This is a genomic window from Thermosporothrix sp. COM3 (assembly GCF_059696735.1).
Genome location: NZ_AP019376.1, coordinates 3,402,626 through 3,460,296, shown reverse-complemented (window position 1 = coordinate 3,460,296; position 57,671 = coordinate 3,402,626). Strand labels below are relative to the sequence as shown.

The 57,671-nt window shown below is 54.3% G+C and carries 53 protein-coding genes and 4 pseudogenes (1 of these 57 cut by a window edge); 39 read left to right on the top strand and 18 right to left on the bottom strand.

The window, feature by feature from the left end; genetic code table 11:
* The 11 genes from KTH_RS14715 to KTH_RS14665 all read left to right on the top strand — a co-directional run.
* Positions 1–2,051, top strand: partial view of an ATP-binding protein gene (locus tag KTH_RS14715; protein ID WP_111324837.1) — the 3' portion only. The gene continues 589 nt to the left of window position 1, outside the view; only the last 2,051 of its 2,640 coding nucleotides appear in the window; its start codon lies beyond the left edge, outside the window; it ends in the stop codon at positions 2,049–2,051.
* A gap of 391 nt (positions 2,052–2,442) precedes the next feature.
* On the top strand, positions 2,443–4,593 hold the full coding sequence (locus KTH_RS14710) for a serine/threonine-protein kinase (protein ID WP_111324838.1): 2,151 nt from the start codon (positions 2,443–2,445) through the stop codon (positions 4,591–4,593).
* 170 nt (positions 4,594–4,763) lie between these two features.
* Positions 4,764–5,156 (top strand): IS200/IS605 family transposase, encoded by a 393-nt coding sequence (tnpA, locus tag KTH_RS14705; protein WP_137686178.1) that lies wholly within the window; start codon positions 4,764–4,766, stop codon positions 5,154–5,156.
* Positions 5,149–5,733 carry an RNA-guided endonuclease InsQ/TnpB family protein gene (locus KTH_RS14700; protein ID WP_497619648.1) on the top strand — a complete coding sequence of 195 codons (585 nt, stop codon included), beginning with the start codon at positions 5,149–5,151 and terminating at the stop codon, positions 5,731–5,733. Before tnpA ends, KTH_RS14700 begins: the two co-directional genes overlap by 8 nt.
* Before the next feature lie 541 nt (positions 5,734–6,274).
* Positions 6,275–8,128, top strand: a complete 1,854-nt coding sequence (locus KTH_RS14695) for a reverse transcriptase/maturase family protein (RefSeq protein WP_497618026.1) — start codon at positions 6,275–6,277, stop codon at positions 8,126–8,128.
* A 12-nt stretch (positions 8,129–8,140) separates the two neighbouring features.
* Positions 8,141–8,914: an RNA-guided endonuclease InsQ/TnpB family protein gene (locus KTH_RS14690; protein ID WP_497619646.1), complete on the top strand. Its 774-nt coding sequence runs from the start codon at positions 8,141–8,143 to the stop codon at positions 8,912–8,914.
* 153 nt (positions 8,915–9,067) lie between these two features.
* The gene (locus tag KTH_RS14685; protein WP_170142973.1) at positions 9,068–9,871 is read left to right on the top strand and encodes a serine/threonine protein kinase; all 804 of its coding nucleotides are present in this window, start codon (positions 9,068–9,070) and stop codon (positions 9,869–9,871) included.
* A 304-nt stretch (positions 9,872–10,175) separates the two neighbouring features.
* On the top strand, positions 10,176–11,543 hold the full coding sequence (locus tag KTH_RS14680; RefSeq protein ID WP_111325974.1) for a cystathionine beta-synthase: 1,368 nt from the start codon (positions 10,176–10,178) through the stop codon (positions 11,541–11,543).
* Between the two features lie 185 nt (positions 11,544–11,728).
* The gene (locus tag KTH_RS14675; protein WP_111325972.1) at positions 11,729–12,583 is read left to right on the top strand and encodes an EamA family transporter; all 855 of its coding nucleotides are present in this window, start codon (positions 11,729–11,731) and stop codon (positions 12,581–12,583) included.
* Between the two features lie 195 nt (positions 12,584–12,778).
* Entirely contained in the window at positions 12,779–13,207 is a 429-nt protein-coding gene (locus tag KTH_RS14670; RefSeq protein ID WP_111325971.1) for an archease, read from the top strand.
* 260 nt (positions 13,208–13,467) lie between these two features.
* Positions 13,468–14,916 carry an RtcB family protein gene (locus tag KTH_RS14665; protein WP_111325970.1) on the top strand — a complete coding sequence of 483 codons (1,449 nt, stop codon included), beginning with the start codon at positions 13,468–13,470 and terminating at the stop codon, positions 14,914–14,916.
* 48 nt (positions 14,917–14,964) lie between these two features.
* Here KTH_RS14665 and KTH_RS14660 read toward each other — a convergent pair whose 3' ends face one another.
* The 3 genes from KTH_RS14660 to KTH_RS14650 form a co-directional block, all read right to left on the bottom strand.
* Positions 14,965–17,013, bottom strand: a complete 2,049-nt coding sequence (locus tag KTH_RS14660; RefSeq protein ID WP_170142972.1) for a serine/threonine protein kinase — start codon at positions 17,011–17,013, stop codon at positions 14,965–14,967.
* Positions 17,014–17,168: 155 nt separating this feature from the next.
* Positions 17,169–17,525, bottom strand: a complete 357-nt coding sequence (locus tag KTH_RS14655; protein WP_111325968.1) for a hypothetical protein — start codon at positions 17,523–17,525, stop codon at positions 17,169–17,171.
* Positions 17,515–18,687: a helix-turn-helix transcriptional regulator gene (locus tag KTH_RS14650; protein ID WP_111325967.1), complete on the bottom strand. Its 1,173-nt coding sequence runs from the start codon at positions 18,685–18,687 to the stop codon at positions 17,515–17,517. Before KTH_RS14650 ends, KTH_RS14655 begins: the two co-directional genes overlap by 11 nt.
* A 367-nt stretch (positions 18,688–19,054) precedes the next feature.
* Between KTH_RS14650 and KTH_RS14645 the strand changes: the two genes are divergently transcribed.
* Genes KTH_RS14645 through KTH_RS14635 form a run of 3 tightly spaced genes read left to right on the top strand, consistent with a single transcriptional unit; the run spans position 19,055 to position 19,840 of the window.
* Positions 19,055–19,378 (top strand): hypothetical protein, encoded by a 324-nt coding sequence (locus KTH_RS14645; protein WP_111325966.1) that lies wholly within the window; start codon positions 19,055–19,057, stop codon positions 19,376–19,378.
* Entirely contained in the window at positions 19,368–19,583 is a 216-nt protein-coding gene (locus tag KTH_RS14640; RefSeq protein ID WP_111325965.1) for a hypothetical protein, read from the top strand. The genes KTH_RS14645 and KTH_RS14640 overlap by 11 nt, the downstream gene beginning before the upstream one ends.
* Positions 19,584–19,606: 23 nt before the next feature.
* Entirely contained in the window at positions 19,607–19,840 is a 234-nt protein-coding gene (locus KTH_RS14635; protein ID WP_111325964.1) for a hypothetical protein, read from the top strand.
* 86 nt (positions 19,841–19,926) lie between these two features.
* Here KTH_RS14635 and KTH_RS14630 read toward each other — a convergent pair whose 3' ends face one another.
* Positions 19,927–21,669, bottom strand: coding sequence for an aldehyde dehydrogenase family protein (locus KTH_RS14630; RefSeq protein WP_111325963.1), 1,743 nt, complete (start codon positions 21,667–21,669; stop codon positions 19,927–19,929).
* A 162-nt stretch (positions 21,670–21,831) separates the two neighbouring features.
* Between KTH_RS14630 and KTH_RS14625 the strand changes: the two genes are divergently transcribed.
* Entirely contained in the window at positions 21,832–22,650 is an 819-nt protein-coding gene (locus KTH_RS14625; RefSeq protein ID WP_170142971.1) for a carbon-nitrogen hydrolase family protein, read from the top strand.
* Here KTH_RS14625 and KTH_RS14620 read toward each other — a convergent pair.
* On the bottom strand, positions 22,633–24,042 hold the full coding sequence (locus KTH_RS14620) for a glycosyltransferase family protein (RefSeq protein WP_111325961.1): 1,410 nt from the start codon (positions 24,040–24,042) through the stop codon (positions 22,633–22,635). The genes KTH_RS14625 and KTH_RS14620 overlap by 18 nt on opposite strands.
* A gap of 200 nt (positions 24,043–24,242) precedes the next feature.
* Between KTH_RS14620 and KTH_RS14615 the strand changes: the two genes are divergently transcribed.
* A complete protein-coding gene (locus KTH_RS14615; RefSeq protein ID WP_111325960.1) occupies positions 24,243–24,731 on the top strand; it encodes a peroxiredoxin in 489 nt (162 codons plus the stop codon).
* Positions 24,732–24,880: 149 nt separating this feature from the next.
* Positions 24,881–25,681 carry a class I SAM-dependent methyltransferase gene (locus KTH_RS14610; RefSeq protein WP_111325959.1) on the top strand — a complete coding sequence of 267 codons (801 nt, stop codon included), beginning with the start codon at positions 24,881–24,883 and terminating at the stop codon, positions 25,679–25,681.
* A gap of 66 nt (positions 25,682–25,747) precedes the next feature.
* On the opposite strand, the gene KTH_RS14605 is transcribed toward KTH_RS14610, so the two are convergent.
* Positions 25,748–26,581: a TrmH family RNA methyltransferase gene (locus KTH_RS14605; protein ID WP_497619636.1), complete on the bottom strand. Its 834-nt coding sequence runs from the start codon at positions 26,579–26,581 to the stop codon at positions 25,748–25,750.
* Between the two features lie 468 nt (positions 26,582–27,049).
* Here KTH_RS14605 and KTH_RS14600 point away from each other — a divergent pair, with 468 nt between their 5' ends.
* On the top strand, positions 27,050–27,736 hold the full coding sequence (locus KTH_RS14600) for an NfeD family protein (RefSeq protein ID WP_497619634.1): 687 nt from the start codon (positions 27,050–27,052) through the stop codon (positions 27,734–27,736).
* An 89-nt stretch (positions 27,737–27,825) separates the two neighbouring features.
* On the top strand, positions 27,826–28,773 hold the full coding sequence (locus tag KTH_RS14595) for a slipin family protein (RefSeq protein WP_497619632.1): 948 nt from the start codon (positions 27,826–27,828) through the stop codon (positions 28,771–28,773).
* Positions 28,774–28,828: 55 nt separating this feature from the next.
* Here KTH_RS14595 and KTH_RS14590 read toward each other — a convergent pair whose 3' ends face one another.
* Entirely contained in the window at positions 28,829–29,497 is a 669-nt protein-coding gene (locus KTH_RS14590) for an orotate phosphoribosyltransferase (RefSeq protein ID WP_170142974.1), read from the bottom strand.
* A gap of 767 nt (positions 29,498–30,264) precedes the next feature.
* Between KTH_RS14590 and KTH_RS14585 the strand changes: the two genes are divergently transcribed.
* On the top strand, positions 30,265–31,203 hold the full coding sequence (locus KTH_RS14585; RefSeq protein ID WP_497619630.1) for a CHAP domain-containing protein: 939 nt from the start codon (positions 30,265–30,267) through the stop codon (positions 31,201–31,203).
* Positions 31,204–31,401: 198 nt separating this feature from the next.
* On the opposite strand, the gene KTH_RS14580 is transcribed toward KTH_RS14585, so the two are convergent.
* Positions 31,402–32,244, bottom strand: coding sequence for a YwqG family protein (locus tag KTH_RS14580; RefSeq protein WP_497619627.1), 843 nt, complete (start codon positions 32,242–32,244; stop codon positions 31,402–31,404).
* 53 nt (positions 32,245–32,297) lie between these two features.
* Positions 32,298–32,954, bottom strand: a complete 657-nt coding sequence (locus KTH_RS14575; RefSeq protein ID WP_497619625.1) for a DUF6766 family protein — start codon at positions 32,952–32,954, stop codon at positions 32,298–32,300.
* A 403-nt stretch (positions 32,955–33,357) separates the two neighbouring features.
* Between KTH_RS14575 and KTH_RS14570 the strand changes: the two genes are divergently transcribed.
* The 8 genes from KTH_RS14570 (at position 33,358) to hemG (ending at position 43,712) form a co-directional block, all read left to right on the top strand.
* Positions 33,358–34,296: a DUF1177 domain-containing protein gene (locus KTH_RS14570; RefSeq protein WP_497619623.1), complete on the top strand. Its 939-nt coding sequence runs from the start codon at positions 33,358–33,360 to the stop codon at positions 34,294–34,296.
* 84 nt (positions 34,297–34,380) lie between these two features.
* A complete protein-coding gene (locus KTH_RS14565; RefSeq protein WP_497619621.1) occupies positions 34,381–35,928 on the top strand; it encodes a PucR family transcriptional regulator in 1,548 nt (515 codons plus the stop codon).
* Positions 35,929–36,062: 134 nt separating this feature from the next.
* Positions 36,063–36,731 (top strand): AroM family protein, encoded by a 669-nt coding sequence (locus KTH_RS14560; protein WP_497619620.1) that lies wholly within the window; start codon positions 36,063–36,065, stop codon positions 36,729–36,731.
* 95 nt (positions 36,732–36,826) lie between these two features.
* A complete protein-coding gene (locus KTH_RS14555) occupies positions 36,827–38,428 on the top strand; it encodes an OPT/YSL family transporter (protein WP_497619618.1) in 1,602 nt (533 codons plus the stop codon).
* 335 nt (positions 38,429–38,763) lie between these two features.
* Positions 38,764–39,804, top strand: a complete 1,041-nt coding sequence (locus KTH_RS14550; RefSeq protein ID WP_497619617.1) for a LacI family DNA-binding transcriptional regulator — start codon at positions 38,764–38,766, stop codon at positions 39,802–39,804.
* A gap of 72 nt (positions 39,805–39,876) precedes the next feature.
* Positions 39,877–41,181 (top strand): alpha-galactosidase, encoded by a 1,305-nt coding sequence (melA, locus tag KTH_RS14545; protein WP_111325944.1) that lies wholly within the window; start codon positions 39,877–39,879, stop codon positions 41,179–41,181.
* Positions 41,182–41,361: 180 nt separating this feature from the next.
* Entirely contained in the window at positions 41,362–42,285 is a 924-nt protein-coding gene (hemH, locus tag KTH_RS14540) for a ferrochelatase (protein WP_111325943.1), read from the top strand.
* Positions 42,282–43,712, top strand: coding sequence for a protoporphyrinogen oxidase (gene hemG, locus KTH_RS14535; RefSeq protein ID WP_111325942.1), 1,431 nt, complete (start codon positions 42,282–42,284; stop codon positions 43,710–43,712). The genes hemH and hemG overlap by 4 nt, the downstream gene beginning before the upstream one ends.
* A 32-nt stretch (positions 43,713–43,744) precedes the next feature.
* Here the strand turns inward: hemG and KTH_RS14530 are convergent, their stop codons facing one another.
* The 3 genes from KTH_RS14530 to KTH_RS14520 all read right to left on the bottom strand — a co-directional run bounded on the left by KTH_RS14530 (position 43,745) and on the right by KTH_RS14520 (position 46,514).
* Positions 43,745–44,443, bottom strand: coding sequence for a hypothetical protein (locus tag KTH_RS14530; protein ID WP_111325941.1), 699 nt, complete (start codon positions 44,441–44,443; stop codon positions 43,745–43,747).
* An 81-nt stretch (positions 44,444–44,524) separates the two neighbouring features.
* Complete coding sequence (locus KTH_RS14525; protein WP_111325940.1) at positions 44,525–45,031, bottom strand: DinB family protein; 507 nt, start codon at positions 45,029–45,031, stop codon at positions 44,525–44,527.
* A 58-nt stretch (positions 45,032–45,089) separates the two neighbouring features.
* Positions 45,090–46,514: a glycosyltransferase family protein gene (locus tag KTH_RS14520; protein WP_111325939.1), complete on the bottom strand. Its 1,425-nt coding sequence runs from the start codon at positions 46,512–46,514 to the stop codon at positions 45,090–45,092.
* A gap of 643 nt (positions 46,515–47,157) precedes the next feature.
* On the opposite strand from KTH_RS14520, the gene KTH_RS14515 reads away from it, so the two are divergent.
* From KTH_RS14515 to KTH_RS14475, 9 genes and pseudogenes are all read left to right on the top strand, one after another.
* Positions 47,158–47,448, top strand: a complete 291-nt coding sequence (locus KTH_RS14515; RefSeq protein WP_307722233.1) for a DUF8691 family protein — start codon at positions 47,158–47,160, stop codon at positions 47,446–47,448.
* A gap of 286 nt (positions 47,449–47,734) precedes the next feature.
* Complete coding sequence (locus KTH_RS14510; RefSeq protein ID WP_146505441.1) at positions 47,735–47,980, top strand: hypothetical protein; 246 nt, start codon at positions 47,735–47,737, stop codon at positions 47,978–47,980.
* A gap of 285 nt (positions 47,981–48,265) precedes the next feature.
* The gene (locus KTH_RS14505) at positions 48,266–48,472 is read left to right on the top strand and encodes a hypothetical protein (protein ID WP_137686070.1); all 207 of its coding nucleotides are present in this window, start codon (positions 48,266–48,268) and stop codon (positions 48,470–48,472) included.
* Positions 48,469–48,912: a cytochrome P450 family protein gene (locus KTH_RS14500; RefSeq protein WP_111325936.1), complete on the top strand. Its 444-nt coding sequence runs from the start codon at positions 48,469–48,471 to the stop codon at positions 48,910–48,912. Before KTH_RS14505 ends, KTH_RS14500 begins: the two co-directional genes overlap by 4 nt.
* Positions 48,913–49,400: 488 nt before the next feature.
* Positions 49,401–49,550, top strand: a pseudogene (locus tag KTH_RS14495) (carboxymuconolactone decarboxylase family protein); the annotation flags it as partial.
* 132 nt (positions 49,551–49,682) lie between these two features.
* A complete protein-coding gene (locus KTH_RS14490) occupies positions 49,683–50,159 on the top strand; it encodes a hypothetical protein (RefSeq protein ID WP_497623323.1) in 477 nt (158 codons plus the stop codon).
* A gap of 447 nt (positions 50,160–50,606) precedes the next feature.
* Positions 50,607–51,161, top strand: a complete 555-nt coding sequence (locus KTH_RS14485; RefSeq protein ID WP_497619613.1) for a pentapeptide repeat-containing protein — start codon at positions 50,607–50,609, stop codon at positions 51,159–51,161.
* A pseudogene (locus KTH_RS14480) lies at positions 51,106–51,261 on the top strand (pentapeptide repeat-containing protein); the annotation flags it as partial. The gene KTH_RS14485 and the pseudogene KTH_RS14480, both read left to right, overlap by 56 nt.
* A gap of 83 nt (positions 51,262–51,344) precedes the next feature.
* Positions 51,345–51,599: a pentapeptide repeat-containing protein gene (locus KTH_RS14475; protein ID WP_497623243.1), complete on the top strand. Its 255-nt coding sequence runs from the start codon at positions 51,345–51,347 to the stop codon at positions 51,597–51,599.
* A 258-nt stretch (positions 51,600–51,857) separates the two neighbouring features.
* On the opposite strand, the pseudogene KTH_RS14470 reads toward KTH_RS14475, so the two are convergent.
* A pseudogene (locus KTH_RS14470) lies at positions 51,858–51,989 on the bottom strand (TetR family transcriptional regulator); the annotation flags it as partial.
* A 13-nt stretch (positions 51,990–52,002) separates the two neighbouring features.
* Here KTH_RS14470 and KTH_RS14465 point away from each other — a divergent pair.
* The gene (locus KTH_RS14465; protein ID WP_497619611.1) at positions 52,003–52,230 is read left to right on the top strand and encodes a hypothetical protein; all 228 of its coding nucleotides are present in this window, start codon (positions 52,003–52,005) and stop codon (positions 52,228–52,230) included.
* A 40-nt stretch (positions 52,231–52,270) separates the two neighbouring features.
* On the opposite strand, the pseudogene KTH_RS14460 reads toward KTH_RS14465, so the two are convergent.
* From KTH_RS14460 to KTH_RS14440, 5 genes and pseudogenes are all read right to left on the bottom strand, one after another.
* Positions 52,271–52,486: pseudogene (locus KTH_RS14460) on the bottom strand (FAD-dependent monooxygenase); the annotation flags it as partial.
* Between the two features lie 77 nt (positions 52,487–52,563).
* Positions 52,564–52,719 carry an FAD-dependent monooxygenase gene (locus KTH_RS14455; protein WP_497619609.1) on the bottom strand — a complete coding sequence of 52 codons (156 nt, stop codon included), beginning with the start codon at positions 52,717–52,719 and terminating at the stop codon, positions 52,564–52,566.
* A complete protein-coding gene (locus KTH_RS14450) occupies positions 52,716–53,054 on the bottom strand; it encodes an FAD-dependent monooxygenase (protein WP_497619607.1) in 339 nt (112 codons plus the stop codon). The genes KTH_RS14455 and KTH_RS14450 overlap by 4 nt, the downstream gene beginning before the upstream one ends.
* Before the next feature lie 62 nt (positions 53,055–53,116).
* A complete protein-coding gene (locus KTH_RS14445; protein WP_497619605.1) occupies positions 53,117–54,718 on the bottom strand; it encodes an FAD-dependent monooxygenase in 1,602 nt (533 codons plus the stop codon).
* A gap of 139 nt (positions 54,719–54,857) precedes the next feature.
* A complete protein-coding gene (locus tag KTH_RS14440; RefSeq protein WP_497619603.1) occupies positions 54,858–56,720 on the bottom strand; it encodes a LuxR C-terminal-related transcriptional regulator in 1,863 nt (620 codons plus the stop codon).
* 225 nt (positions 56,721–56,945) lie between these two features.
* Between KTH_RS14440 and KTH_RS14435 the strand changes: the two genes are divergently transcribed.
* Complete coding sequence (locus KTH_RS14435; protein ID WP_497619601.1) at positions 56,946–57,248, top strand: ATP-binding cassette domain-containing protein; 303 nt, start codon at positions 56,946–56,948, stop codon at positions 57,246–57,248.
* Positions 57,249–57,671 lie beyond the last annotated feature (423 nt).

Sequence of the window (57,671 nt, the reverse complement as noted above, 5' to 3'; positions counted from 1 at the left end):
AGATGCTGGAGTTGCAGGCTTGTGAGGGACTGACGCCACAGGAGCGGGCCGACTACCGCTGTCTCCCACCTGGAGCCGAGGGCCCGGGGCGCGTGACGACACAACGGCTCTACTGTGCCGAGCTTCAGGAGGCGTGGCCCGCACTGAAGCGGGTCGGGAAGCGCTATCTGCTGGTGTATCCGCTGGATGTCGGGGACCGCCTGACCGGGGCGCTGGTTTTCTGCCTGGAATATATGTGCAGCCCGGCGGTACAGCAGGCGCTCCATGTGATGGCGAATACCATCGCTGTAGGGATCGAGCATCGGAGATCAGAGGAGGCGCTGCGCTTTCTCCTGCGGGCAAGTACCGTTATCGCGTCCTCATTGAAGATCGAGGAGACGGTGCAGCAGGCGGTCGAGCTGGCTGTCCCAACGCTGGCTGATTTCTGCTTTATCGACCTGCTGTCGAAGGACGTGCTCTCACGTGTGGCCTGTACGGCGGTGCCAGAGCTTTCTGAGCGGTGTCAGGAGTGTATGCGCTATGTGCCCACGCGGGCGATGGAGAGCCACCCTGTGATTCAAGCGATTCGCTCCCGCGAGCCAATTGTTGCGCCCTATATGCTGGAGCAGTATATCCAGCGGGCCAGTACCTCGCCTGAACATCTCCAGTTTTTGCATGATATGCAGATTACTTCGGTGCTGGTGATGCCCCTCTTTGCGCGAGGGAAGGCGCTCGGGGCCCTGGTTGCCTGTTATACGCGGCAATCCGGACGCCATTATACCGGGACTGATGTGGCGCTTGCGAAGGAGCTGGCTGCGATGGTGGCCCGAGCGATCGATAATGCGCGGCTCTATACCGAGGCGCAGGAGGAGATTGCCAGGCGCAGGCAGATGCAGATTGAGCGCAATCACTTGCTGCTTCGCGAGCGTGAGGCCCGGGCCCGAGCCGAGCTACTCGCTGAAAACCTGAGCCAGCATCGGCGCTGGCTGGAACGCGTGCTTGACCTGTTGCCAACGCCGGTCATGCTGATCGAGCCACAGCGGCAGAAGATCACCTTTGTAAACAAGGCTGCGCATCGCTTGCTCTGTAACGAGGAACCCGAGCGGAACGAGCAGGTGCGCTGTTCCTGCTTTGATCTCCAGAGCCAGCATATGCAGCCGGTCCTTGCTCTGGTGATGCAGGCGGCGCGAGGGGAGTCGGTTCAGCATGTACAGCTCGATTGGGAGACGCCGACCGGATGCAAGACGGTCCTGATCGGTGCGACCCTGTTGCACGAGATGTATGGGTATACGCCCAGGGTGCTGCTCTCGTTTCTGGATATCACTGGCTTGAAGGATGCGGAGCGGCGCAAAGATGAGTTTATCGGGCAGGCAAGCCATGAGCTCCGCTCGCCGTTAGCAGCGATTCAGGCCAATTTGCAATTAGTTGAATATTTGCATCAGCAGGTTCGGCAGAGGCTGGAACCGCTGCCCGCGGAGCTGGGATCTCAGGCTGATATGATCGAGAGCCAGCTACAAAGCGCGCTGCGCCAGGTGGGCGTACAGGATCGGCTGATTAGCGATCTGCTCGATGCGTCCTCGATTCAAGAACGCAAGCTGGTCGTAACGTTTGAGTCCTGCGATCTGGTGCAGATTGTGCGGGAAGTGGTACATGATTTTCGCGTTTCGGCGCCCGGGCGCACGATTCGCTGTCAGGTGAGCCGGGAGCGGGTGCAGGCCTGTGTCGATCCGGTGCGCATCGCGCAAGTGGTCGGGAACTATCTGTCCAATGCCTTGAAATATTCGATGGCAGAAGTGGAGGTGGGATTGCGCGTGGAGGGTGAGCAGGCGCGGATCTGGGTGCGTGATCGCGGGCAGGGATTGACCCCTGAGCAGCAGCGGCACGTCTGGGAGCGCTATTATCAGGCGGAGGGAGTGCAGGTCTATGGAGAGGGTGGGCGAGGCTTAGGACTTGGATTGCATATTTGTCGTACGATTGTTGAGCTGCATCAGGGATCTGTCGGTGTCGAGAGTGAACCGCAGAAAGGTTCCCTGTTCTGGTGCTTATTGCCGCTCAAGCAAGCTGCGTTATAGGCGAAAAGCGAGCTTGTGGTGATCTACCGACAAAGGAGAAGCAAACCATTCTTTTTGTGCTGACACTTGTAGATACATTTCAAGATGTCACGGGAAAATCTGACCTTTCTATATGCAACACTTTCAATTTATGTTAGTATACTAGAAGGGCCTGGCGGGGGAACGTGGAAAGAAGGCGTCAAGAAGTGGTTGAGAAGTGGTTAAGAAGTGTGCTCAAATTGACGAAAAGGACAGCTATTCGTACTCAATGGTACCTGTATGGATATAGATTGACAGAGAAGTGGTGTAAACACAGGGGAGTGAGAGTATGCGGAGCAGAAGCGTGCATACCCCGGGGGAAAGGAGGAGCGGGTTTGAATCTGAATGCATGTAGGATCGGAGGATGTAACCGATGAGTGAGCGCACCGGGCAGCAGTTCGGCAATTATCGGCTTGTGCGTTTGATCGGTAAGGGAGGCTTTGCAGATGTGTACCTGGGTGAGCATAAATACCTGAAAACGCAAGCCGCCATCAAGATAATGTGTCAGCGGATGACCACGGCTCACAAGAAGGAATTCGCGCATGAGGCGCAGACCATTGTAAAACTGAAGCATCCTCATATACTGAAGATTTATGACTTCGGGTTTGCCGATGATATCCCCTATATCATCATGGAGTATGCCGAAAAAGGAACGCTGCTCAAGCGGCATCCCCGGGGGGTGCGTGTCCCTCTCTTGTCTGTTGTGTCTTATGTCAAGCAGGTTGCGTCTGCCTTGCAGTATGCGCACGACAACAAGATTATTCATCGGGATATCAAGCCCGAGAACATGCTTCTTGATGAGCAAGACCGGGTCATTTTAAGTGATTTTGGCCTGGCTGCGACTGCGCACAACACGATTTCGATGCAGCGGGTCGACCGTTCGGGCACTCCGCATTATATGGCTCCAGAACAGTTTCAGGGGAAGCCCCGGCCTGCCAGCGATCAATATGCGCTCGGTATCGTGGTCTATGAGTGGCTCTGCGGCGAACGCCCGTTTAACGGGGCCTCTCCCTTTGAATTGGGCTGGCACCATGCCTACGATCAGCCGCCACCGTTAAGCAAGAAGAATACCTTCATCTCGGCGGAGGTCGAAAAGGTGGTGCTGACTGCTCTGGCGAAAGATCCTCAGCAGCGCTTCAAGAGTATCCTCGAATTTGCCGAGGCCCTTGAGCAGGCTGGACAGGCCGCCAGACCGGTCAAATTGATTATGCCCAGACAGCAGGATCCCGCTCCTCAGCTTGCGGGCACACCGTTCCTCTCGCCGGGCCGTGAGGAGGCGACCGAGGAACATAGCATGCAATCGCTGGCCGTACAACCGCTGTTCCGGCAAGATATGCCGCTGGCTTCGGTTGCCTCGATGGCTGATATCCCTTCGCTCGACCTGCCTGATGATCTGGAGATTCCGCCCCACTTGCAGGAGCTTTCACCGACGCAGCTTCGTGGGCCCGAGATGTCGCCTGCACTGTTCAAAGGGCCTGAGCTTTCGCCGTCGCTCTTGAAGGGGCGCGAGCTCTCGCCGTCGGTGTTCAAGGGGCCTGAACTCTCGCCCGCCTTACAGAAACCGGCTCCCCGTTTCCCTCATACGCCCTGGCGTGCCGCAATGGGCGAAGAGCCTGTCGGAACGCTGCTGTGTGTCTATCGGGGGCATACCTCGAAGATTCATACGCTTTCGTGGTCGCTTGATAGCAAGTGGATTGCTTCGGGCAGTATGGACTGCTTCTGTATCTGGGATGGGCGAAGCGGAAAGGTCGCGTTTACCACGCCACATACCGGGAATATCACGGCCTGGGCGCCGAATGGACGACACCGGGCGATGGTGCAGTATGGCGAACTGACGGTGATTGATGCGCAGGAACATCAGAAGGTGCACCAGTATATCGAGGGCTGGATTGACGCGATGGCGTGGTCTCCCGACAGCCGGTTTCTGGCGCTTGGTGGGGAGAGCGGCAAGGTCTACATCTGGGATGTCATTAACGATCAGAGCGTGATTACCCATCGCAGCCACTCGAAGGGGATCAAATCGCTGGCCTGGTCGCCCGATGGACGCTATATTGCGGCGGCGGGTGATGACGGGCTGATCTCCATCTGGGATAACGCCCCGAAAATTCGATTTCTGGCGCGAAAGGCCAGCGTGGTGTTTCGTGGACATATTGCCTCGATTCGAGGGCTGGCGTGGTCGCCCGATGGCTCGCGCATCGTGTCCAGTAGCTGGGATAATACGGTCCAGGTCTGGGATGCCTCGACGGCGGCAACGCTGGTTCATTATCGGATGCATAGCGGACTGGTGAACTCGCTTTCCTGGTCGCCTGATAGCAAATACATTGCCTCGGGTGGGCAGGATCATACCGTGCAGGTCTGGGATGCCTCATCGGGCCAGATTATTTATACCTATGAGGGACACAGGCAGGATGTCAGCAATGTTGCCTGGTCGCCCGACGGAACGCGGATCGCGTCTGTCGATACGTTCAGTGGAGATGAGGAGGGGAATCAAGTGTATAGTGTTCAGGTCTGGCAGACGATTTAGCAAAGCGCCCCGTAAACCCCCTAGCTTTAGCTATGGGGATAGAAGGGGCGTTCCTTATGGGGTGATTGTGGAAGGGCCGCGTAGGAGGATTGCGTCAAAGTCGCAACACTAGATAGCTCAAGATATTGACAATAGGTAGCCTCATGCTGTATACTACTCCCATGAGTAGGATGAGTTACAAATCAAACAAGAATGTGCTCTATTCTTGCAAATATCATGTGGTCTGGTGCCCCAAGTACAGACGGAAAGTCCTTGTGGAACCAATAGATACACGACTCAAACAAATTATTGAAGAGGTGTGTCAGGAGCACAAGTTTGATATCCTAAGCATGGAGATCATGCCTGATCATGTCCATTTGCTTATCGAATGTGATCCACAATTTGGTATTCATAAGCTTGTGCGACTCCTCAAAGGGCGTTCATCTCGTCTCCTGCGTCAGGAGTTTCCAGTATTGGAGAGGAAGCTCCCAACGCTCTGGACCAATTCCTATTTTGTTTCAACTGTGGGTGGAGCGCCTCTTGCAGTCATCAAACAGTACATAGAGAACCAGAAAAATGTCTAAAGAGAAGAAACAGGCACAACTGAAAAAGACACGCAAACAGAAGAGTCTGAACCTGCGCAACAAGGCGTTTAAATTCCGCATATATCCAACTGAGAAACAAATTGGGAAGTTGCAATGGACGCTCAGGCGGTGCAAGGAACTCTACAATGCTGCTTTGGAAGAGAGACGCGAAGCCTATCGCATGGCTGGTGTGTCTGTTTCTTACTACACTCAGAACAAGCAACTCCCTGAAATCAAAGAGATACGGGAAGAATATCGGGATATCCATAGCCAAGTCCTGCAAGATGTGCTCACCCGTGTGGATAAAGCCATGGACAACTTCTTCAGGCGAGTCAAGAATGGGGAAAAGCCAGGATACCCCAGGTTCAAATCGGGAGACCGATACGACAGCTTCACCTATACCCAAAGTGGGTTTGAAATCATGAAAGGCAAGCTCAACCTCTCAAAGAGAGGACGGGTCAAGATCAAGCTCCATCGCGAGATAGTTGGAAAGATCAAGACCTGCACGATGAAACGTGAGGGGGACCAGTGGTATGTGGTTGTGCGCCGTTTCGGCGCCTGTTTAATAGCTCCATAGGAGCAGGAGGCTGAGAGCAAGAACCTCTTAGGGCAACTGACCTACCTAGCGTTGAAAGACAAAGGGGAAAGTAGCATGTCAGTAACGCGGTTAAACGCGAAAGTATGTAGCGTGATGCACCGCAAGCCCTGTACGCATGGTGAAACCTGGATTGGCTGAACCCTAATTTCCAACGGTGCAATACCACACCCGTCGCAGCATACTTGAAGCGACGATACCGTAATACGTGCCTGAACACTGCGGGCACGGAAACAGCTAGCCGAAGATCGCGGCTAGTAAACGCTCTCTACGGTAAGTGACCTACAATGAATAGGTTGAAGGAAATGAACGGGGCACCTAAACGTACTCAACGTTGAACAAGCGCAAATACGGGATCACCTACGGGTGGCGACACCTACGGTGACGGAACCCCCATAGTAGGGAGGGCTGAAAGGCATCAGCCTGAACAAAGGGGCAGTCATTGAAAAATGACGAGAGCTTGCCCTTTGATAAAGGCAAGCAGGGTAGGTATCAATGAGAAACAGATAGCAAGGTACGTGTGATGCGTAGCGCCAACACTATCCTAGAACTCATCCGCGAGCGAGGCAAAAGAGGATTGCCCCTGGAACGGATCTACAAACTCCTGTTCAACAAAGACCTCTACCTCACAGCCTACGGGAAAATCTATCGAAACAAAGGCGTCATGACTCATGGCGTTACCGATGAAACCCCTGATGGCATGTCACTGGAAAAGATTGATGCGATCATAGAAGCGTTGCGATATGAACGGTATCAATGGCTTCCAGCGAGACGAACCTACGTGCCAAAGAAAAACGGGAAAAAGCGCCCGCTTGGCATGCCAGTCTGGTCAGACAAATTGGTTCAAGAAGTGATACGCCTCATTCTTGAAGCCTATTACGAACCAGGTTTTTCTGAACATTCACATGGATTTCGACCTGAACGTGGATGCCATACCGCGCTGAGAGAAATCTACTACAACTGGCATGGAACCACCTGGTTCATAGAGGGAGACATTTCGCAATGCTTCGATAAACTCAGCCATGAATTGCTCCTCAAAGAACTTGGCGAGAAAATTCACGATGGAAGGTTTATCAACCTCATTCAGAAATGGCTCGACGCGGGATACATGGAAGATTGGACGCTGAACCAAACGCTAAGTGGAGTTCCACAAGGCGGTATAGCAAGCCCCATTCTTTCAAACATCCTCCTCGACAAACTGGACAAATTTGTAGAAACGATCCTGATCCCACAATACACCAGAGGGGTCAAAAGAAGAGCGAATCAAGCGTACAAAACCCTTATGCAAAACTCTAGTCGGCAACGACGAAAAGGAAACGTAGAAAGGGCCGAGATCGCAAGAAAGAAAGCTCAACAATTACCGTCTCAAATGACGAATGACCCTGACTACAGACGCCTCAAATACGTGAGATACGCCGATGATTTCCTTTTAGGCTTCATAGGACCAAAATCAGAGGCGGAAGAAATCAAGCAAGCACTCCAAAAGTTCTTGCGAGAAGAACTCAAGCTAGAATTGTCGGAGGAAAAGACGCTCATTACCCACGCCAGGAGCGAAGCGGCACGATTTCTTGGCTACCAAGTAACCATCAACCAAAAAGATGAGAAGCGAACTACCTCCAGGAATGGGCGAGATCGCAGAAACATCAATGGAAAGATCGGATTACAAGTGTCAACAGACGTAATCAAAGCGAAATGTGAACCACTGCTGCGGAACCAGAAAGCAATACATCGAACAGAACTGACGCCAGAGAGCGATTTCTACATCATCTCCAAATATCAGTTAGAGTTCCGAGGTATTGCCAACTATTATCGTTTGGCCTACAATATGCACACACTCAGAAAACTGAAGTGGGTCATGGAAACCTCATTGACGAAAACACTGGCACACAAACACAAGATGTCAGTGGCAAAAGTCTATGAGAAATATGGGACCAAGCTCGTCGTAGACGGCAAGGAATACAAAGGTCTCCAAGTCCGTATACCGCGACAAGATAAGGAGCCGCTAACAGCCACCTGGGGAGGTGTATCGCTATCATGGGATATCGAGGCAACCCTTGAAGAGCAGCCAAAACGTGTCTGGACCGGACGTTCGGAATTGGTACAAAGACTCCTTGCAGATTTCTGTGAACTTTGCGGAAATTCCGAAGATGTAGAGGTACATCATATACAAGGGATGAGAAAAGTCCACGAATACCCAGGGAGACCAAAACCGGAGTGGGTGAAGAGAATGATAGCTCTTCAACGGAAAACGTTACTGCTCTGCAAAACGTGTCATGAGGATGTCGAACATGGACAACCACTAAAACGGCCTACAATCAGTCTCACGGAGGTAAAAGCCCTGAGAAAGAGAGCTAAAGCCTTGATACTGGAGAGCTAGGTGCATGGAAACATGCAAGCCAAGTTCGGGGGAGGGCGGTTGGAAACGTACTCATATGAGCAACGCGCTTGCCGCCTATCCTACTTCACGACTGAATACGAATTTGATCCCTCCATGGCCTTCCATCCCACAACCAGAGAAGTAGGTGTTGATCTAGGAATAAACTCTTTTGCTGCTCTCTCAGATGGAACGTTCATCGAGAACCCCAGGTACTACCGCAATGAGGAAGAGAAGATCCAAGCAGCACACAAGAAGATTGCACGCAGGAAGAAGGGAAGTCATCGGCGAAACCGTGCGAAGAAGGAACTTTCTCGACTCTACCGGAAAGTCCGCAACCGAAGAAGAGACTTTCTGCACAAGCAGTCAAGAAAGCTCGTCAACGAGAATGCGGTTGTGGTGTTCGAAGACCTCCAAGTCGACAAGATGACCAAACGTCCAAAACCAAAGCAGGACGAGGATGGAAAGTATTTACCAAACGGAGCTGCCGCAAAGGGTGGCTTAAACAAGAGCATCTTGGATGCAGGATGGAGTGCCTTTGTTGCTCTCTGTGCAAGCAAAGCGGAAGAAGCTGGCTGTACCGTCGTCAAAGTGGCACCCAAAGATACCTCCCAAGTCTGCTCATCATGCGGGTGTGTGGTGAAGAAGGATTTGAGTGTCCGCTGGCACTCTTGTCCGCATTGTGGGTGTGAACTGGACCGTGACCACAATGCGGCACTTAACATACTCATCCGCTACCGTAAATTAAAAGGGGCAGGAAGTGTCCCACAGTTATCCCCCGTGGGGTAGCTGTAGAAGCCCCTGCATTTATGCATGGGGTGCTTCACAAACCGAGAAGCTGAGAAGCCGGGTGGGCGAAGCTGATCGGGTCGAATGTGTGCAGGAGATTCCCGCGCTTGCTGCGGACTGGTTGAACGACATAATCATTGTCAGGAGACGGAGATGCCTGCTTCTGTGCGCATGATCGGAAATTACCGATTGCTTCGCCTGCTTGATGAGTATGTGGGATGCGCCCGCTATCTGGCGGAAGATGTTTCTACACATACCCTGGTCCAGATCTCGCTGCTTGCCCCGCCTGGCCGGGGGCGCTTGAATGGCGCTCTGCATCTGCTGAACTGGCTGGCGGGAATTGAGCATCCGCAGATACAGGGGCTGTTTGACATCGGTGAGGTCTCCGGGTGCCTGTACTACACGTCCGAGTATCTTCCGGCTGGCAGCTTGCGCGAGCGACACCATCCCGGGGCTATTCTCCCGCTCGAACTGGTGCGCCACTATGTGCAACAGATAGCGCAACCTCTGCACTATCTGCATTCGCTCGGCGCTGTATATGCGTCGTTACGTCCCGAGAATATCCTTGTTCATGCCGGGAATGACCTGATTCTGAGTGATTTTGGTCTGCGTGAGTATCTCTTTCGCCTGCATTTTGGTGATGTCATACACCCGCTCTTTCTCCGTTACACGGCCCCTGAGCTCCTGCGTGGCTGGCGGCTGCCCGCGAGCGATCAGTATATGCTGGCACTGCTGCTGTATGAGTGGCTCAGCGGCGCTCACCCCTTTGACGACACGCTGCAAGCGCTCAGCGAGGCGCATCTTAAGAAGCAGCCACCCTCGCTGCTCGAGCACATGCCCCTGCTTCCTGAGGCTGTAGATGAGGTGCTTCAGATCGCGCTGGCGAAAGATCCCATGCGGCGTTTTGCCTCTATTCGCGCCTTCGCGACTGCCTTCGAGCAGGCGTGCAAGGCGTAGAGGCTCATTTTTGCTGCATGCTGCTGAGGATTGGAGGGCTGCATTTTTTCTCGCTAAAAGACGAAAAAGCGTAGTCGATCTATGCTGGCAAATAGACTCTGCAATAAAGAACCATTTTGTGTTATTCCGGCGCTCGTGTGCTATACTGAATAGCACGAAAAAGAATGATCCCGTAATGCGGCAGCCGGGCGGGAAGGCGGCTTCCCGGCTGGTTGGTCTTTGCGTTTTTTCGGGACAGTCACGATCCTGGTGAGAGGAGTGTTCTAAGAACGTGAACGAGATGAAAGAGACAGTGCCCGGCGAGATGAGGTATCGCAATTCGATCCTTGAGACGATCGGGAATACGCCGCTGATCCGCTTGCGGCGTGTTGCTGCCGATGTTCCTCCCCTTGTGCTGGCAAAAGTCGAGTTTTTCAATCCTGGCGGTAGTGTAAAGGATCGGATTGGACCCGCCATGATAGAGTATTGTGAGCAGAAAGGCCTGCTGCGCCCGGGCGGTACCATTGTTGAGCCGACGAGCGGGAACACCGGGCATGGCCTGGCGATTGCGGCAGCGCTCAAGGGCTATCACTGTATTTTTGTCATGACGGATAAGGTGAGCGAAGAGAAGCGAAGCCTGCTCCGTGCCTATGGTGCGGAAATAGTGATCTGCCCGAGCAATGTAACGCATGATTCACCCGAATACTATAAAAATGTGGCGTATCGGCTGGCGAAAGAGATTCCCGGGGCGGTCTGTCCCGATCAGTACTCGAATCCAGCGAACCCCGAGGCCCATTATCGAACAACCGGGCCTGAGATCTGGCGGGATACCGCGGGCAAACTGACGGCGTTTGTGGCCGGTATCGGGACGGGTGGCACGATTACGGGCGTAGCGCGCTACCTCAAAGAGCAGAATCCGAATGTGAAGATTATCGGGGCTGATCCCCCGGGCTCCGTCTATTCGGGCGATGAACCCGGACCCTATAAGGTTGAGGGCATCGGCATGGATATGTTCCCGCGGAACTATCACCCCGAACTGGTGGATGAGGTGATCCGAATCGATGATCGGACCTCGTTCTACTGGGCGCGACGGCTGGCGCGTGAGGAGGGCATTCTTGTTGGTGGCTCAGCGGGTACGGCGCTTGCGGCGGCTCTGACCTATGCGCGACGCCTGACGAAAGATGATGTGCTGGTGGTGTTGCTGCCCGATACCGGTCGCGGCTACCTGAGCAAGCAGTTTAACGATACCTGGATGCGCGAGAATAACCTGCTGGTGCAGGCCGAGAGCGAGCAGCCGACGATGTATGATGTGCTCACCTATCGCCGGCAACATATGGGGAATATGCCGCTGGTGGTCAGTGTGGCCCCGAATGATTCGATTGCAAACGCGGTTGAGCTGCTGCGCCGCTATGGCATCAGCCAGACGCCGGTTATGGAGCATGGGACGATGGTTGGCAGCCTGACCGAGGACCGGCTGTTGAAGCGGCTGGCAAGCGGTGAGCCGCTGGAAGAAACGACTGTTGGTCAGGTACAGGGCCCGCCTTTCCCGACGCTTGAGGCCAACGCGCCCGCCCGTGAGGCATACACGCTCTTTACGATGGGGCATGTCGCGGTTGCGGTGATGGCGAACGGGCTGCTTGAGGGCATCGTGACCAAAAGTGACCTGCTCGAATTCTGGGCACACTCCCGTTAATTCGCTCTTTTATAGATGAGCAAAAACTGATACAATAGTTTCTCCGGTTGCTTGCTTTGCTGGCTCCGGAGAAACGCTTTTTTTTATGGACTGTATTTCGCAAACAACGACAGAAGGAGTGAATCACTCTTCTCCATATACTGTCGAGATACGTTGCACTGCACCTGGAAAGGATGTGATGGGCTGTGTCACTGCTTTCGTTGGGTCTTGTTGTGGGAGCGGCAGCGTTTCATGCCTGCTGGAATCTGTTGTTAAAGCAGGCGAAGAACAAGCAATTATTTCTCATGTGGGCCCTGTTATGTACCGTCGTCTGCCTGGTCTGTTTGCCATTTTTGCCACCGGTACCCGCGCAGGCCTGGCCGCTGCTGATCTGTAGCGCGGTTGTCGAGGCGCTCTACTATATATCGCTGGCCTGGGCATATAAGCTGGGAGATTTCTCGCAGGTCTATCCGATCGCTCGGGGAGCCGCTCCGGCGCTACTGACGCTGTGGAGCGCTCTTTTTTTATCTGAGACGCCAAAGGCAACGGGACTGCTCGGGATCGGGCTTCTGGTCATCGGTCTTATTATTGTCGGCATTGGTTCTTCGCTCCGTGAGTTCTCGTTCTCGAAGCTCAGCTTCCCCGCGATTGCTGTCGCGTTGTTAACTGCGCTTTGTATCTCCATTTATAGTGCTATCGATGGTGCTGCTGTCCGGATCGCTGATCCCTTGCCGTATGTGCTCTGGATCTTTGCGCTTTCGGCAATCTTTGCCGCGCCATTTATTCTCTGGCGCTATGGAGCGCGCCCGGCGCTGCTCGAACTGAAGGTGAACTGGTTCCGTATCGTTCTGGTTGGCCTGCTCTCGCTGCTGACCTATGGCGCTGTCCTGTTCGCCTACTCTTTCGGACAGGTGAGCTATGCCGGTTCGGTTCGAGAGGTCAGCATTGTGTTTGGCGCGTTTATGGGCTGGCGCTTTCTGGGTGAGGGGTTTGGCATGCCCAGAATTATCGGCTCGCTGCTGATCTTTGCCGGTATTCTCGTCATCGCGATTCTGGGGTAGGAGAAATTCGACAGAAAGTTGAATAGTGCGGGACCGATCTGCTTGACAAATCGCAAAACATCCTGTATGCTTTGTACGAAGAAACGTGCTTCATAGGAAAAGAAAGGGGGCAGTGCTCACCATGTTTGCAATATATCTTTCCTCCAAACTATATCCCTCCTTGCAGAAACGACGATCTGCCCTCAGGTTGGCGTAATGGCTGAATTTACGCAATCCTATGAAGTTTTTGAGCATACCGCAGATGTTGGGATCCATGCCTATGGTCGCACGTTAGAGGAGCTGTTTGCTGCTGCGGCGCTGGGAATGGAAAGTCTGATGATTGCGCCAGAACAGCTTCGAGTTGAGACCAGCCGCGAGGTTATTGTTGAGGAACAGAACCTGCTCGCCCTGCTCATTGCGTGGTTGAACGAGCTGGTGTTCCTCTTCGATACGGAATTCTTGCTCTTTCGAGAGGTTGAGATTCTCGAACTCAGCGAGCAACGGTTGCGCGCGCGTGTCGGGGGTGAGCCCTATGACGCCGAGCGCCACGAACTCAGTAGCGCGATCAAGGCTGTCACCTGGCACGAGGCCTCAATAACTTCCGTTGATGGCGGTTACAGGGCACGAGTGATCTTCGACATCTAGTTGAGCGCTCACGCGCGGTTCCCGGGACACTTTTTGTGTAGCCTGACGTGTCAACTCTCAGGGGCGCATATCCACTCTCTATTGATCGGGTAACCCCTTTTTGTGGCTTCTGCATGGGAGAAAAGAAGTCTTTCTGGATTTTACAGGCTATCAGGATAGAAAAGGGAGAAAGAATCTCTTTCCGCATACGAGGGCATAAAACGAAGATACAGTGAAAAGAGCCGGTTGGCTTTATCAGGAGAACGGAGAACACAGAACGTATGAATATCCCGTTAGAGCGTGTTGACAAGAATCGCTGGCGCATCCCTCAGAACTACATGAATGGTATGAACGTTCCGGGTATGGTGTATGCCGATGATGTATTGATCGAGCAGATCCGCAATGATAATTCATTGAAGCAGGTCGCAAACGTGGCAACGCTGCCGGGCGTTGTCGGCCACTCGCTGGCGATGCCGGATATCCACTGGGGGTATGGTTTCCCGGTCGGTGGTGTCGCCGCGACCGATATGGAGCAAGGGGTTGTCTCGCCCGGGGGTATCGGTTTTGATATCAATTGCGGTGTGCGTCTGATTGCGACCGAGCTGGTGCGCGATCAGGTCAAGGGGCAGGTTGACAAGCTGGCGGACGAGCTGTTTCGCACGCTGCCCTCTGGCGTCGGCGGTTCCGGGATGCGGAAGCTGGATCAGCACGAGATTCGCGAGGTGATGGTTCAGGGGGCGGCCTGGGCGGTTGCTCAGGGCTACGGTCTTGAAGAGGATCTGGAGGCCACAGAAGAGAACGGGTGCCTGGCGGGCGCAAATCCCGATGCAGTCTCCAAGCAGGCGGTGCAGCGCGGTATGGTGCAGCTTGGTAGCCTGGGAAGCGGCAACCACTTCTGTGAGGTGCAGGTTGTCGATCACATCTATGATTCGGAGGCGGCGAAGGTGCTCGGCATCGGGCAGGTAAATCAGGTCGTGATCACGATTCACTGCGGGAGCCGGGGATTTGGCCACCAGATCGCGGAGGATTATATCAAGCTTGCGCAGCAGAAGCAGCAGGATTGGGGCTTTGAGCTGGTTGACCGTCAGCTTGCCTGCCTGCCGTTGCAGTCTCGCGAGGGCAAGGATTACCTGAGCGCGATGGCCTGCGGTGCTAACTTTGCCTGGGCGAACCGTCAGCTTTTGATGCATGGCGTGCGGCAGGCCTTTGCAAGCGTGTTCGGGCGTCGAGCGCGTCCGAAGGAGATGCCGCTTGTCTACGACGTGTGTCACAATATTGCCAAGATTGAGGAATATGTTGTTGATGGCGAGAAGAAGCGGGTCTGTGTGCACCGTAAGGGCGCTACCCGTGCGTTCCCGCCGCATCATCCAGCGATTCCTGAGAAGTATCGCGCTGTCGGGCAGCCAGTGCTGATCCCGGGCGATATGGGGCGCTACTCGTTCGTGCTGGCGGGCGCTGAGGGCTCGATGGAGCAGAGCTTTGGGTCATGCTGTCATGGAGCTGGCCGCCAGAAGAGCCGCACGGCTGCCAAGAAGGCGATCACGAGCAAGGATCTGATGGCCCAGTTGAGCGCGCGGGGCGTGACGGTGCGCGTGCATAGTAAGGGCCTGCTGTCCGAAGAGGCTCCGCAGGCGTATAAGGATGCGCAGAATGTGGTGAACGTGGTACATGATGCGGGGCTGGCAAAGCTGGTTGCGCGTCTGAAGCCGATTATTGTCGTTAAGGGCTAAACAAAAGAAGAGGGTCAGGGAACAGGCTTCCCTGGCCCTTTTGCTTTTTCAGGATGGGTCGATCAGTCGGGCCGCGATGCTGTAGATGGCAAGCGCGATGAAAGCAAAACCAACATTTTCAAGCAGAATAAGACCGATCTGCGGGAAGATCATTATTTCCTGGGCCTGATAGAGCGTCACACCAAGACTGACCGCGAACAGGATGATAGCGAGCAGGCAGGCTCGAAACGATGAGCCCAGGCTTGGATAGCGGCGCGGCTTGAGCAGGACCGAGAGATCACCGGCGGCTCCTGCCAGCCCATAGTACAGCAGGGGGACCCACCAGTTGGTTGAGACCACCGAGCCATAATTGACCATCACTGCTTGTAGCGCTCCCATGCCGCCGCCAAACAGCGGACTCAGGAAGGCTCCTACGATGCCGACGAAAATACCTGCTCCCGGGCCGAAGGCGGCTCCGAAGAAGAGCGGAATGGCGGCGGCAACCGGGAACGTGTAGCCATAAATGGTGATCTGGAAGCGATGGGCCAGACAGAGCAAAATCAGGCCCACGACCGCGCCCAGGACGCGCCATTTCGCCTTTGCAAGCGGGCCGAGCCACTCGTCAAGACTCTCTTTGGGCTCTTCGGCCTGATGCTGCGGAGATGATGGCTGTCGATAGCCCTGATGGTCGGGAGCCGAAGGCCGCTGTTGGAGCTCTGGCTGTTGGGCCTGGAACGGCTGCTGATGCGGTGTTCCGAACGGCTGTGCTCCGAATTGCTGGTGCATGCCTGGTTGTTGCATGCCGGATTGATGTTGTACTCCGAACGGTTGCTGTGGCGTACCGAATTGCTGCTGTGCTCCCTGCTGAGGAGCGCCGAACGGCTGCTGATACGGCGTCTGATATCCTGGCTGTGCCTGTTGGGTCTGGGTGAAATGGGGCTGTGCTCCGGGATACTGTCCGACATTGAAGCCACGTGCCTGCTGCTGTGGCGTCTGGCCAAATTGTGGTGAAGACGGCGTTTGCTGCTGTGGCGTCTGGCCGAATTGCGGTGAAGACGGCGTTTGTGGCTGCCCCGGCTGCTGAATGAGGGGCTGATGAGTCTGGGCGACGGTCGATGCCGCATGAAACGTAGGCATGGCACGCCCGGAAGGGTTCTGTTGTTCCGGTTGCATGGCCGTTTGTGCGGCTGGAAAGGGCGCTGAAGGGGCGCTGGTTTGTTGGGCGTTCCCTTCGGGCGCAAGCATCGTGATATTGCCCTGTTGCGTTGCGTTTGGTGAGACAAGGCGTGTCTCGTAGGGAGAACGGCCCTGGCTGGCGGCCTCCAGCGCGTTCGCGAAGTCGCGAATATGCTCGAAGCGCTGCTTGGGGTCTTTCTCCAATGCCTTCATGATGACGTTTTCGACGAGAGGCGAGATCTGGGTCAATTTGTCGCGTAGAAGCGGCGGGCGAGCGAACATATGCTGTGTACATAGTTCGGTGAAGGAACCGTTGAAGGGCCGATCGCCGGTGAGCCACTCATAAGCGACAATGGCAAGCGAATACTGATCGCTGGCCGGTCGGGGGTGCCCCTGAATCTGTTCCGGAGACATGTAGGCGACGGTGCCGATCACATCCTGCGTTTTCTGGCTGTGCGAGTTCTGTGCGATCATGGCGATCCCGAAGTCACTCAGCAGGATCTCATCACGCCTGCCAACCAGCATGTTTTCTGGCTTGACGTCGCGGTGAATCAGGCGCTCGTCATGCGCGAACTGAAGGGCGTCGGCAACCTGTTTGACATAGGAAACCACGCTCTGGAGCGGGACGCGTTCGCCCCGAGGATGGCGCTGCCGTAGGGTGCCATTGGCGGCATATTCCATGACCAGATACGGGGTTTCGTCCTCGACGCCGAAATCAAGCACGCGAATGATATTGGGATGAGTCAACCGGGCGATTGTCTGCGCTTCTTTGAGGAAGTTTTGCATATCGTCCGGACTGGAGAGACGGGTTTGCAGAACTTTGATTGCAGCCTGCGATTTGAGATACATGTGTTCGCCCAGATAGACCTGGGCAAACCCGCCCTCGCCTAACAGACGAAGGATGGTATAGTGTCCTAGCTGTTGCCCTGCTCGCTCTGCCATCCTGGCTCCTTTTCTTCTAATTGGCATATTTTATGCTTTGGGTTGTTGTGTTCATTATAGAGAAGGCAGGGTGACACGTCAAACCTTTCGGCCTTGCAGTCCTATCCTCGAATATGATTCCTCTGGCTTTCCAGCATGTATCTATCCGTTGGCCTTTAATTGAGGAGTGAACGGCGTTCCTGCATTTTATCGCGGGCAAGGATGATCCCAACCCGTATCATTTTAGGAAGCGAGTCGAGCAGAAAATGAAGTTGTTCCTCGGTATTCACCAGGAAAAGCTTCTCACTGTCACCGCTTGTATAAGGAATCTGCGGGATAAAAACGAGGTATTGATCCTGTTCTCTCTTCTCCTGCTGTTCAAAGACCTCTATAAGAACCGCCCCATCGCCTTCGATGACCGGAAGGCTCTCTTTTAAGCGATACTGGTTTTGTTCTGTCCACTGCCTCCAGTTTCGTTGGATTTCTTCTGCTCGGGGATCAGGGCGACCATCTTCATATCTCTCAATCATCATACTGCGTTCTCCTGTGCAATAGCATCCTTAACTGCTTCAGGCGTGTCTCTTTCGGCCATTTCTTCGCTGCCTGTGTATATGTCTCACTGATTTCATTGAGACGTAATTCGCTTTGTGTTTTCTCCGCAAACTGCAAAGCTCGCTCAAATGTAAGTGCCATTTCATCCATATCACCTAGCAGGAGCATGGTTTCACATCGACGATTCAGGTATTCACACCATATAAGATCAGAAGCCCCCTTTTCTAACCGATGTTTCTCGATCATCTCAAGAGCAGGCTTGGCCTCTTTGAGACGAAGAAAGATCATCAGTTGATATTTCAGAATCCATTCTCTGCTGAACAATGCATAGGCGCTCGTTGCTTGATCTTTAAGTGATAAAGGAAGTTTTTTCTCTGCAAGCTCAAAGGCTTGTTTCGCTTCATATTCTTGATTGAGACTTGCTTGAGCTTCTGCCATTGTAAAATACAGCCAACTCTGAACTAAAGGTGTTGTATTCTTCAACATAGGGAGAACTTCTTCTTGAACAGAAAGCTGACGAGCAGGCTGTTTCAAGTGATAGTAGGTGTGTGCTTTCCTGATGAGAGAAACAGCCATTAAGTTGTGATCTCCTGAGAGCTTTGCGTACTCATACGCCTTCTGGCTTGATTTGAGCGCACGACCAAAGTTGAGCATTTGATTTGCATACATCCAATCAAGCTGATAGGTTTGTGACGCGATAGCCGCAGAATGTTTATCCTGGACCAGAGAATCCAGCGAGGGAAGAGCAAAAGCAAGAACCAGAGCAATAAGGTCGAGGGAACCGCTATACCCGAGCTGCCAAAGCGCTGGCATTGAATTTTCCAACAGAGTAAGAGGATCATCACCTCCCACCGAGGCTGGTGCAGTTGCCATAACGCCAAAGGATTTCAGCAGTTTTCGTCTTAGCATATCCATCGAAGTAAGCTCCTGGTCATTATCTAAGAACCCCAATTCTTTTGCACTTTTACCGAAGAGAGAGCATAGCTTGAGCTGAAAACGGGAACTTATAGGCTGGCGGCCTGTTTCCCATCTACTAACCGTCTCTTTTGTTGTGCCGATCTGGGCAGCAACATAGCTTTGGGTCCAATCAAGTCGCTCTCTCTCTTCTCGAAGTTTAACATATGGTTTCGACTTATACATCATCTCACCTCAACACATCAACAAACATCAACTTTTCGCAACAAACGCTATTCCTATTTTAGCAGAAAACTGTTTATGCTGTAAAAGCATCACACATTAGGGTGTGAAAGGATTATACAGTTGTATCTCTTAGATGTGTAAAATTTTCCTTTCATAATAGAGGTGCTCCTGATGTGAACTTATGCGATGTAAAGAGGAGAGCACTTCTTAGGCTCGCTTAGAAGCTTAGTTTTCTAAATGTCAACAAGTATAGTGCTCAGAATTGAGCAGGGAGGCAGGAGATGCTATCAGGAAAGACGTGAACAGAAATTTTTACTGCCGAATTGGAAAGTCAGGTATAGCGAATCAATAAAGAAAGGATAGGTATGAGATGCAACAGGAACAACAGACAATCGTCACGCAAGGGCTGCCAGTAGAAGCACTGGCGTTTCTGCGCCATTGTGGCTGTGAGCTGACGTATAGTGAGAAGACAGTGACCATTCAGTATCCTCCACAGACGCAGGTGTCCTTTGAGCGGTACAGGATAAATACCAGGTTTTGCCGGGTCGAGTTCCCGTGTGGCCTTCAGGTGGAAACAGCCTCTGATGTGGCTTCTCCCTTCACACGGGTGCTGATAGATCCGCGCGATCTGCTCGGGTTCCTGCATCACTTCCCGGAGAAAGTGCGAGAGGAGCGAGCGTACAATGAACAGTGAGGTTGCTCGATTACGGGAGCAGATCAAGCGGGAATGCGAGGCCATGAAGCAAGGGCTCAGCGGGGTCGCAATGGTTGCCCGGCATGATTTCATTCAACAGAAATACCTGAGCCTCGAACAGCCCTGGGAGCAGCTTGAACGCCTGGTGGGTGTGGAAGCCGCGACAGAAATTGTGTGTCGGACCTATTTCGAGGTCGTAGGATAAGCAGAAGACAGCGGGAGGGTCGTATGCGTGGACATGCAAACGAGATTGGACCAATTTATGAGAAGTACTACGTGCTGACTCTGACCTCAACGGAACTGGCAACCACGCTGCTGGTCGCTCAGCAACGCATGGCAGAGCTCTCTGCAAAACATCCGGAACAGCTTTCACCAAACGAGCAGATGTTGCTCTATGGCTTGCACTGCTTTATCACAAAGGTCGAACAGATCGTCGAGCAAGAACGGCAGCGGCGATCATAAAAGGGGGCCCACTTTCTTCGCTGAAGGGGGAAGGTGGGCCCTCTGCTGTGGCTTGATTCCCGGCAATGGTCAGGAATCGGTTGTTATCATTTGAGCATGGCGAGCGCGAGACCGGGAATCTTCAGCGGAGATGGATCCCTCTCGAAGTCGGCCAGTCTGGGGAAGAGTGCGCTTGCGGCCTTCGTGCGCGTGGCGAACCAGGGCGGCGTAGGAACGCTGCGGAAGGGCGCTCGCAAGACAGTCTTCTGTGGGCGCGAGAAGAGCAGCGTATTGTGTACGACACCAATGCCCGATTGCACATCGTTGAGGGTGTGGCCCGGGAAGGCGCCCCACGTCGTGACGCCCAGGGTGAAGCTGGTCGCGGCCCAGTAGTTGACGCTCACCGTGCCGTAGCGAAGCCGCTCAATAGCGCGATCGAGGGCCGCGGCAACCTCGGGGTCTCTCAACGAGAGCGGATGAATCAGGATCGTGGCGTTCAGCGTCCCCCAGAGCGTTTCGTTGGCGAACTCGACCGCGCGATCAAGATACTCGACGACCGATGAGGCCGGAAGCGCCGTCTCTGAGCTGAGCGCACAGAATGCCTCGGTCGTAAAGCAGATATCATTCACCTTCGTCGGATAGACATCGGGGATCAGCGTCCAGGGAAGTTGCTGCTCGCTGGCCGAACCAAGCGTCTCGGCGTCGGGATGCGCCTGAAGAAAGCTCTGGAAGCGGTCGCGGGCTCCCGGGTAGAAGGCCGTGCGGGGCGGCACCTTCGCAAACGTGGCTCGTAGCGCCTGCAAGAGCTCCTGACGCTGATTCCAGCCCGCATGCTGAATAATCACACGTGTCGCGTTACAGTTAAAGCCGGCGTTCGTCGTCAGCGAGGTGACAAGATGCTCAGCCTGATAGGCGATATCCGCTGTTGTCCAGGGGCCGGGCACGACGATCACGGGGCTCACATTCCCGAGCTCGCCTGTAATCGGCTTGTGAAGGAGCGGCTGATTCTCGGCCTTGCGTCGCGCACCCTCTTCTCCCGTCCCAAAGACGATCGCCTCAAACGTCTTATCTGAACCCGTAATGTGAATCTCGTCAACGCCCGGATGATTGCATAGATAGGCTCCTTCGGCGGCTCCGCCATAGGTGACGCGCAGAAAGCCACGCTCGATCAGTACCCGGAACCCTTTTTCGATCAGCGGACCGATGTAGGCGTTGACTGGATTCATTTTCAGCACAACAACCTGATCCTCGGCGAAGAGCTTGTAGAGCACATCCGTCGGGGCAATGCTCGAGACGTTCCCGGCTCCCAGAACGAGCGCAACCTTGCCCGGATGCTGCTTCTGCTGATAGATGAGCGCCTGCGTTTCGGGGAGTGCTTCAGCGGAAACGCCCGGCTCCATCCAGATTTCAGCGGTCACGCCGGGGAAGAAAAGGCGATCGTATGTGCTATAAGGAAATACCTGAGCGCTTGTCTGCCCGTTGGGGAGCGTCTGCACCGGGCCGGGAATGTGTGGGCGCCCAAACAGCTCGATATCACGAAGCGACTGCTGAAGCTGCCGCAAGTTTCGCAGCACCGGCCAGGGACCGATAGCCCATTCTTCGCCTTGCAGGTCTGGCGCAAGCGCTTTCGCCTGACAACTGAGATGCACCCAACGCTCGGCAATGGCTGCCATATCAGTCAGCAGCGTCTCTAAGAGCGTGATGCGATCTCGAATGGAGAGCGCAACCCAGACGTCCTTCTGCCGCTGAAGCTCCTTGACGGCGGTGTCCATTTCTTCCTGAGTGGATGGGGGTAACACTCCTGTGATCGTCGGAAAACGAGGTGAACCATGCTGAGTTGATGCAGCCATAGCGTAAAAACCTCCTCATTATTCTCGCGTGCTGGCTGCATACATTATATGCTATGGCGATGAGAAAGCTCAAAGCATGCTCAAAGCGAAATGGCTAGAGGGCTTGCGCACTGCTTCGCTCTTCGACTATGCTGTTGCTATGTTCAGGAGGAGTATACACTGATGGAGATCACATTCGCCGTTGTACAATTTGAAGTCGCACAGTTTCAGCCGGAAGTGAATCTTGAGAAGGCTGAACGCTTCATTCAACAGGCCGTCAACGCCGGGGCACAGATTATCGTTTTCCCCGAAGATTTTGTGACGGGGCCAGTGGTCGGGCGCTTTGAGTACGTTGATCGAGAGGGCCGGTATCGTCGCCATTTTCAGGATCTGGCCTCGCGGTGCCGCATTGATATTGTCCCGGGATCGATCATTGAAGGCGACGAACAGGGCCTCTTTAACACGACCTATTATATTGATCGGGCTGGAGCCATTCGGGGGCGCTATCGCAAGGTGAACCTCTGGCTTCCCGAGCGCTCGTATATCGCTGCCGGAGCTGAGTTCCCGGTCTTCGAGACCGCCTACGGGCGTGTGGGCTTGCAGATTTGTTGGGACCTGAACTTTCCTGAGGGGTTTCGGCAGATGGCGCGTCAGGGTGTTGAGATCGTGATATGCCCGAGTTACTGGTGCTTTGAGGATGCAGGGGTTGGCCTGCGCCATAATCCACAGTCAGAGGTAGAGATGGTAAACGCGCTCTGTGTGGCTCGCGCCTTCGAGAACGAGATTGTGCTTGTGTATGCCAACGCGGCGGGTGAAGTGCAGTGGGAGCATGGGCGTGAACGGTTGATCGGGCAATCACAGATCACGGTGCCCTTTAAAGGGCGGCTCAACGCGCTTGCGCATACCCACGAGGGGATGTTCCTTCAGCGTGTCGATACCGCCCTGTTGCATGATGCAGAGCTGGCCTATGAGATTCGTAAAGATCTACGCGAACGCCTCTAGCCTGTCTTCTTGCGTGACCGGGCTGCGGACCTGCCACCAGTTGAACAGGAAGGCCAGCGTGACAAAGACAACGAAGGCGTTCCTGAGCCCGACCACTTCAAAAAAGCCGGGGATTGTCAGCGGCTGGACGTATTGATGCGGGTCTGCAGTCTGGCTGTACAGGAATATGTAGATATAGGTTGTCAGGACCGAGATCACATTCCAGTGGAAGAGCCAGAATGTGTCAAGCGCGTAGGCGTAGGCGATGAGGGGCAGGACCCAGATCAGGTATTGCGGGCTGAACACTTTGCCTGTGGCAATGAAGACCAGAAGCAGCGCAATAGCGGTCTGGGTCAGGTTCATTTTAGCGCGCCACTGAAGCCAGAGCGCGTAGGCACAGCCTGCCAGCAGCGCCAGAGTGCTCAGATTCGAGATCCCTTTCCCGAGCGGGCTGAGCAGGTTGATCGAGCCAAAATCATAATTGGTGCTGATCGGGAAGCCGAAGAAGTGCGCCAGCCAGAGCAGCGTGCTCCCGCTGGATTCAACCTGCATCGGGCGTTGCAGAAAGTATTGAAGTTGGTCGATGACTGCGCCCTCGAAGTTCAGGGCCGCAAAGATGCCAGTGATTCCAAGCAGCGCGATCAGAAAAAGCAGGCAGTTTTTCCAGCGCCATTGTTTGCAGGTGGTGAGCGTCTGCCAGAGCGTGCGAAGCGTGACGGCTTCTCGGGGCACGGGCAGGTGTCCGCAGGAGCGTTGTTCGGCGATAAAGAGCGCTGGAAGCAGCAAGATCGGGTAGATTTTCAGCAGCGTGCCGAAGGCCAGCGCAAGGTAGGCCAGCGTCCAGCGCTTGCGCTCGGCTGCCAGAATACAGAGAAACGTGAGCAAGGACGGCAAGACGTCGAAACGTACCTGCATGGTGGCGATTGCTCCAAGCAGGACGTAGGAGACGAACGCAATCCAGGAGCCACGTGGGCCGAAGCGTAGCAGCAGCCAGTAGAGCAGCAGGACAACCAGCGACATCAAAAAGGCAAACGCTAATTGGTAGTATGGCAGTGGGGTAACCATTGCCAGTGTAAAGGGAAGCAGCGTTAAGGGTGGGTATTCAAACGGCAGGATGTGGAACGGCGGCTGTGGTGCTGGAAGCTGACTGCGGAGAAACTGGCATTGATCGGCGGGAAGCATTTTCGTTGCGTCACTGCCAAGCCAGAAAGCCAGCGTATAGCACTGGTAGCGGGCCGGATCGCTCGTGGTCAGGAAGATCTGCCACGACGTGCCGATAAACATCGCAATAATCGTGAAAAGAATCGGTATATATGCGGTTATCCCCCGGGTTACCTGCAAGTATTCCGGGAGTTGGAGTGCACTTCGCTTCCCTGTATTTCTTTTATTGAGTACATGTACCTGTTGAGACAAGAGCGAAATTATCCTCCATTGCTCCAGTTTGACATATTTGCATCAGGGGTGCTACAATCGCGGGCGAAACGCTGTCACTCAGCTTTGAGAGTGAGAGCACACAATCTTGAAACGAGCGAAGTTCGGAGAAAGTCACCGCGAAACGCTGAGCCTATTCCTGACTTCTCTCAATGTGAACGAAAGGACGAAAAAACGGTACGATGAATAGCGCAAGCCGCACAGAGACAAAAACGTTAAAGGTGGGCGATCTCGCTCCTGATTTTACTTTACAGACCGAGGCCAAAGAAGATTGGACGCTGAGCAATTTCCGCGGAAAGAAGAATGTCGTTCTGGCCTTCTTCCCCTTTGCATTCAGCAGCGTGTGTTCGGTCCAGATGCCGTCCTATGAGGGCGAGTTGGAAAAGTTCCGCGAGAATGGGGCCGAGGTTGTTGGCATCAGCATGGACAGCACCTTCGCACTGGATGCATGGAAAAAGCTGATCAACACCACTTTCCCGCTGCTTTCAGACTTCTACCCGCAGGGAAAGGTCACCGACCTGTACGGTGTTCGTCATCCGGCTGGAATGGCCGAGCGAGCCGTATTTGTGATCGATAAAGAGGGCGTTATTCGTCATATCGAAGTGACGCATACGCCGGGCGAGCTGCCCGACAAGAATGCACTGCTTGATGCAGTGGACGCCCTGGGCTAGCATCTCTGCCGGGTCGAGCAACCAATCAGGTTCTCGGCCCTTTTTGCTGGCTCTGTGAGAGCGAATTGCGGACATGCGCTGGCATCGAGCAGGGAACGTCGGGAGTTGAGAGGGTTGTGTCATAGCACGATAGAAAGGGTTGTGCCGCTATGGAAGAGGAACAGAGACAGCTACGAGCGAGCTTTAATCAGAAGGCCGAACTCTATGATCAGGCTCGTCCGGGGTATCCTGAGCGCTTGTTTGATGATATGGTTGCGTTTGCGGCTCTTCCAGCGCAAGCAAGCATTCTGGAGATTGGCCCCGGAACCGGACAGGCGACCTTGCCCCTGGCCCGGCGCGGCTATCGTATTCACGCGATTGAGCTCGGTCAGGCACTGGCGGCGGTGGCCCGGCGGAAGCTGGCGGCCTTCCCGAACGTCTCGATTGAAGTGGGCGCGTTTGAAGAAACACCTCTGGCGGGGTCGGCCTATGATCTCGCGCTGGCGGCGACGGCGTTTCACTGGTTGCCGCAGGACCTTGCCTATCGCAAGCTGGCCTATGCGCTCAAGCCCGGGGGAACGCTGGCGCTGTTCTGGCATGTGCATGTGCAGAGCGAGAAGAGCTACGACTTTTTTGAGGCTGTCGATGAGATCTATATGACGCAGACGCCAGAGAAGGCAAAGGCCGGGCTGCGGCTTCCCTGGCCGGAAGAGGTGCCCGCACCAATCAAGGATGAGATCGAACGCAGCGGTTTCTTTACCGGGGTGGAGGTGCGGCGCTATTGTTGGGAGGAGTCCTACAGCGCAGAGAGCTATGTTCGCCTGCTGGATACCTATTCCGATCATCTGGCACTGCCGGAAGCAGCTCGGAAGCGCCTCTATCGTTCTATTGCGAGCTTGATTCGTTCCCGCTTTCATGGGCAGATCACGAAGGGCTATATGGCACAATTATATCTGGCGCGGCGTGCATAAGCCGTCTGGCGCAAGTCGCGTCCTGCACTAAAGAAAAAAAGGAGAGCAAGCCCACGCCCTCCTTTTTCAGTGCGAGGTCTCTTTTTTGCGCCTTTGATTGAAGACCTCGTACAGCATCACGCCAGTTGCAACCGCCAGATTGAGCGAGTCACTTTCACCAACCATCGGGATCTGCACGACTGTATCGCAGAGCGCTTGCAGGCTTTGCGGAAGGCCCTTGCGCTCCTCCCCCATAAGAATGATCGTTGGTGTGTGATAGTGAACGTCCTGATAGTCGGTCGTGGCAGAAGGTGATGTCCCGATGAGCTGGTAATTGTGGCGCTGTTTCCAGCGGCGAAACTTCTCGATAGAGGTGCGTATAAAACGCTGCCGAAAGATTGCCCCCATCGTCGCTCGTACACAGGCCGGATCATAGGGGTCTGTCGCCTCGTCGAGCACGATAACACCGGCTCCCCCGATTGCCTCCGATGTGCGTAAAATGGTCCCCAGATTCCCGGCAGAGCGGACGATTTGCAAGGCGACCCAACAGAGCTCATTGCCGGGGGTCACACGCGTGAGTGACTCCCAACGCTGGCGCACCACTGCCCCGATTCCCTGCGGATCGTCTACGGCGGAGATACCGTTCAGGATTTCGGGGGTTACTTCGAGAACAGGCACCCCGACCCGCTGATAGTGGTGGATAATGCGTTCCGCGTAGGGATGGTCCAGTTGCTGCGGACAAACAACCAGCATATCAACCGGAGCCTGACTTTGAAACGCATTTGCGACGAAACGCAGTCCCTCAACATAATACTGTCCGGTCTGTTCCCGCATCGCGCGATCACGCAGACGGCGAATGCGCTTGATGTCCGGGTGATTATGACTTCCGATGAGATGTGAGTGTTTAATAGTTGCTGTCATGAAGTACGGGGTGATGGGTCACTGAATAGGTGTAGCCGTCTGTCTGCAACAGACAAAAGATACAGATATCCAAAAACCCTGTCATTTTCTTTTATTTGCTTCCCTGAATGCAGTCTGATTGTGCCGCGCCTGCATGCCTCCCTGTGCTGTGATTCACAGACAGAGAAGGAAAGCCTGTATATGATATCACAAATTATATGAAGCCGGGATGCTGCTGTCAATAAAAATCTTTGCGTTCTCGCCCCTGAGTGGCCCGCGTTTCCCGGAGCAGATTGGCAAAACCTTGACAGTCAGATTGCAATAAGTTATATTGTCTATAACAAATAGCAATGGAAACGTCTGGCTTTTTGATTTGATTCTGAAAGGGTGGGTGCGTCTGATTCGGTAAGGGAGGAAAAGCGCGAGTTTCCAGGTACATGCAGCGCTCTTATTTGAAGAGAAGAAGTGAGACGGTGCTTTATGCTTCACTTGATCTACACTTTCATACAGGATCCTACGGTGCTCTTCCTGTTGATTCTGGTGGCACTGCTCGGAATATATGCTGAGATTGCCAACCCGGGAACCTTTATCCCGGGGACAATCGGTGTCCTGGCGCTGATTCTCTTTATCATCGGTGCCGTTGCGCTCGGGGTGAACTGGTGGGGCGTTCTTTTCCTGCTGCTGGCTGGCGGCTTGCTGATCGCGGAGGCCAATTTCACCAGTTATGGCCTGCTCTCGCTCGGCGCGGCTATCTCGTTTGTGTTCGGTATTTTGATCCTCTTCAACTCGGGAGGTGTGACGCACATTCAACCGCTGCTGGTGCTGTTTGGGGGGCTCATTTTTGGGGGCCTCGGTCTGAGTCTGGCGCTCTATGCGATGCGTATCCGCAAGCTACCGGTCCGCAGCGGTGTTGAGAGTATGATAGGAGAACAGGTCGTGGCGCTTGGCCCGTTGCGGCCTGAGGGGCGAGTGAAGCATGACGGCGTTATCTGGACCGCAGTGCTGGATACGCCAGAAGTGACTGTCAATGAGGGTTCGGTGCTGGAGATCGTCGCGGTAGAGGGATTGCGTTTACATGTGCGCCCGGTGCTGCTGCAACAACAGATGATGCAGTTTGAGGGAGAGGCCGGGGAACAGGCCCGCGAGGAGCAACCGCGCCGTACCGAATTTGACTGATAGAACAGGTGCAATTCATCATCCGGCATGATGAATGCGATAGATTGAAGCTACGCCATTTCCGGGAACTCATGATAGGAGGCTAGTTCATGGATATATTAGGTGCGTTGTCCCTGATCGTGATAGTGGCGATTGTGCTACTCTTTGTGATCTTTTCAGGGTTGCGCGTTGTGCAGGAATACGAGCGCGGTGTCATTTTTGTGCTTGGTAAGCTGGAGGGAGCGAAAGGTCCCGGTCTCTTCTGGGTCTGGCCGTTCATCTCGCGCATGATTAAGGTTGATCTGCGCGTTGTGACGATTAATGTGCCACCCCAGGAAATCATCACGCGTGATAACGTGACAGTCAAGGTGACTGCGGTCATTTACTTCCATGTTGTCAATCCTGAGTGGGCCGTGACGCGGGTGTTTAACTTTGTGCAGGCAACGACTCAGATCGGCCAGACAACCCTGCGCAATGTGCTCGGTCAATCTGAACTTGATGAGCTGCTGGCGCATCGCAATAAGATTAACCAGGAATTGCAGGCGATTATCGATGAGCGCACCGAAGCCTGGGGCGTGAAAGTGACCGCGGTTGAAATCAAGGATATCGAGTTGCCCTCGACCATGCAGCGGGCGATGGCGAAACAGGCCGAAGCAGAGCGCGAGAAGCGAGCGAAGATCATTCACGCTGAAGGTGAGTTGCAGGCTTCGACGCAGTTGGCCCAGGCTGCCGGTATCATCGGTTCCGAGCCGAACGCCATGCAGTTGCGTTACCTGCAAACGTTAACTGAGATCTCGGTAGAGAAGAATTCAACGATCATCTTCCCGCTGCCTATGGAGCTGGTTACGCCGCTGATGAAGACGCTGAACAAGCTGAGTGGAGCGAGCGAGCAGTCTCAGCCTGAAGAGCCGATGTATGCATTGCGTCCGCAGCAGACCCCGACCGTCAAGCAGGCGCCACCTGTGCAGCAGACGCGCCCGGTTTCGCCGACACAGCAGGCAACGCAGCCGCATCCAGCTATACAGCCACGGCAGGTCCCGCCCTCGCCACGGCAGTGAGCAAGGCATGAAAAAGGGGATGTCTCCTCAAGGAGCATCCCGCTTTTTTTGTCTGCTAGAGCAGGGGCGATGTGTTGTTCTGCCCTTGCTTGCTCCGGAGATATTCCGCGCAGGCGCGATAGGTTTCTTCTGAGATCAAGCCTTTTGACATGTAGTGGTTCAGCATGACATCGAGCTTGAGAATGCTCATCAGGTTATAGCCATGTCGGCGCAAGCGCTCGGCTGCTCCGTGTTCCCGGTCGATCAGGACGATGACATCTTTGACTTTCAGGCCGTTCTCTTCAAGCAGGGAAGCTGTTTCCAGAATGCTGCTGCCCTGAGTCACGAGATCGTCGATAATCAATGCGGTATCGCCGGGAGTAAAGCGTCCCTCAATGCCCCGTTTGCCCGTTCCTTCTGGACGGCTGCGGGCGTAGATCATTGGTGTGCTTGTTTCCAGCGTGTAAGCGGTTGCCAGCAATAGACCCCCAACCGGCACCCCTGCGACAACATTAAATGGCTGAACACGGGAGCGGCGTAGCGATTGGGCGAGGTTGATTTCTTGTTGCATCAGTTTGCTGGCAACACGTAAAGCGGTTGGATGACTGATAAGGACCTTTGGGTTCACAAAAACGGGGGAACTTACGGCGGATTCGCTCACGGTGAAATTCCCGAATTGAACCCCCCCCAGGTCAAACAGTATTTGTGCCAACCAGAGATTGTCCAGGGTTTGCTCTTTCGCCACCTCAGCACTGCGATGCGGACCCCTCGATTCTCTGCTATACAAGGGGGCGCATCGCCTCCTTTCTTTGCTCTCTTTTGAGATAAGGTGAATAAGGATGCATACAGTTCCTCTGTTTCATGCGTAGAAGAGGCTGTTGCATTTGATGAGAAGGATATGCTGTCTCTAGTATAGCATATTTCAGTCCTCAAGGCTATCTGAACGCCCTTTAAGCGCTCCTGGCATGCGTATCTGTTCGGGTTTCAGCATGCACTGGAGGCCCCCCCATTGGTACTGGCTAGCGGGGAAAAAGACCTTCTCCATCTCTCATCGGCAACGCTGATCTGAATCTGAAGCCCTTCCGCAGGTGGGCCGTTGGCTGCCGCTTTTCGGATCTGGAATTCGTCGGGCGGGAAAGCACTTTCATGGCGCAAGGGAGGCTTCTGCTCGCTCTTTCTCTTCAGAAAGCGGTTCTGTCCGTGGTGCTGTTTCTGTCAGGATGACGCTGTTCCCGGTACAGGTTGATATACCATTCGACAACCGCTCGCGCCTGTCGCTCAAGAAGATGTCGGGAAAACTGATGCCCCTCTGCAAATAGCCTCTCTGACCGAGAGCCCGCATATTCTCCTGATTCCCGGTTAAGATCGGGGCTGCTCTCTAGCACCTTAGTCCTATTGCCTCTCTTGACTGCTTGACCGAGCATTTCCAGTCGCTTAAAGTCCAATATGAGTGCTTCCGTTTTTCGGGTGATTGACATATTTGTATATGCATTGCTGTAAAGGGATTTTTGCATGCCACTGTTAAAGAAGAATCAGAATGATGCACCACAGGAAAAGCTTACAAAGCATTTAGATGATTCTGCAATGGAACATGGCGCGGAGGCGACAGAGCAGGTTGAAGCGAAGGGGGAGTACCTCCCCTCGACCGACCTGGCTGCGCCGCCTTTGCCAGAAGCGGAACCTGAGCGCCGCAAGCCGGTTGTGATTAAAGGGACCGGCAAGAAAAGCGGTGGTGCGCTTCCGCCTCCACGCAGGAACCGCTATATTGTTCATATTGCAGTTGTTTCTGTTCTGCTGTTGATTATTGTTGGCGCCCTGGTTGCCGTGCGCACGACTGCTACGGACGCGAAGAATAGCCCGCGTGCGCTGACAAATAGCACGCCACAAACGTTTACGACGAAACGCGGCGATAGCTATGTGCTGCTGCCAGAGCAGGCCGCTACGGTGACGGCGATCGCGCAGATTGCGACGACCGAGCCGGAAATAGTACCAACTGAACCGACGATGCCCGATACGGGCGGCAATACCGGTACCGGTCCGGGAACCGGGACTGATACCGGGAACAATGGTGGGAATACCGGCTCGCCTCCTCCGATGGGCGATTCGTCGGGGAACCATTTCACGCCGGGTTATTGTACATGGTGGGCCGCCCAACGCTATCATGACGTCTATGGCGTCTGGATCCCCTGGCTGGGCGATGCATACCAGTGGGTGAGTGGCGCACAGCAGGCGGGATGGAAGGTCTCTCAGACGCCTGTACCGGGCTCGATTATTGTGCTGATGCAGGGTGCTCAGGGCGCTGATCCGACCTATGGGCACGTGGCGTACGTAGAGAGCGTTTCCGGGAATGTGGCGCACACCAGTAATATGAACTGGGGCGCTGGCAACTGGAACAAAGTCACCTATGTTGACTTCACGGCTGGCCCGGGAGTGTACTTCATTTATCAGTAGGTCGAAATGCTTGGAAGCGTGTGAGATGCGTATATGTGCATCTTGCGCGCTTTCTTTTTGGTCTGACTTGTGTGTGGTCTACAGCGCGCTCATGAAAACGGCCACGCCATTCCTGACCGGTACGCAAAAAGGAGGCGCGAGGGTGGAAAGGTACAGGTGCGAGGCACAGCAGAAGCGCCTTCGCTGTGCCTTGAGCGGTCAGCAACATTGCAGGATCAGGTGCACACGCGAGAAGTCTCGGGCGGCCAGATCGCGCTTGAGAATGTAGAAATATATGGCGCCACAATCTCCCCACATCATTTCTGCGGTAGCGTCGGTGTCGAGCTGGAAGAGGAGCCGCCAGTCTGTAGGCGGGCCCTGATAGTCGGTGTCGCGGACACACTCTTGCAGGAGATCGCCCTGTATTTGATAGGGATGACCGAGAAGCTGGTGTCGCGGTGCTTCATGCTCCTCGTGATCAAGGTATGTGATGAGCTCCTCATAGGCACCTGCAGCCTGCTGAAGCTTTTCGGGCTGCTCGGGATAGAAGAAGGCTTCCATTGGCAGGCCAATACATGCCAGCTCCGACGATTCGGGTGGGGGCAGTGTCACGCTGCTGGTATAGGTGAGCGCACATGGGGGAAAGCAAAGTGACGGTTCTTCGGTAGGAGTGGCGCGGTACAGCCCGGCGGACGAGGGATAGGAGAGCACGCGAAAGCGCTCAGGAGGGATGGGATATTCGTTGTGAGAGGGATCATAGAAGAAAGCCAGCATGCCGTGATGTGGCAGTTCGTGAGTGGGATCGCAGGGGGCGAGGTCTGCAAGGCGAATCTGGGCCAGAAACGGGAGTGGATGCCCATTCCAGGTAGGCCAGGGTGTGTCTGATGGGAGATCTGGATTCCCTCCGATTTTTGAGGCTCCGAGCGGTAGTTCCGCCTCATCTGCGACGCGTCGGGACGTGAGGCGGATTGTGTTCCAGAGCAGCGATCTGATTCCGGTGGCAAAGTCGGCCAGCTCGCTCCGTTGAAGAAGCTGCTGTAGCCGGGCATCGTCTTTGTGCATAGCAGTTTCCTCCTTTTTGCATCCTCTTTCTTGACGACAAGTCAAAAAGCGGGTCAGTCACCGGTCGCATCGTTGGGGCTGGCGACAGGCTTGGATTCAGGTGAGCCCTTCTGACGCAGAAAGATTGAGAGGATGATGAAGACGCCCATCGCCAGAAACTCGCTTTGCCAGTTTTGTAAGGACTCGAACCAGAAGCGCGGCGTCAGGAAGTAGGAGAGCAACGGGATGCAGGTCTCTCCGTGGTTCATCTGGTCCTGGCAGTAGGCCTTTGAGCCGCCAAGCAGGTGCAGCACAAAGGAGAGGACAAAGAGGCCAAGCAAGGCTATTGAGAGCGAGTTCTGATAGAAGAAAAGGGCGATGCCGCCACGCTGCACGGGTCGGGGCGCATCAGGTCCGGGTGGCTCGGGTTGTTTGTTTGCTTGATCGGGATCCTTTGATTCTGATGATCCTCTTTGATACAGGAAAGCGGTCAGGATCACGTAGAAGCCAAGTTGCAGAAATTCGCTTTCCCAGTTCTCAAAGACAGCCTCAATAAAGTCGCCGCTGGAGAGGTAGCTGATGTAGCTGATCGGGGGCTGACGGTGGCTTTCCTGTTCTTCAAGGAAGTTCTGGTAGCCTGCGATACTCTGCCCGATCAGGAAGACGAGAAAGAAGCCAAACATCGCCAGCGAGAGGCCATTTTTATACAGTATATGCTGAAATCGCTTCATTGCGTCATGTCTCCTTTTGGGGAGAATTACGTATCCCCCTGTAATCTGTACACGGGAGCGTGGTCCTCCGGGATGTAGGGCTGCGTTATGCCGTTTCCTGTAGCCACGTTTGGCGAATCGCGGTATATTACTAGAGGGTTGGGTCTGGTGGTCTGCTCCGTTGAGGTTTTGAGAGGTTCTACAGGGATAGCATGCCTGAAGGGCATCTGGGTGGGCGAATTTGTGCGGCTGCACAAACGTGGTTGCGGAGGTTTGTTTCTGTTGCCATAGAACTCATACGCAAATCACTGTATTCTATACAAAATTTAGAGGAGCAAAAGAACGTATTCACGTCGCTTTCGTGCCTTGTTCCCGGGAAAAGGGATCTCCTGTAGCGCCCGCTTGTTTCTAGATAGGAGAAGATATGTCACTGAAACAGACAATCGATATATTTGAACTTCTTGATGATAGCGCCGTCTCTGGCCAGAAAGTAAAAGCATTCCTCGAAGCGCATGGCGCGTCGGATGTGACAGTCAGCACTGTGCAGGGTGAAAAGGGCTCTACCGACTTTATCAAGATTGTGGTCCCTGGCAGCAAGGGGAAATCGCGTGGCGGCGACGCGCCAACTCTGGGCATTATCGGGCGTCTCGGAGGGATTGGAGCGCGTCCTGAGCGTATCGGGCTGGTCTCTGATGGTGATGGCGCAATCGCGGCGCTGGCCTCGGCTCTCAAGCTGATTGAGATGCAGACTAAAGGGGATGTGTTGCCCGGCGATGTAATCATCACCACACATATTTGTCCGCATGCACCGACGCGCCCACATCATCCCGTTGCCTTTATGGACTCTCCGGTTGACATCCTGACGATGAATCGCCATGAAGTGACGGACGAGATGGACGCCGTGCTGTCAATCGATACGACGAAGGGAAACCGCGTCTTTAACCATCGTGGAATTGCTATTTCTCCTACCGTGAAAGAGGGCTATATCCTGAAATTTAGTGATGATCTGGTGAACCTGTTGGAAATGAGTACAGGGCGGCCCGCGCACACGTTTGCGATCTCGATGCAGGATATCACGCCGTATGGCAACGGTGTCTATCATATCAACAGTATTTTACAGCCCGCCGTGGCGACCAAAGCGCCGGTGGTCGGCATTGCCATTACTGCTGAGACCGCTGTTCCCGGGTGCGCAACCGGTGCCAGCCATGAGGTAGATATTGCGCTGGCGGTTAAGTTCGCGGTTGAGGTCGCGAAGGCATTCGGGGCGGGGCAGTGCCAGTTCTACGACGCGGATGAGGTTGCACGGCTCCAGCAGCTCTATGGCTCGATGGTGCATCTTCAGACATTGGGGAACAAATCCTGACCTCTTGCATTGAGTGAGTAGCTGGCATCCACGGGAGGGCACGCTTGCCCTCCCCCTTTTCATACCGGGAAGGAGGCGAAGCGCATGGATCAGGCAGCGCTGACCGTTGAGGAGCTGTTAGCGCTTCCCGTTTTGCAGCGAGCGCAGGTAATCAGCGGCGCGAATGGGCTACAGAATGAGATTCGCTATGTCGATGTGATGGAGATCCCTGACCTGACCGGCTGGCTGCGCCCTCACGAACTGGTGCTGACGACCGGTTACGCCTTTCTGGACAATCCCTATGCACTCAGCACCCTGCTGGACGAAATGCATAAAGTTGGCGGGGCCGCGATCGGCGTCAAACAGCAGCGTTTCGGCTATCGAGTGAGCGAGGAGGCACAGCAGAAAAGCGATGAGTATGCTATCCCGATTCTCGATATCCCGGCAGAATTGACGACGATCGATATTACGCACTCGATCATGGAGAAGATCTTGAACCGCCAGTTTGTGGTGTTGAGCAAGGCGCGAGACGTCAATAGTGAGTTTATGAAGCTGATCCTGCATCGACGCAGCGCCGAGATTGTGACCATGCTCGGGAATCTGCTGCATTGCGAGGTGGCGGTGCTCGATACTCATCGCACGGTGCTGAACGCCACGCCCGGCTTTCGTGAGGAGCAGGTGGCGGTGCTGAGGCCCATTCGGAGCGGCAATCTGGTTTCTGGTTACCTGGCGCTTTCCGCTGAGCCCGCGCCCGACGATCTGTTCGCTCAGATGTGCCTTGAGCAGGCGCTAACGGTGCTGGCGCTCGAATTTACGATTCAGGAAGCGGCGCTCTATCGGCGGGAACATGCCAGAGAGGAGTTTCTGCTTGAGCTGCTGACTGGTGTTACGCGGCCTGAGGAGGCGCTGCATGTGCGGGCACAACGCCTGCACTTCCCACGAGGCGCAGCGCTGTTTGTGCTGGTGGTGCAGCCGCGCTACGCTCCCGACACACCGGAAGAGTATCGGGAAGACTTGCAGGCACAAATTCGCCTGGCGCTGACCGATAGCCTGGGCGGGCGAAGCAACGGGCAGCGACATCTGATAACGATGCTCGGTGAAAACTTTGTGGTGCTCGCGGCGGCCTCGCAGGCGGATGTGCAGGAGAGGGCGAAGCGTCTGGCCGAACAGATGGACGCGTATCTCAAACAGGAATTGCCCGGGATTCGGTTTGTGCTCGGGATTGGAAGCCCGGTCGACCAGCTCTCCTTGCTGGCTCGCAGCTATACGCAGGCATTGCACGCGGTTGAAGCCGGGCAGAAGGTGCTGCCGGAGCGTCAGATCATTCACTACAGGGATGTCTATATTGAGGATATGCTGCTCAGTATCGGGCAGCATCCGGCGTTAGTACAGTTGTATACGACGTTGCTGCAACCGCTGTATCACTACGATATGCGGAACGGAACGGAGCTCTGTAAGACCCTGGAAGCCGTGATCCGGCATGGAGGGAACACGCGCAAGGTAGCGGAGGAGCTCTTTGTCCATCGGAACTCAGTCAACTATCGCCTGGAGCGCGTTCGCGAGATACTCGACGTTGATATTCTGGAACCGGAGACGAGGACGCGCCTGGACCTGCTTTTCCGGGCCTGGAAATTGCAGCTATTGCCACCCTAGCGCTATCAGATATTTTTGAACACAGGTTATTGTATCGGGCCGATGTTGTCCCCTGGACGCTTGTATTTTGTCTTCTGCCCCACCGCGCGGGCGCATAGTCCTGCCCACTCAAGGCAGGCGTGAGGAGGTCTCACATGAGAAAAATTGGCACGATAACGATAGGACAGGCTCCCCGTGTCGATGTTGTTCCTGAACTGCGGCACTGGCTCGATGCCGATTGCGAGATTGTGGAGAAAGGGGCGCTGGATGGTCTGAGCGCCGCCGAGATTGCCGCGCTGGCTCCACGCTCGACAGATGAGGATGTGTTGGTGACGCGGCTGGTTGATGGCTCGTCGGTGACGATTACGCATGAAGGCGTGATGCCCTTGATGCACCAGCGGATCAGCGAGCTGGAAACGCAGGTCTCGACGATTCTGCTGCTGTGCACTGGCACGTTTCCGGAACTGGAAGCGCGTGTGCCGCTCCTGGTGCCCGAGAAGCTCCTGTATAGCTTTGTGCGGGGGATCGCGACCCCGGACATGACGCTCGGTGTGCTGACGCCCTCTGAGCAGCAGGTCCCCTATCAGCAGAAGCGCTGGCAGCAGGTGGTGAAGCACGTCAATGCGCGTGCTGCCTCGCCATATGCCGCAATTGACGATGTGATCGCCGCAGGGAGCGCCCTGGGGAGACAGGGCGTTGATGCAATTGTGCTGGATTGTATCGGGTATACGCTTGAAATGAAGCGACGCATTCAGGAACAGGTGTCATGTCCGGTGATCCTCTCGCGGGCTGTTCTTGCTCGCTTTGCTGCCGAATTATTGTAAGTAGAGGACTATTTCCCTGAGATCGTATACACGTCATCTCTGTTGTCGGCCCTCATCTGACCTGCTCGGGTGGCGTGAAAGGAGTAGACAGTATTATGGCAGTTCCTCCCCAACAGGAAAAGCACCATCCCAGACTATTTGAGCCTGCCTCACTGATTATGAACATTGTGGTGGGTTTGCTCGGGGCAATTATTGGTATTCAAATCATTGTGACGCTTGGCGTGACGCCGAATACCGCGATTATTGGTGCGCTGATCGCGATTCTGGTTTCGCGTATCCCGCTGCAATTCTTTGCGAAGTTCCGGTCGGTGCATCGGCAAAATCTGATGCAGACATCGATATCAGGGGCAACGTTCGGGGCGGCAAACGCGCTCTTGATGCCGATTGGTATCCCCTATTTGTTCGGGCGTGCTGACCTGGTCTGGCCGACACTGATTGGTGTCACGATTGCAATGGTTATAGATGCAGTCATCCTGTTCCTGATGTTTGACACCCGGGTCTTTCCCGCGTCGAACGCCTGGCCGGCGGGCGTCGCGACGGCGGAAGCGATTATTGCGGGCGATAAGGGTGGCAAGCGTGGGCTGCTGCTGATCGCCGGGACAGTGCTAGGCGTGGTCGGGTCACTTTTTGGCGTTTCAATGTCGGCCTTTGGCGTCGCTTTTATCGGGAATATCTGGGCGCTGGCTATGTTTGGCATCGGCCTGCTTGTGAAGGGCTATGACAAAGTGCTCTTCGGCATGAACATCGATTCGCTGTATATTCCGCATGGCATTATGATTGGTGCCGGAATCGTTGCGCTGATACAGGTGATCTGGCTCCTGGTGCGGAACCGCAAGAAAGACGACGTGGAGACAGAAGGGAATGGGATCCCGCTGACACGCACGTCAAAGGATGTGGAAAAAGCGGTCAGTTGGGGCTTTGTTGCGTTCATCGTTTGTGCGGTTGTACTGGCGATTGGAACCGGCCTGTATACACAGATGTCGGTGCCGATGCTGCTTGGCTGGATCGTCTTTGCGGCGCTGGTGGCCTTTGCACATGAGTTGATCGTGGGTCTGTCGGCGATGCATGCGGGCTGGTTTCCGGCGTTTGCGGTGGCGCTGATCTCGTTGATGGTTGGTATGCTGTTTGGTTTTCCGCCCGTCGCGCTGGCGGTGCTGGTGGCCTTCGCAGCCTCGACTGGTCCGGCCTTCGCGGATATGGGCTATGACTTCAAAACCGGCTGGATTCTGCGGGAGAACGAGAGCCGGGCGTTTGAGCTGGAGGGACGACGACAGCAGTTTCTGGCGACGCTGGTCGGCTTTGTGACGGCAGTTGTGATGGTGGCCGTGATGTCCCCATCGTACTTTAAAGGTGGCCTGATCCCGCCTGTCGACAAGGTGTATGTGGCGACGATTCAAGCGGGGCTGACCAGTGGTAATACTGCGCTCTATCTGATGCTCTGGGCGATCCCTGGCGCTATTATTCAGTTGATCGGTGGGCCCAGGCGCCAGATCGGGATCTTGCTGGCAACCGGCTTGCTGATTAACAATCCGCTGGCTGGCTGGGCGGTGATCGCGGGTTTGGTTATTCGCTTGATTGTGCTGAAGATCTATGGCAAGAAGGCAGAAGGTCCGATGAGCATTCTGGCGGCTGGCTGTATCGCTGGCGATGCGCTCTATAGCTTCTTTAGCTCGATCTGGAAGATGGGCACAAAATAGGGTCACCCAGACAGCTACCTGGAAGTTCCCCCGAGGTCTCCCGAAAGCGCTTTCGGGAGATCTTTTTTTACGGCTATGTACACGTGTACACAAAGAGGGGAGATGAGGGCTCAGCAGTGCTATGCCGAACTGCTTCGGGTGGGGATGGATCGGCTTCTGAGGCTCTACTATAGCCGGTGAGATAGGTACCGAGATAGCGGAGTCAGGAAGATGGACGAGGGACGAACGGGCAGGGTTTTTGCTTGAGAGAAACCTTGACATTCGCGCGTAGAGATGCCATACTACCGGTATAGCGTGTGTACACGTGTACATGGTTCGAGGGAGGAAGGCGTGTCATGGCGACAAGTGAAGAAGTAGCGCGGCTGGCCGGGGTCTCGCGTGCGACCGTTTCGCGGGTGCTCAATGGCTCACCACGGATCAGCGAGGAGGCCAGACGGCGTGTGTATGAGGCTATTGAGGCGCTTGGCTATGAGCCTGATATTGTGGCACAAAGTCTGGTGCGGCAGCGGTCCCGTACGCTCGCGCTCGGGCTCTTTGATGAGTCGAACGGGCTCTCACTGACACAGCTCGGGTTGACGGCCCATTACTTCTACATCGACATGCTGAGATATATTGAGCAAGAGGCGATGGCCCAGGGCTATGATTTGCTGCTTCCTTCACGGCCAAAAGGAACGTATCCAGAGAATTATATTCGGAGCCTGCGTACAAGGCGGGTTGCCGGGGCAGTCATGCTGGCTGTAGGGGTTGAGGACCCGCGGGTTCATGCGCTGTTACAGGCCGGAATCCCGACCGTGTTTCTGGATACGATGGGCCTGGGAAGCTCTGCCGTGTATGTGCGTTCGGATCACCTGGATGGAGCGAGACAGGTGACGGAGCATCTTCTTTCTCTCGGACATCGGCGAATTGCATTTCTGCCCGGTCCAGCCGGGAATATGGTAGCGATGGAACGGCTGCTCGGCGGTCAGCAGGCGATGGCCCGGGCGGGCATTGCGGTTGATCCCGGTCTGATTTTCTCGTCTGGCTGGAACGTTGAGGAGGCGTATCAGGCGGTTTGTCATCTGCTAGAGCAGCGAAGAGACTGGACGGCGCTTGTCGCGGGAAGCGATCTGATGGCGCTCGGCGCTTTGCGGGCGCTGCATGAGCGTGGTCTGCGCGTGCCGGACGATGTTTCGCTGACAGGCTTTGATGATGTGGTGCTCAGCCAGTATATGACGCCGCCGCTGACCACGGTGCGTCAGGATCGCGCCAGAATGGGAAAAGAGGCTGTGCAACGGCTGGTGGCGCTGATTGAGGGCAAGGAGCACGTGGCGCCGTTGATTGTGCCGACGCAACTTGTGGTTCGCGCTTCCACCGCACCGGTGCGCCCACAGGTATAACCAGGAGCTCAGTGGGGAGCTTACCTGATGACATTTCAACTGGTCATCAATTGAACAGGAGGTTCAAAGTCCATGCCGAAAGTGACCATTATGGGTGCCGGGAGTACCGTGTTTGCCCGGCAGATTATGACTGATATTTTGTGTCTTGAGGGGTTGGATGAAGGCACATTTGCGCTGGTAGATATTGATGCCGAGCGTCTGGAACTGGCTCATCAGATCGCGGACAAGCTGGTTGCCTTGAGCGGGAAGAACTGGACCGTGACTGCCTCGACGAATCGGCGCGCGGTGATGGGCGGAAGCGATTTTATCGTGAATGCCATCGAAGTCGCCGGAATGGCAAATGTGCGACATGATTTTGATATCCCGATGAAATATGGCATCAATCAGTGTATCGGCGATACCATCGGCCCGGGAGGTATCTTCAAGGCGCTGCGGACCGGTCCGGCATGGCTTGATATCCTGCATGACGCGGAAGAACTTTGCCCCAATGCGCTGGTGCTCAACTATACGAACCCGATGTCGATTCTGACGCTGGTTGCACTGACGGGAACCACGATGCAAACGGTTGGACTCTGCCATAGCGTGCAGGGGACGTCAAAGCAGCTTGCCGACTACCTGGAAATCCCGTACGAGGAGATGAAGTTCAAGTGTGCCGGTCTGAACCATAACGCCTGGTTTACGGAGCTGTCCTATCAGGGTGAAGATATGTATCCCCGACTGCGTGAGCGGGCGAAGGTTCCCGAAGTCTACGAGAAGGATCCGGTGCGCTTTGAGATGATGCTGTATTTTGGAGCGTTTGTGACCGAGAGTAGCGGGCACTTCTCCGAGTATGTGCCGTACTTCCGCAAGCGCCCCGAACTGATCGAGCGCTATTGCCGTAAGGGGTATCTGGGTGAAACCGGTTTCTATGCGAATAACTGGCCAACCTGGCGCAAGCAGAATGAGGAATCGATCCGCGAGATGCTTGAGGGCAAGAAAGAGATTCCGTTCAAGCGCAGCCATGAATACGCATCTGCCATTATTGAAGGCGTGGTGAAGAACAAGCCAACCGTGATCTATGGCAATGTGCGCAATCACGGATTGATTGACAATCTCCCGGATGGCTGTGTTGAAGTGGCCTGTCTGATCGATCGCAATGGTATCCAGCCCTGTCATTTCGGGCCGCTCCCCGAGCAGCTTGCCGCGTTAAACCGCAGCCATATGGCCGTGCACACGCTGATGGCCGATGCACTGCTGAACCGAAACAAAGAGGCGGCTCGTTACGCGTTGATGCTTGATCCGTTGACGGCGGCGGTCTGCTCTCCGGCAGAGATCAGCGCCCTGTTTGACGAGATGTGGAGTGCACAGCGCGAGTATCTCCAGCCATTTGAGGCATAAAGGGGAAGTGACGTTCAGGTTTTATTCCTTTCCCGCCTCAACTTGCAACGGTGGCCGATGCTGAATGGATGTTCAGTGTCGGCCTTTTTCTTTGTGCTCCGGGTCAGGGTGGTTTGCTCAATTCGCTCAGGTTCGTTAGAATTGAAGTAAGGAAGTATCCGAATTGAGAGAGTCGAGTCTATGAAACAGAGAAAACAAATAGGTGTGCTTGTGATGGCCTATGGCACGGCAAGCAGCCCGGAACATATTGAAGCGTATTATACCCATATTCGGCATGGTCGGCCCCCAACCCCTGAATTGCTGGCTGATCTCCAGCGCCGCTATGCCGCGATTGGAGGAATCTCCCCCCTTTTTGAACGGACACAGGCGCAGGTTGCTGGCTTGAGCGCCGCTTTAGAGCGTCTGGCACCGGGGCGCTATCGCGTTGCCCTCGGAATGAAGCACGCGCCCCCCTTTCTTGAAGATGGGGTCGCTGAGCTGGCCGCAAGTGGCGTGCAGCAGGTGATCGGGCTGGTGCTTGCGCCTCACTATTCTGCTTTGAGTATCGGAGAATATGAGGAGCGAGTCAGGGCGGCGGCGCCATTCGAGTTCACGATGATTCATCAGTGGCATCTGGCCCCGGGCTATGTGCGCTTCCTGGCCGATGAGGTGCTGAGCCAACGGGCACAGCTTGCGAGCGAGGCCGGGATTGAGCCGGAAGCGGTGGAGATCTTCTTTACTGCGCACAGTCTCCCGGCGCGGGTCAGGGCGATGGGTGATCCCTATGAGCAGCAATTGAGAGAGACGGCTGAGGCGGTGGCGCAGGTTGCCGGGCTGAAGCGCTGGTCGCTGGCGTGGCAGAGCGCGGGCAGGACCTCAGAAGCATGGCTTGGGCCTGACTTGCTGCAACGGCTGGATGAGTTGAAAGGCGTACGGGGCGTGCTGGTGTGTCCGGCTGGCTTTGTCTCAGACCATCTGGAAGTGTTGTATGATCTGGATATTGAGGCGAAGGCCTACGCCGAAGAGCGCGGCATGCTTCTGAGGCGAACCCGGATGCCGAACGACGATCCCGCGTTTCTGGAGATGCTGGCCGAGGTTGTGCATGAGCAGGGAGGCACGCTATGACGATGCGCGTGGCGGTGATCGGGGGTGGTATGGCGGGCCTGAGCGCTGCCTATACGCTGTTGCAGGTAAAAGGAGACGTGCCGCTGCACGTGACGTTGTTTGAAGCGGACGAGCGGGCAGGTGGCAAGGTGAAGACAACGCCGTTTGCGGGTGTGCCGGTTGATGAGGGGCCTGACGCCTTTATTACAAGGCAACCGTGGGCAATGGAGCTCAGCCGTAAGCTCGGTCTGGCTGATGAGTTTGTTGTCCCTGATACCGGAAAAACGCATCTGTGGACCCGTGGGCGGCTCCGCTCGCTGCCGACCGGTCTGGTGCAGGGTGTGCCTACCGATGCTGTTGCTGTGGCGAAAAGCGGTATTCTCTCGCTACCAGGGCTGCTGAGGGCGGGGCTGGATCTGGTGTTGCCTGCGCAGGCGTTGCCGGATGATCCAACGGTAGCGGAGGTGATCGGCTCGCGGTTCGGGCGGGAGATGGTTGAGCGTCTGGTTGAACCGCTGGTCGGAGGTATCTTTGCGGGGAGGGCCAGTCACCTCAGTCTGGCAATGACCGCGCCACAACTGGCACAGGCGGCCAGGCAGCAGCGGAGTCTGCTCTATAGCCTGCTGCAATTGAGAAAGCAGGCTCAGCCCGCGACCGCGAGCGGGCCCGCTTTTCTGTCATTTCGGCAGGGGCTCGGCTATTTGCCTGAGCGGTTGTTTGACGCGATGAAGGGCGAGCTGGATGTGAGGCTGAACACAAGGGTGCAGGCTGTCACGCGGCTTGAGAACGGGAACTACCGCGTTTCCTGCGTTGATGGATCTGAAGTGATCGTTGATGGCGTGATTGTGGCGGTTCCGGCCTGGGTTGCAAAAGAGGTCGTGCGAGCGTTGACGCCTGCGGTTGCGGCTGAACTGGCTCAGATTGCCTATGCTTCAGTGATTGTGGCAACGCTTGGCTACCGGCCAGAGGCGGTCCCGGGGCCGTTGCAGGGCAATGGCTTTCTGGTGCCGCGGGTAGATAAGCGGTTGATGACGGCCTGCACCTGGATGTCGAGCAAATGGGAGCATCTGAGGAGAGCGACCGATCTGGTGATTGTGCGCTGTTCGGTTGGTCGCTATCTGGATGAGCGAGGATGGCACATCTCGGATAAGGCGCTTGTGGCGCGGCTTCAGCGGGAGCTTGAGGCGTCGATGGGCGTGAGAGAGTGGCCGGTTGAGGTGCGGGTGTCACGCTGGGAACGGGCCTTTCCGCAGTATGATGCGGGGCATCGTGCGAGAGTGGTGCGGATAGAGCGGCTGCTCAATGAGACCCCGGGTGTGTTGCTGGCTGGCGCTGCCTATCATGGGGCCGGAGTGCCTGCCTGCGTGCGAGATGGAGAACAGGCTGCTCTGAAGCTGTGGCAACACCTGAGTTCAAAACAAGGCGCTGAGACTGCGCCCAGTCGATGATGCATCTGTGGCATGAGAGATGCTACATTCTCTCATGCTGCAATGAAATAGAGAAGGATCTGACTCAAGAAGTAGAGGCAGATGCAGGTCAGCATGGCGATGTGGAAGGCGAGGCGCGGTGCGGCAGAGAGCCGTTTTGCGAGCAAGTAGGGCGTGATGAAAAGAGACGCTAGCAGCATAGGAAGTGAAAACGCGTAGCACAGCAGGAAGAGCTGCTGAACGAGCAAGGGCATATGCAGCATAGAGGCAAGCCATGAGAGGGCCAGGGCTGCCAGATTGGTCATCAGCGGAGGGAGTGACAGGGAACGCAGGCGTGTGAAGAGGTAGAGTACGCTCACGATTGAGCTGCCAGCGATGACGATCAGCGTGAAGATGATCGCGATGTTCAGGTAGAGCGGGTATGCGCCCTGCGGGAAAAGCATGGCGGACAGAAAAGAGAGATCCCTTACCGGCAGCTTGCTTTCCACAAGGGCCAGGGGAAGCGGGATTGCCAGTGCTCCCAGAAGCGACATCATCACAAAGCGCTCTTGTGGGCGCGGCTCCAGCCGGGAGCGCCGAGCCAGAAAGGCCGTGGAGATGCCGGTCAGGGTGATGAGCGCAAGCAGGAGAGGCAGCCGAATCCCGAGCGGTGCTGTTGTCACAGGAAAGAATAGACGTCCGAGAAAGAGAAGCAGCACGGGAAGCCAGATCGGATTAGAGGGCGCGGGAAATGCCGAGCGCATCGAATACATAGATTTTCTTTCTCAAAGAGATACATTGGATAGAGCGAAGCCTGAGAGGAAGGCGGAGGCCATCCCCTTCAGGTACATTGCTCATTGAACATCCATAGTGTCGAAATTGAGGCCGTCCATTCCGTAGATACCGAGCGTATACGAGAGTTCTCCGCCGTGGTGGATATCGTGCTCAAGCAGGTGCCAGAGCACCCACTGACGGGTATAGGTCACGTGCTCGCCGTCTTCTTCATCTTCAAAGGTCTCATCCAGATCAGCGATTGTCCAGCGTCCCAGAGCATCCCAGATCGTGTGCCAGGTCGTTTCCAGCCCTGTTGTCAGGTCGGTGATGTCTCGCTCGGGGGCATCGGGACGGTCCCAGTTTCCTAGCTCGACAAATGCTTCTCCACCCTCATGAAAGATGAAGTGGAACCAGCGAGCGCGGACTGCAATGATATGGGCCAGGAGTTCGCCGACAGAGCGCAGGTTTGTGGCGGGCCGCAGGTGGAGCTGATCATCCGAAAGGGACTTGAGCAGCCGAAGCATGCGGCGCTGTTGCAGATCCCATCCTCTGTAGATGGATTGTAGGTTGTGCGTATTTGTCTGCATGATGGATGTTCCTTATATGTTTTCTCCAGTGTACCACTTTCTTCGTCTTCTGAACAGGTTATTGCGAAACAGCGGCTATCCGTCGCTTTCTGCGGAGATACTGCGCGAGGAAGAGCAACAGCGCGGCTGGCGTTCCCCAGGTGACCACATAGATAAGCTGGTCAAAGACGATGTGAACCCGCATATAGTCGGTTTCAAAGTAGCCTCCTGCTGTCGTAATCACCAGCGCATACAAGACAATGACGCTGATAAAACTCATCCCTTGAACCAGATGGTGTGAACGTGTGCGTTTCCAGCAGAGCAGAAGCAGCCAGAACGCAGCATAGAAGAGAAAGAGATAGTTCTGGTGGTAGATTTCTTTGTGGATAGCGGTCAAAGAGAGAAGTATATGGTGCAGCGTCGGGTGAGCCGGGTCGCTTGGTGGTACGTAGAAATAGGTCAATGAAATGGGCACATAGGGAATGGTATAGCCGATAAATTTCAGCGGATGGCGGTAGATAATCGAGCGGGCATATTCACCGGCTAAATGGTTGTTATTCGCCCGCAGCTCCGGAAGGGTGGAGCCGAGGAGTTGATAGGGACTGCGGCCACGATGCTCTACTTCTATATATTGAATAATGCGGTCCGTAATGTATTGATATTCGGGTGGGGCTTCCCGATACATGCGATATTGCATCACCTTGCCCAGATAGTTCATGTTCTCGATCCACGATAGGCCCATATAGCCATGAACAAAGTAGTTTGTGAGAATGTAGCCCCCCACAAGGGCATAAAACACCAGCAGCGAGATAATCATACGGGGAATAATGCGCCGAAAGATTGAAGTACGCCATGTTTTGAACAGAAGCAGGGCATTGAGCACGATTGGCAGGAGAATCCATTCTGGGCGTGTAAAGATGAGCAGGATCATGAACCCGAGCATAGCCCAGAAAAGGAACCAGCGCGGTTTCTGGATGTTCTGGAAGAAGAGCACACAGCAGAGGATGAGGGTTGTGAGCAGCCAGAGCGAGGGCCCTTCGGTCATGATTTGTTTGCTGTAGAGCAGGAGAACCGGGTTGGCCGCGACGAAGAGCGAGACCAGGGCAGCCAGCCAGGAGCGCCGCAGCAGGAGGGCGAGCAGGATATAGACTTCCAGCGCGGCAAGCACAAATAAGGCACCCTGGACGATGCTGACTGCCATCAAGTTCCCCTGTCCAGCTACAGCGAAGATCAGGAGAATGAAGAGCGGGTAGACCGGGAGACGCATCGCATGAATGGATTGGAAGCTCAGGCCATAGATCTGTATTTGCCTGGCCGCTTCCAGATAGCCCGGGGTGTCGGCATTGAGGGGCGGATAAGGATAGGTAATATAGACGACAACGGTTAATAGAGTTGCGATCAGGAGGATCGCCAGGGCAAAAAGGCTATAATGCGTCGATTGTAGATCTTTCTGAAGCCATAGTTTGAAAGAAGCGAAGCCTTTATTATGCAGTAAGCTCATCATAGGATATTCTTTCTTCCCTATCCGGGAGGGTATTTATTGATCTGTTTATATCTGTCAATGATAGCAGATGTGTTTATTGAGAACAAGTAAATAGGTAAAAAAGATTGTTTTCTTATGAAAAGGGTGACTGGCTAAATATATACAAGAACATTTCCCATGCTTGCTTTGGCTTCATGATGGACGTATTTGATGATATTTCGCCTGTTTGAGGGTAATATGTGTGAGTGAGGCTCGAAAGGTGGGAGAACGCATATGGTGATGTGGGGATATGAGAGCGGGTGACTGATGCTGCTTGCTGGAGCGACTCGGGCTAGCGTGTGCTGGTTGACGCGTTCCTCTGTTCTGGGTGGCTGCCGCTGAGACCGCGGGTCTTCTGTTGTATACACTCAGAACGTCTGACACTCTTCTTCCCTTATATAAGGTTCAAGAAACGGGCGATGTTGAGTCATTCGTTGCCGGCAGGTTCATTGTGAGCACATACCCGGGCTTATCAATGTTGGCTTCTGTTATGCTCACCCGCATTGGGATGTTGGGGTGCTGGGGAGATATCAGTTGGGTAGCCATAAGAAGCCGGTGCCACAGCCAGCAAGGCAACTCACCCCGGGCGTCTTATACTCCAGACAGGTTCAAAGAAAGGAGGAAGATGCTGAATATCCATTGTCGGATTGGCATCAAGGGACATCTGGATTCATCCTGGCAAGAATGGTTTGAAGACCTTCAGCTTCTCCCACAAGCCTCAGGCAAAACGTTGCTCTGCGGATCCTTGCCCGATCAAGCGGCGCTCTATCGGGTGTTGCATAAAATGAATAGCCTGGGTTTGATCTTGCTCTCGCTTGAGACCGATGATGCTATTTCTCCGCAAGTGAGTGAAGATGAGTGTAAACCGAGAATAGGTTCATTTTGTAGGAGTGTAAATGACACACATGAAATATAGCTTGTGCCTGGATTCGTTGAGGCTGGTCAGGCCGTTTCGACGATGAGTCGCACTCAGGAGAGCGATGAGCGCCTGAGACGGGGTCCCGAAATAGCCTCTGCACAATAATTTGCTCAGGAGGAGTCAGCAAGGAAAAGGTCCTGCTCTCTTTCATCTCTTTGAGAGGCTGACCGTATGGTATGAGAGATCCCTGTCTGGAGTTTTGGAAAAGGGTGATTCAGTTCAGCGAACGTGGTGCAAGTCAGCGCCTCCCATCAGATGAGAGGCCTGCGTACTGCCAGGAGTCGTGGCCTGTATGCTGATTGCGGCCATCGCCAGCAGTGGCTTTCGTGTCCTGTTCTTCATTGCGGTGACCATACCGGGGCATCTGATGGGGCTGTTGATGTACAGCTCCTTGGGGCTCTATCCTGGGGCCCTGGCCGGGGCGCTGGCGAACCAGTTCGGGCCTGCGATCCTCTTTCCCCTCTCCGGACTGGTGCTGGCTGTGGTGATGCTGTTCGGGCTGACGCAAAAAGTGTTGCGAGAGCTCTAACACAGAAAGCTACGAGGGAATGGCATGGGCGAAAATCCGGTCACGGCGCACGTGACGTCTGGCGTAGTGGTGAGCCTCGTGTGTTCAGGGAACAAGCTCGCTTTCTTGCAGCTTGCCGCTCCCGTACCGGTCTGATTTTCGCCCCCCAGAGCGTGCAAAGAGATACGCGCGACGACAGTGCTCCGCGACTCGTGGCACTGTTCCATATGTGAGAGCCGGATCTGCTCACGTGCGCGGGATTGACCGTCAAGCGAGTCGAAGATGAGACGAAGAGAAAGAAGAAAGATGATGCAAACGAAATCGAATAGAGAAGAACTTATCGCCATGTATGACTGGTATCGTCAGATGCGTGAGACGCAGGCTGTCTCTCAGGATCCAGCTTCAGGCATGTGGAACATTTTTCGCTATGAGGATGTAGAACGTGTGCTCAGTGATCACGCGACGTTTTCTTCCGAGCAGAATCGCTTCGTGCCGCCGAGTACCGCGATGTGAGCCCGATCAGTTCGAGTATTGTGCGTATGGACCCGCCGCGCCATCACCAGTTGCGCCGACTCGTGTCGCAGGCCTTCACTCCGCGCCGGGTGGCTCAGATGGATGCGCGCATCACGGAGATCACTAACAGCTTGCTCGACCAGGTGCAGGCAGCGGGCGAGATGGATGTGATCCGAGATCTGGCCTATCCTCTGCCGATCACGGTCATTGCGGAGATGTTAGGGGTTCCCACTGAGCGGCGGGCGGAATTCAAGCAGTGGTCCGGCACCTTTGTCGCGGGCGATGCGGACGCGACAGAAGAAGATATGCAGGCAGGCATTCAGGCACAAAATAACATGATCGCCTACTTTACCCGGCTCTTTGAGGAGCGGCGGGCTCATCCGCAGGATGACATGGTGAGCGCGCTGTTGCAGATCCCATCCTCTGTAGATAGATTGTAGGTTGTGCGTATTTGTCTGCATGATGGATGTTCCTTATATGTTTTCTCCAGTGTACCACTTTCTTCGTCTTCTGAACAGGTTATCTATGATGATAGATCTGCGAATTAAAATACCTCGAAGCAGATTGTCTACCTGGATGATTCTCACGTGATGCTTTGCAGTACCATGTCTCTTTGTTTTTCAGATATACTTCTTCTGATATTGAAATAACGTATCAGGAACATCATTTTCTCATATCATGCCCTATCTACGAAGCTTATCTCTTCTCTTTTCTTTCTCAGGTTTTTCATATCAAGGAAGTATAAGTATTGACAGAATTTAATTCTCTGTTCTATAATGCATAGTAATACACTACAGAATTGTAATTTATTAGCAGCTTATAATGGCTAGATATAGATAATGATGTAATATGCGGTTCGTAGAAACGAGTCTTCCTTTGCGAGGATGAAATATGTTTCTCTTTCTCTTTGCTAGAAAAGAGGTAATCAATGTCCATCAAACTGAAAACCCTTGAAGACAGGCGTACTTCTGCTCTTATCATGCTGACAGCAAAAGCTGCTGAGGGATGTCACTCCTGCCTTGAAGGATACAAACGGGTCGCTCAAAATGCAGGTGCAACAGAGCAAGAAATTCGCTTTGCTCTCGCAGCAGGAATGCGTGCCAGGGAAAATGTAGCCCAAGCTCAGCAAGCAGATAAAACACAGCAGAGAGATGCCACGGCCATTCTACTACGGGGGAAGGAAAAAGAACAATTTCTTCAGCGCGCGACAATGCATACAGGTGTTCTCCTTCTCGATCGATATTTTCAATCTCATGGCTATATCCCCGTTCCAGAAGCTCAAGAAGTTGCCTATTATGTCATGGGTGATAAAATATGTACTGGCGCGTACATCCCCTATCAACTCAAGGGGGATGAGGATCGCTTTGCGTGGATTGGTTACAATGTCAGCCAAAAGGGAGAAGACCTGGTGAGTGTCATGGCGGACCTGTCTGTCTTGAAGGCTCTCCCTGATCCAACGTGTGTTGCTGCTCCAGAACAGTGTATCCAGGCAAGCTATATTGTTGAAGAAGGGCAGGTTATTGCTGGTCATGCATGTGATACCAACTGCTTCTGGAATAATCTCTGGCCTACCTGTGGTGGCTGCCTGGTTGGATGTCTGATGAGTGGGCCGGGTTGGATTCCATGCACAGTAACCTGTTGTGGCGGCAATGCAACAGTCTGGTGCTTCTGGTGTGGTTGTTGCTAATTGGCACATCTGCTGTCTGTTTTCTTTCCAAGAGAGGAGACACCCATCAAGAAGCGGATTGAGATGTGAGGCGAGGGTATTTCCTCTCCATGAGCTCGTTTCCTTTCCTTCATGATCACAACAACGTTTGCACCTTCAGGAGAGAAGGAAGAGAGGGGGGAGAGGTCAAGAGGCTCTCATTGTATGAGAGCGAGCCATGTGGGAAGAAAATGGACGAGAGAGGAGATCTACCTTGGCCTCAAGACAGAAGAAACCGGGGACTGGGAGAACGCTTCTCCTCGGGATCATATGTGCGTTTGTGCTCGGCGTCTTGCTCTATGTTGGGAATGCCTTTCTCCCGATGATCAACATGACCCGTCTTCCTGAACCAGGAATTCTCATTGTATCGTTCGTGATGGGAGGGCTCTTTGCGTTGGTGCTGCGGCTGCTGCAGAGGAGCAGCCGACAGTGAAAGAAGCTTCTGGTGTGTGTACAGGGGCGGGACCGTCTCTATGGCTCATCTCCTTGCTTTCCTCTGTCAGGGAAGGCGGTTCTGAACACCTTTCGCTTCACTGTTCCTTCTCTTCGCCCGTCTGGGCCGCACTCATTTTCGCCATTTTGTTTAATCTAAGTATCTCTGCCTGGCAAGTATATTCCCAGGAGAAGACCGGACAGCAGTGGATGACGATGCTTCAGGAGATGGTCTTCCAGACTTACCTTCTCACGCTTCTCGGTGGGAGGGCAGAGATTTCACGGATAGCACAACAGCGGCTAGGCCAGGTGTTGCAAACCTTAAATGGCGATCAGCAGGTCAGCATGGTGAAGTTTTTCAGTCACAATGGCCTGCCTGCCACGTTTATCAGCGCTGCCCTGCAAGGGAGCACAAGTTTCATCGGGGCGGATCTCCAGCAGATTGAGCTGCCTCAGATCCATTTAGCACAGGCAAATCTGAGCCGGGTAAACTTGCGTGAAGCCAACCTCAGTGGGGCTGATCTCAGCAAGACAGGGCTGTATCGGGCTTGACCTCTCTGGTGCCGATCTGTCGCGAGCGAGCCTCACAAAAGCTGATCTGAGAGGAGTCAATATCCGGGGCGCCAATCTTATAGGTGCCGATCTGAGCGAGACTCGCATGCGGATAGAAAAAGCGAGCCGTGAGCTCCAAAAGTTCAATTCGGAACTTCTCTCTATCCAGCTCTCAGAGCTGATCTGTCGCATGTGCTTCTCACCCAGGCCAGGCTGCGAGACGCCGATCTCACAGGTGCTGATCTCACCGGGGCTCAGTTGCAGGAAGTTGATCTTACCAGGGTCGAACTCTCTTATGCGAATTTGCAGGGTGCTGACCTTACCGGGGCAACGCTCACGGGGGTGATGCTTGACGAGGCTGATCTGCGTGCGGCAAAAGTGACTGAAGAGCAATTGCAAACGATTCTTTCGAAGAGGAATGTGAAGCAAGAGCCTTGAGCCTGGGCAAGCATTTATATATTCTAGTTGTCCTGTATAGAGCCTGTATGTGCGAGTATGCGTGTTATGATGCATGGGGTGACGCGCGTGTCTTAAACGCCGCCATCCCGACTGGAGAGCGCTTGCCACGTAGTCAATAGTTATGCTACTTGCTCCTGTTGTGACACAAAGAGCGTTCACTGAGGTACATTGGCTCTTTGTGTCGGAAGCCTGTTGGTCAACACATTGGAGAGTCCTTCCTGTGCTGCGAATGCTCGATCACCTGCACCGTCGCTTCCATTTCATGAAGGAGAGCAACTGTTCTTTGTAATCCTGGAAGTGCTGAAAGTGGTGATAGAAAGACCCCTTGCTCACTCCTAATTGGTTCGTCAACGCCTCAAGGGTCAGGGCAAGAGCCCCAACGGTGTTTGTTGAGAGCCGCTATCAGGGACGGCAAGGTATGAAGCAGCAGACTACTCAACGCTTCCCACTCCTGTTCTCTCTCCTCTGGCGGCACTCCTTTTCATATGTCGGTCTCGTCGACGCGCTACAAACTGCCTTTCTGCGTATGCCTCAGCAAGCGAGAGAGGACAGATTCCAGAGCCTGACGGCGGTCTACTTCGTTCCCCTTTCACCTCAAGGGCGCGTGTAGGTTCACCGAGGCATTGGTGGATCACTGCTCGGCAGTGTTCTGGAGAAAAGTTCTCCGGACGCTCTCCCTGTTCCGGGTCATAGCGGAGATGGAAAACCCAGCGATTGGTATTATTGATGGCAAGGAACATGCCCTCGATCTTGTCCCTCCTGATCAGACAGATGCTGAACTCACGATCCTGGACGAGGTCGGAGAGATCTGCTTCAAAGAGGATGTTGAGAAAATGGCCCAGTGTGCCATGTCCGTTGGTCGGAATGTTGAGTGCGGAACGTATTGGACTCTTTGCTCCATCAGCAGCGAGTCCGCTGAGATGACCTGCTGGACACCAGTACTTCAGTCTTGTATGGTTGCTATGATGCCGTCACGCTCCTGGGTGAACGAGAGTAGTTGTGTGTTGAAACGCACATTGCCCCCGCGTTCACGAGCTGCTGCCAGCAAGATCGGTTCAAGGGCATCCTGGGTACACTGGCTCCCTGTGACCGGGCTCAAATGAGCAAAGGTCCCTTTGCCTTCGAGTCGAGCATATAAAGCCTGCCGCGCCTGAGAGCTATGATGTGCAAGGGGGGCAACAAGCGTTTCTCCACGGAGATCCCCCCACTTTTGACCAGGGCCGTTTCGTTGGCATAGATCACCTTCTCCAGACCGATTTCACGATAGAGTTCCATCGATCTTGTGTTGAGGCCACGCGCGCGAGGATGAGAAGACGGACGTGGATGGCGCTCGACAAGTAAGGAAGGAATATGGTGATGTGAAAGGAAGAGCGAAGCTGATAAGCCCACTGTTCCCCCACCAACAATGAGCACTGGAATAGGTTTCATCTCCATAGGAATAATCTCCTTTTTCTTCCAGAAGGTACATACAGATTTCCTCTCTGGGAGGAGGTGATTTAGCGGCACAGTAAGCGAGAGAAGACAGAATCCAGTATCTGCAAAGGATCATCGCATTTTTCTGTGGCTCGCCAGGCGATGTATCCATCTGGTCGTACAATGACTGCACCTGTTGGAGTGATACCATAGGTTGTGTACCACTGCTGTTGCTCCGCCATAAGGTCTGCGTTGTCTGTGCCTATCCGATAGGTGGCGAGCGCAAGGCCCTGACGTGATGCGACCTCCTGGGCAGCCGATAACCAGGCACTTCCCTCTTCTCCAGTCAGAAGCACAAACCGACCATCAAAAAGATCAAGCGTCGAAAGGCGGCGTCCTTGCTGTCTGAGCCACAGATGAGGAGCACGTGTGCCAGGGTAACCGCTGAGATCGAATGTTCCCTGAACAGGAGCATGTGCTTCTGGCTCTGCAAGCACCGCAGAAGAAACATAACGGTGATTTAAGGTCTGTACAACTTCATCCGGAAGCACCTGCTGTTCTTCTTCTGGGGCATCAAGCAGCTCTTCAGGATGTTCTGGCCTGGGTGGGCGTGTTGCTGCTTCGGCTTTGATCCGTGCTGCAAGCCGGCGTTCTACCTCGTATGTAGCAAGGAGGGCCGGGCCAGCCTTCCCTTGAAGCACAAAGGCAAGTTTCCAGGCCAGATTCTGGGCATCCTGTATGCCGCTATTCAGGCCCGATGGCACCTGATGAGCAGCATCACCAGCGAGCAACACGCGGCCCTGCTGGAAAGAGGTTGCGATACCTGTCGCGTCCTGAGTAAGCATAATATGCTGGATCTCGACTTCTAGTTCGGCCAGGCCTACCGCCTGACGTATCAGCTCGCGACAGCGTTGAGCAGGAAACTCCTCCAGTGATACTTCTTTTTCAGGCGTAGATTGGATATTCAGTTGCCAGAGATCTGTATTGTTGATGGGCGCAAGAATGCCCGCCATGTTGGAATTGTGAATAAAACAGAAGAGGAAGAGGCGCTCGCGTACCAGTGCACTGAGATCGGCCCGAAAGGAGATGATGATTCGAGGCTCGGGGGCGCTGTAACTCTCCCAGGGGAGAGTGAGCTGCTGACGGACAGGGCTATGAATGCCATCTGCCGCGATCAGGTACGTTGCATGAATGCTTTGCTGTTCTCCTGTTGTCTTGTCGAGCACTTGAGCACTAACACCGGACTCATTCTGTGTGAAAGAAAGGAGTTCTGTGTTAAAGCGAATGTCGCTTTCTCGTTGCCGCACTTCCCGGGCAAGAACGTGCTCAAAGATTGCCTGACTCCCGAGTAGCCAGGATGATGGGCTTATCTGTTCAAAGGTACCTTCTGGTTGAGTCATCCAGGCAATGGAGTTGCGCTGTTGTTCCTTGCCTGCAAGCGTTTCGACAACCAGAAGCAGCGTATTCTGGCTCAGTGTACCAACCTGTGTACGAAGCTTTTTCTCCAATCCCAAAGGACGGAATATCTCCATTGTGCGAAAGTCGATACCCCGTGCTTTGATGAAGATCGAGGTGCTCGGGTGGCGTTCCACCACCAGTGAGCGTACGCCGTGGTGAGCTAAAAAAAGAGCTGTGGCGAGCCCTGTTGGTCCAGCTCCAACAATCAAAACCGGTACAGATTGCATACCTTTTTCCTTTCTGACAAACAATGCGATTGGGAGAGCAATTCAACAAGCACTCAGTGGCACCCGCAGGTTTCTTCTGCTGAGGGGCGATGAAGGCCTGTCCGCTCTTGTCACAGTATAGTAGGGGAAGAGGGAACGGTCATGCTCCTTCAGGAGCATTATCGGGAGTATTTTGGGGAGGTGAAAGCAGGGAGAGTTCATGGGCGCGAAGAACCGCCTGGAGGCGATTGGTCACACCTAACTTTGCCAGAATGTGCTTGACATGACGTTTGGCGGTGTTGAGGGTAATGATCAGTTCTGTTGCAATCTGTTGATTGGAGTATCCCCGGGCCAGCAAGCGCAACACCTCCAGTTCGCGTGCACTGAGAGGGTCAGGGAGCCGTTGAGGGGATGATGCGGTTCTCTCTGATATGCAGGCGTTTTTTAAGGTCTGGAGATAGTGGGGCGAGATCGGACTGTTTGCAGGAAGCAGAGCCAGCAATTGCCTCATCGGTTCCCGTTCGTCGGCAAAGAGTCGGACATATCCCTCTCGTTCTGCCAGCACCAGGGACTGGCCAAGAACAGAGAGTGCCTGGTGTTTTTCTCCCTGGGCCTGTAATGTGAGTGCCTGGAGAGTCAGGATCTCTATGCGCCACCCTGTAAATCCTTTGTGTTCAGCGAAGGCCAGCAGACGCGTTAATAGATGAGATGCCTGCTTTAGCTCTGTTTGGTGTCCCTCTGCAATCAAGGCACGGGCCAGTGTCATATATGCAAAGTATGGTTCCTGGCGAAGAGGCTCTTGAAGCTCATCATCGAAGTGTAACCCACACATTCGCATCCAGGAACGTACCTCTGCTCTTCGGCCTGTCAGAAGACACAGACGAGCGTGCCATGCGGCAAGAAAGGTATTCATTGGTTCAATGATGTGAGTGTTTGCCTGGAGATGCTCTAGCAGTTCCAGTGCTTTATCAATATCGCCCCGTGCGCGCTCAAGCTGAATGCCTGCAAAGCTGGCGAGATCATCCAGACCCAGAAGCTGGCTTTCTTTTATTGCCTGCTTGAGAAGGGTTTCTGCTTCCTCCAGCCTGTTCCATTCGAGCAACAACGATGCATAGCTGAGAGAAACCCAGGCGAGCAAAAGAGGTGACTGGCGCGGTGGCCTTCCTGCAATGTACAGTACATGCTCAAAGAAACGACCAGCCTGTTGCAATTGGCCTTGTGCCTCATAGAGATTGGCCAGAGCATCCATCGCAAAGAGATTTAAGAGATGATATTCGGTCTGCGCACCCGGGATACTTGCCTGTACAAGAGCCTGCTCTGCAACAACCAGTTGTCCTTGTTCCTGGAAGGCGGTCCCTTGTGCGAGGGTTAGCGCGAGGTGGGCAACGCTTTGAAGCGGACGGGGGAGCGTGTGCAACGCTTCTTGTGCGAGCTCAACGGCGCGCCGAGAATCGTGTTGTCGAAGTGCGAAGACAACCAGAAATAAGGTTAATTCACTACGCAGTTCTGCCTTCTGACTCTCTTGCGGGAGTTCTCGCAAGGACTGCTCAAGCAAGGAGACAACTTCTTCTACTCTTTGCGGGTCGCCATCGGGCAACAGGGCCCAGAGATAGGCGAGGCCAAGTTGAGGGTGTCTGGCAATTAGCTCAATGGATGAGGCCGGAGCCGGCAACGGAGACTGTGATTTCGATGGGATAGGCGCTCTTTCCCTGGTTTTGGAAGTGAGTTTCTGTGCTGCCATCTGCAATTGTGGTAGTGAAAGCTTCTCCGACCCGCCCAGATAGCAGCGATAAAGCCGACCTGCATAATGGCGATAGGCATACCAGTACCAGCCCCCCCGTCCATGTGTGGCTCGGGCTTTGTGAGCAGAAAAGGATCCCTCCTTGCTTTGAAAGGAAAAGGATGTGACCTGTTCTAGCCAGGTATACCAGGCGTCAGAGCCGACAGCTACTGTTCTTTTTTGTCCAGCTTGCCAATAGATCAGAAATCCATCAGAGACAACACTATTTGTGGAGGAACGCATATCCCTTGATCTTCTCACTTACAACTAGCAAAGAGGAGTCCCCTTGTGTGTTCCAGAACAGGAAGGGGGAAGCGCCACTGTTCCAGAACAGAGTATAGCAACTGAGATACTGAAACGTCAATCAGATGATAGGCCCGGGATAGTTGCTTATGGCGAGCAAGGCTCTACTTCCCTTGTGGGAGAGGTACCTGAAGGGCGTTTGTACTCTTCAATATACAACAACGAGTGAAAGCTCTGTTGGAGCAGGTTGGATTAGGCGGACGCTCAGGACACACTCCAGCACGTTTGTCGGGAGGAGAACAGCAGAGAGTGGCGATAGCTCGTGCTTTAATGCATCGACCCAAACTCTTACTGGCAGATGAACCAACAGGAAATCTGGATCCGCGTACAGGTCAGGAGGTGCTAACTATGCTGCGTGAAATCCAGCGGGAGGAACAGAATACAATGATTTTAGTGACGCATGATCCAAATATTGCAGCGTCTTCAGATCGTTGTCTTTCGATGGAACAATTGAATAAAAGGGCTTGATTTCTTGGATTGACTCTATGCGCGCGAAGCCTGGACTCTTGTGTTCCTGAACTACTACAGCAGGCGAAGGATGTGGTGATAGAGAGGTTTAAAAATGACGTTGAAAAACAACATTATGGCTCATTTTTTCAACTGAGGTAATGAGCATGTGCTTAAGAAATTGAGGGTAGCGGTACAGATTCGGGAATGTAATGACAAGGGTGACAGAATCTATGATGAGATTCCCCTGATGTTTCAGAATATCAGGGTGATTGTTGAGTGGGCATGCTTAGATAAACGGGAACGGCTTGGAGAAAATAGAAAAGGAGCTTGAAGAGATGGTGAAGCACAATGGAGAGGGTCAGCCTGTCCAGAATCGGGAACAGGCAAGGGCCTATCAACGTGAGGTGAGCAACGTCGTACCCAGAAGAAACTGCATGCGTT

Coding starts and splice junctions, on each gene's coding strand:
- KTH_RS14550 (WP_497619617.1), top strand. CDS start 38,764: ATGGCGACAAGTGAAGAAGTAGCGCGGCTGGCCGGGGTCTCGCGTGCG.
- KTH_RS14650 (WP_111325967.1), bottom strand. CDS start 18,687: ATGATGTATAAGTCGAAACCATATGTTAAACTTCGAGAAGAGAGAGAG.
- KTH_RS14700 (WP_497619648.1), top strand. CDS start 5,149: ATGTCTAAAGAGAAGAAACAGGCACAACTGAAAAAGACACGCAAACAG.
- KTH_RS14680 (WP_111325974.1), top strand. CDS start 10,176: ATGAGGTATCGCAATTCGATCCTTGAGACGATCGGGAATACGCCGCTG.
- KTH_RS14440 (WP_497619603.1), bottom strand. CDS start 56,720: ATGCGTTCCTCCACAAATAGTGTTGTCTCTGATGGATTTCTGATCTAT.
- KTH_RS14580 (WP_497619627.1), bottom strand. CDS start 32,244: ATGCACAAAGACGATGCCCGGCTACAGCAGCTTCTTCAACGGAGCGAG.
- KTH_RS14630 (WP_111325963.1), bottom strand. CDS start 21,669: ATGGCTGCATCAACTCAGCATGGTTCACCTCGTTTTCCGACGATCACA.
- KTH_RS14635 (WP_111325964.1), top strand. CDS start 19,607: ATGCGTGGACATGCAAACGAGATTGGACCAATTTATGAGAAGTACTAC.
- KTH_RS14640 (WP_111325965.1), top strand. CDS start 19,368: ATGAACAGTGAGGTTGCTCGATTACGGGAGCAGATCAAGCGGGAATGC.
- KTH_RS14670 (WP_111325971.1), top strand. CDS start 12,779: ATGGCTGAATTTACGCAATCCTATGAAGTTTTTGAGCATACCGCAGAT.
- KTH_RS14555 (WP_497619618.1), top strand. CDS start 36,827: ATGGCAGTTCCTCCCCAACAGGAAAAGCACCATCCCAGACTATTTGAG.
- KTH_RS14655 (WP_111325968.1), bottom strand. CDS start 17,525: ATGATGATTGAGAGATATGAAGATGGTCGCCCTGATCCCCGAGCAGAA.
- hemG (WP_111325942.1), top strand. CDS start 42,282: ATGACGATGCGCGTGGCGGTGATCGGGGGTGGTATGGCGGGCCTGAGC.
- KTH_RS14660 (WP_170142972.1), bottom strand. CDS start 17,013: ATGGCAGAGCGAGCAGGGCAACAGCTAGGACACTATACCATCCTTCGT.
- KTH_RS14605 (WP_497619636.1), bottom strand. CDS start 26,581: ATGACAGCAACTATTAAACACTCACATCTCATCGGAAGTCATAATCAC.
- KTH_RS14645 (WP_111325966.1), top strand. CDS start 19,055: ATGCAACAGGAACAACAGACAATCGTCACGCAAGGGCTGCCAGTAGAA.
- KTH_RS14695 (WP_497618026.1), top strand. CDS start 6,275: ATGCGTAGCGCCAACACTATCCTAGAACTCATCCGCGAGCGAGGCAAA.
- KTH_RS14575 (WP_497619625.1), bottom strand. CDS start 32,954: ATGAAGCGATTTCAGCATATACTGTATAAAAATGGCCTCTCGCTGGCG.
- KTH_RS14445 (WP_497619605.1), bottom strand. CDS start 54,718: ATGCAATCTGTACCGGTTTTGATTGTTGGAGCTGGACCAACAGGGCTC.
- KTH_RS14610 (WP_111325959.1), top strand. CDS start 24,881: ATGGAAGAGGAACAGAGACAGCTACGAGCGAGCTTTAATCAGAAGGCC.
- KTH_RS14710 (WP_111324838.1), top strand. CDS start 2,443: ATGAGTGAGCGCACCGGGCAGCAGTTCGGCAATTATCGGCTTGTGCGT.
- tnpA (WP_137686178.1), top strand. CDS start 4,764: ATGAGTTACAAATCAAACAAGAATGTGCTCTATTCTTGCAAATATCAT.
- KTH_RS14570 (WP_497619623.1), top strand. CDS start 33,358: ATGTCACTGAAACAGACAATCGATATATTTGAACTTCTTGATGATAGC.
- melA (WP_111325944.1), top strand. CDS start 39,877: ATGCCGAAAGTGACCATTATGGGTGCCGGGAGTACCGTGTTTGCCCGG.
- KTH_RS14625 (WP_170142971.1), top strand. CDS start 21,832: ATGGAGATCACATTCGCCGTTGTACAATTTGAAGTCGCACAGTTTCAG.
- KTH_RS14530 (WP_111325941.1), bottom strand. CDS start 44,443: ATGTATTCGATGCGCTCGGCATTTCCCGCGCCCTCTAATCCGATCTGG.
- KTH_RS14585 (WP_497619630.1), top strand. CDS start 30,265: ATGCCACTGTTAAAGAAGAATCAGAATGATGCACCACAGGAAAAGCTT.
- KTH_RS14520 (WP_111325939.1), bottom strand. CDS start 46,514: ATGATGAGCTTACTGCATAATAAAGGCTTCGCTTCTTTCAAACTATGG.
- KTH_RS14505 (WP_137686070.1), top strand. CDS start 48,266: ATGATGCAAACGAAATCGAATAGAGAAGAACTTATCGCCATGTATGAC.
- KTH_RS14490 (WP_497623323.1), top strand. CDS start 49,683: ATGCATACAGGTGTTCTCCTTCTCGATCGATATTTTCAATCTCATGGC.
- KTH_RS14690 (WP_497619646.1), top strand. CDS start 8,141: ATGCAAGCCAAGTTCGGGGGAGGGCGGTTGGAAACGTACTCATATGAG.
- hemH (WP_111325943.1), top strand. CDS start 41,362: ATGAAACAGAGAAAACAAATAGGTGTGCTTGTGATGGCCTATGGCACG.
- KTH_RS14565 (WP_497619621.1), top strand. CDS start 34,381: ATGGATCAGGCAGCGCTGACCGTTGAGGAGCTGTTAGCGCTTCCCGTT.
- KTH_RS14595 (WP_497619632.1), top strand. CDS start 27,826: ATGGATATATTAGGTGCGTTGTCCCTGATCGTGATAGTGGCGATTGTG.
- KTH_RS14615 (WP_111325960.1), top strand. CDS start 24,243: ATGAATAGCGCAAGCCGCACAGAGACAAAAACGTTAAAGGTGGGCGAT.
- KTH_RS14665 (WP_111325970.1), top strand. CDS start 13,468: ATGAATATCCCGTTAGAGCGTGTTGACAAGAATCGCTGGCGCATCCCT.
- KTH_RS14525 (WP_111325940.1), bottom strand. CDS start 45,031: ATGCAGACAAATACGCACAACCTACAATCCATCTACAGAGGATGGGAT.
- KTH_RS14515 (WP_307722233.1), top strand. CDS start 47,158: ATGCTGAATATCCATTGTCGGATTGGCATCAAGGGACATCTGGATTCA.
- KTH_RS14450 (WP_497619607.1), bottom strand. CDS start 53,054: ATGGAGATGAAACCTATTCCAGTGCTCATTGTTGGTGGGGGAACAGTG.
- KTH_RS14560 (WP_497619620.1), top strand. CDS start 36,063: ATGAGAAAAATTGGCACGATAACGATAGGACAGGCTCCCCGTGTCGAT.
- KTH_RS14685 (WP_170142973.1), top strand. CDS start 9,068: ATGCCTGCTTCTGTGCGCATGATCGGAAATTACCGATTGCTTCGCCTG.